This is a genomic window from Pontibacter chitinilyticus (assembly GCF_039748935.1).
GTDB classification, from domain to species: domain Bacteria; phylum Bacteroidota; class Bacteroidia; order Cytophagales; family Hymenobacteraceae; genus Pontibacter; species Pontibacter chitinilyticus.
Genome location: NZ_JBDIZJ010000005.1, coordinates 173,015 through 230,685 on the forward strand (window position 1 = coordinate 173,015; position 57,671 = coordinate 230,685).

Sequence of the window (57,671 nt, forward strand, 5' to 3'; positions counted from 1 at the left end):
ATATCTGAGGTAATTTCCTGTCGGCTGAGTTGTCTCTTGTCCGGTAGCATCTGATGTTACATAGGCGTACTGGTACCACTTCCCTAGTATCAACTCACTCACTAGTTTCTGTGGCTCAGGCCGAGGAAAATCCACGTCATCATCGGGATGTTGGCAGCCAACTAGCAGGAGGGGAAAAAAGAGGAGAAACAGTGAAAGTTTGTTTTTCATCTTGGGTAGAAGCTTTAGTGTTTTACTATTATATTCTTTACGCCTATGATGCTATGTGAGATAAAGAATTTGCATTTTATGATGTGAGATTAGTAATAATTCTAACCTAAGCTGAAGAAGTGCTGGTAAACAAATGCATTTACCAGCCCCTATGTCAAATAGCGCCTGTTTTACTTTATTTTCTGATAAACTCCAGAATTAAGTCATCGTCTTTACGTGGAAGTTTCAAGGTCATCTTTTCTGCGGAAATAGCCATTATCTCAAAAGTATAGGGGCCGCCTGCTGAGCCTTCCGGAGGGTATAGTTCGTAGTGGTCAATATAAGTTTTACCATCCCGCTGGGTAATGGAATAATGCAGCTCTGCGCCATCGCCGTAAGCTTCATTGTAAATGTAGAAGTCTTCACCGTTAGCGAATGAATAGGTATCGGGAAACATGAAAGGTATAGTAGGGTAATGATCAGGTATAGTATAAATAAGGTACCAGTCTCCGTTTAGAAGTTCGTCCACGGGCTTATTGGCTGCATCATTATATGTTTGTTTGCTTAGCACCAGCCTGTTGGGTCCGGTTCCATCTTGCTTTTCCCAAACCATAGTTGTATCTGAAGTTGTGCTGATGAGATAATTGGTGTGGGTGCCGGAGTACCCATTTGAATAGTCAATAAGTTCAATGTAAGTCTTGCCACCGCTTTCTGTTAGCGTGTAGTCTCCAAAGTCGGTTGCTTCCTCATAAGTCTCCTCCTGCTCCTCTCTCTCGGCCGTAGTAGGCACAAAAAACAGCCCTTTGTTATCGGACATGATTGCGCCATCATCAAAGTAATAGGTATCGTCATTAGATGCATTGTGCCATTTACCCTGAAGGATTTCCGAAACGGGCTTTTGCGGCTCCGGAAAGTCCACATCGTTATTTAATTGGCAGCCTGCAAAAAGGAGCGGCAGCAGTAGGAGTGGGAGTAAAAGCTTGTTTTTCATAGATTAAATCTGTTTTAGTGTTTAATCATGATTATGCTTACGACTATGAGGTAAAGGGAGTTGATTATTTTGCATAATATTTTGTTATTATATTAATATGTTTATAATGTAAGCTGAAGAAGGCGACATAAAGGCGAAAAGAGGCCTTAACTAAAAAGAACAGCAAGTTTACTTCCTGTTCTTTTTAGTTAAGGTAAACCATCCTTGGTGTATTGCTTTATAGTTGAACCTTCCAAATCAGCCACTTGCTGCGGCACAGTATTATCTTAATTAGCAGTTATTTATAATTTTGATTTTTGTTCAACGCATAGTTTTTAACTAAAATATGAACTGTCGCACCTCCTGAAAACCTGTATACCTGAGTGCATACTCCATTCGTTTTATTGACTTTCCTGGCGCAGGTTATACATCAGCACAAAGAATGATGAGTATATTGTTAGGAGCTGAAGTAAATCAACCCCTTAAACTTCCTTTGCTATACTTACTGATGTGGTCATTACTACCGCGTAAACTCCAATTGCCGGTAATCACCAGGGTTTGACGCGTATGATTCTGATAGGGCTGCAAGGCTGTCGTTCATCACCCACGTCATGTGGTTATCTGTAATAGCCGTTATCTCATATTTGGCATATCCATCAAACTTATCATTGGTTTCAATATAATTCTTGCCTTCGCTCTTTGTAAGTGTATATTCTCCGCCTCTGGCGTCATGGTAATCAGGAGGAGGGCCAGGAATTAGGATGTCATTCTCAGAAAAGACCCAAAGGTAGTTGTCAAAATGCGTTGAGTCCTCACGAATAATATTGCCGGCAGTGTCATGCTCAATCCAGTAAGAAGAAGAAAGAAGCCATTCTCCTTGTATTACTTCACTTATAGGTGCCTGCGGATCCGGCATGTCCACATCATCAACGGGTTCTTGACAGCTGGCCAGCAGCAGGCAAATCATCATCGGGAGTAGAAACTGCTTTTTCATTTTAGTATACTTAATAAAGAACTAGGTATAAAGATGTTTACGCCCCTTTTGTGCCATTGGCCTTAAGAATACAAGGCTGTTTTCTTTACCAGTAACATATATTTTGAGCAACAACCAATTGTACTTACCATTTGCCTAACTCAGCAAATTTTACCAGATTAGGGGTTTGTTATACTTTTAATAAACCCAATTATTTCTATAAAAATATGCTATACTCCTTAAAGCGTTTGGTCGCTTTTGTAGGGCTGTTACTGTGTGTACAGGCAGCTATGGCGCAGCAGATGCTGCAGTCGCCAGCGCAGTTTCTGGGCTATGAATTAGGGCAGCAGTTCACACCCCAGTCCCGCGTACTGGATTATGTATACTATGTGGCGCAGCAGGCGCCTAACCGTATAAAAGTGCAGGAGTATGGCCATACCTACGAAGGGCGGCCACTGGTGCTGGCTTATGTAGCTTCGGACGAGAACCTGCCGCGCCTGGAGCAGATACGGGAGAACAACCTGCGGCAGGCAGGGGTGGTAAGCGGCGCGGTGCAGGGCGAGCAGCCAGCCATTGTATGGCTCAGCTACAACGTGCATGGCAACGAGGCAGTGAGCTCGGAGGCAGTGATGCAGGTGCTCTATGACTTGGTGAACCCCGCCAATGCCCAAAGCAAGGAATGGCTGCAAAACACCGTGGTGCTGCTGGACCCCATGGTGAACCCCGACGGCCGCGAACGTTATGTGCAATGGTACAAGCAGGCTTCGAACCAGGGCGGCAATGCCTCGCCCCTTGCCTGGGAGCACTGGGAGCCTTGGCCTGGCGGCCGCCCCAACCACTACTACTTCGACCTGAACCGCGACTGGGGCTGGCAATCGCAAATAGAAACCAAGCAGCGCATTGCCGTATACAACAGCTGGCTGCCGCAGGTGCATGCCGATTTCCACGAGATGGGGCCGGAGTCACCTTACTACTTTTCGCCGGCTGCCAAACCGTTCCACGAGAGCATTACGCCCTGGCAGCGGCAGTTCCAGAACACCATCGGCGACTATAACCGCCAGTACTTCGATAAGAACAACTGGCTATACTTTACCCGTGAGGAGTACGACCTGTTTTATCCCAGCTATGGTGACACCTGGCCCACTTATAACGGCGCTATCGGTATGACCTATGAGCAAGGGGGCTCCGGCCGCGCAGGCCTGGCGTATCAGAAGGAAGACGGCGACACGCTCACCCTTACGCAACGCATTGCCCACCATGTGGCTGCCAGCAAAGCGACCATACAGGCTACTTCCGAGAAAGCCGACCAATTGAAGCAGCATTTCCGCCAGTACTACGAAAACAACCTGAAGAACCCAGGTGGCAACTACAAAACCTTCGTGATCAAAGCTGATGAGACGCATGCAGAGAAACTTCAGGAACTGGCAAGCTACCTCAATCGCCAGCAGATACAGTATGGCTATGGCAGTAAAAGCAACGCAGCAAATGGCTACAACTATGCCACCGGCAAAAACGAGCGCTTTCAAATTGGGCAGAACGATTTGGTGGTGAGTATGTATCAGCCTAAATCGACGCTGGTAAAGGTGCTGTTTGAACCGGAAGCAAAACTGGAGGACTCGCTCACCTATGACATTACGACCTGGGCAATTCCGTATGCTTACAATGTGCAGGCTTACGCCCTAAAGAATCGGCTGGAGCCTGCTTCGGCAAAGCCTGCGGCGACGGCGACACCTGCCTTAACGGTAGCGAAACCTTATGCTTACCTGGCCCACTGGAACAGCCTGGAGGACCTGCGCTTTCTGGCCGATCTGCTGCAGCATGACATCAAAGTGCGTATGTCGGAAAAAGCTTTTGAAGTAAACGGTCAGCAGTATGCGCCGGGTACACTGCTTATCACCCGCTCTGGAAACGAGCGCATGGGGGATAGATTTGATGCTACTGTGCGGGAACTCGCCACCAAGTATAACGTGCTGTTGGCCGCTACTGAAACCGGCTTTTCTACCACCGGCGGCGACTTTGGGTCGCATAATGTGCATTCGCTCAACATGCCCAAGGTAGCTGTGATGACAGGAGAAGGCGTGTCGCCCTATGGCTTTGGCGAAGTGTGGCACTTCTTTGAGCAGCAGATCGGCTACCCGATTACGGCTGTGAATACTTCTTACTTCAGCCGGGTGCCGTTAAACAAATTTGATGTGCTGATTCTACCAGATGGCGCCTACGGCAAAGTGCTGGATGAGAAGACGCTTGATAATGTGAAAGATTGGGTAAGGGCAGGTGGCAAACTCGTCGCCATGGAAGGGGCGGCAAATTTCTTCGCCGGTAAAAAAGATTTTAACCTGAAAATGAAGGAAGACAGCAATCAGGAAAGCGGCAAATCAGAAGAGAAGAAGAATCCTTATGCCGATCTGAAAACCTACGGCAGCCAGGAGCGCGAAGCGCTTGGAGACTTAGTGCAGGGTAGCATTTACCGGGTAGATCTGGACAAAACACATCCGCTTGCTTTCGGTTATAGCGGCAGCTACTATGCCCTGTTACGTTCTACCGATACATTTAATTTTCTGGAAGATGGCTGGAATGTAGGCGTGCTGAAGAAGGACAACTATGTGACTGGATTTGTAGGCAACAAAGCCAAACAGAAGTTGCAGGATGCGCTTATATTGGGTACGCAGGAGATGGGCCGCGGTAACATCGTGTACATGGCTGATAACCCGCTTTTCCGCGCGTTCTGGCAGGGTGGCAAGTTGCTGTTTGGCAATGCCGTGTTCCTGGTAGGGCAGTAGGAGAAATGTGCCTGACGAAAAACAAAGCCTCTCTGCCTTCAAGCAGAGAGGCTTTGTTTTTATAGTTGCAGCTCTAAAAGCAGAAATAGCATACCTTTGCAACCGGAAACAGCTGCCTTTTGCAGCAAATAAAAATGAATAAAACCATTACCTATCCTTCACCAGACGAGTATAGCGAATTTTTTAAAGCTTATATACTGGAGGCTCAGGCAGAAGACCTGCTGGAGGGACTAACAGCCAGTTATACGTATATTTCGGGGCTTATGCAAGGCTTAACAGAGGAGCAACTGCTGCACCGCTACGCACCTGGTAAATGGAGCCTGAAAGAACTGCTGGTGCACATGATGGATGCCGAGCGCATCTTTGCCTACAGAGCGCTACGGTTTGCCCGTCAGGATAAAACCGAGCTGCCAGGCTTTGATGAAAATGCCTATGTTCCGCCTGCCAAAGCCGACTCCAGGGATATGATCAGCTTACTGGGGGAATATACAGCCGTGCGAATGGCTACCATTGAGCTGTTTAAAAGCTTTGATGCGGAGGCACTAAACCAAAAAGGCGTTGCCAGTGGTAAAGTGTGCACTGTCAGGGCATTGGGCTATGCTATACTTGGCCATGAAGTGCACCACCTGAAAATTATCCGGGAGCGGTATGTTGGCTAAGGCTGTGTAATCCGGCGCCCGCGGCGGATTACATTTGTTTTTCAGGCTTTCATTCGTTATTTCGCTTATAGAACGAGCATTTATGTCAGACCAGAAACCAATCAGACCCGGTAAGTCTGCAACAGGCAGAGCACTGATGGCAGTGGCTTGTTTTATTTTCGCAGGAGTTCAGCTTACAGCATTGCTGGAAAGCGATGAACAGATTAATGGTCGCAGTCTTATTTTTCTAATTCTCTTCGCCGCTCTGGGGGGCTTATACCTGTTTCTGTTCTGGAAGGCGTACAAACGGCCGAAGGTATAAGCAGGGAATCTGATTATTTTACTCTTTAAATCAGCACACCAAATTATTGCTATGCTATAAGTGCTGAAATTCATGTTCTATACTTTTACTGCTTTCCAATGCAAAACCGCCGCTTATACCGCATTGTTCTCACGATAGTCTGCTTTGTGTTTGCCGGGCTCAACGGGTATAGAATACTTCAGGGCAATTACAGTGAAACGGATGTATTTTTATTTTTCATTTTCCTGTTGATCGGGATTGTTTACCTGGTGTTACTACTCAGAAAGCAATAAAAAAGAAACCTGAAAGCCAGCTTATCATGTGTGATAAAGTGACTTTCAGGTTCTCAACTTTTAGCCAAAGGTATTTGTATATACGCTTCTCCAAAGAAGTAGTTGTAGAAGAAGCTGAGAACACTTAAATACTGCGATGTTTTTTTCTAACAGGTAGTATAATGGGCAAAGTGTTGAAAATAAGCCCTTAAAAGCACTGCTTTTATTGAAGAGCTGTTAAATTTCTGCTTTCTTGTGTTTTCTCATTCAATACGTTCCACCAAAAACTTGAAAAGCCGTACTAAACAGTGTTATACTTATCCGAGCACTGACTTATGGTAATTACAGTATGCTATGGGCACTATTAGTCTGATTTTATATCGCACAGAGTTAGGGAATTATCAAGGAAGCCGTGTAGAATTACATCTTTATTCCAACCTTCAAATATATTTATAAGTAAAGGCATCGGTAAACTATGAAAAATGATGTGCTCATCAGGTAATTCAGGCGTAGTACGTACTACTATAACTTGTGTGATTATGCATCCTACAACAATTAAAATGATTCCGTTTGTAAGTATAAAGTATAGTAAATGATCACTTTGCCAGAGTAGTAAACTTGCATTTGCAACTAATTAGCCTGCTGCATAATGTAAGCCAAAACCACCTGAATTGTGAACGAGGCAAGCTTACCATCCATATAATGCGCTTGCCACTAGCAATTAAAGAACTGCGTTTCTCGACATCTAATCCACTGCTGATCTTAAGCAATATAAAGTTTTTGTTTTATATTTAATCTACGTTACAATTACCAATATCTAAAGGATTACAATCCAATGCTGAAAACAATGTTAAAGTCTGTTGCGGCTGTCTTCAACGGAAAGTCGGAAAGAAAAGGTGGTGAGTTTAGTAAACGCATCCGACATAGACACAAGACTTTTTGGAAGTCTCCGGATGCAGAAGCAGTCCGAAATACTCAGTTGAATGCAGATGATCCTTTATCTAGATGGCAGGACGTGAAGCACTGGCAACGGCGGTTGAGCAACAAACATAACTCCATCAAGTTTGCTAAAATGCAGGGGTGCCGTGTGCCAGAGCTATACTGGAGAGGGAGAGATGTCGCTACTTTAGACATGGCGCAACTCCCGCAGCATTATGTGATAAGACCCACGATTGGTTATTCTTCCAAGATGGTGTTTCTGATGGATGGAGACCTGAACATGATGGACAAGCAGACCTATTCGAGAAGCGCCATCAAGGAGGAGTTAACGAAGGCTTTGGCGGAGAACCCGCTCCTGGAGTTCCTGATAGAGGAGTTTGTGCGGACAGAGCAAGGAGAGTACAGAATTCCGGACGACTACAAGTTCTATATGTTTAATGGGGAAATCGCTTGTATCCAGGTCATCAACAGGCTTAGCCCAAAGAAAGGATATACTACCTGTTATGACGAGAACTGGAACCAGGTTCAAAACATCAATACCTACTATCCTGAAGGAGCTTCTCAGCCAAAGCCTGCCTGCTTTGAAGAAATGAAAGATCATGCCCGTAAGTTGAGCAAGACCTACGGTATTTTTGCCCGCATAGACTTTTATGCCACTGACAAAGGTGCTGTGTTTGGCGAATTTACGCCTACTCCGTTCATGGGGCACTGCTTTACGCCTGCAGGCGAGCAAATGCTTGTAGAATACTGGGATCGTTTCTGTAAAGGAATGATTTAGCCAATTAACCTGGATTGGGCTATGCTGAATGTATTCGCATACCCAATATCATCCCAGCCAACAACCGCTACCAAATAAAACCTATGCTGAAAACAATGCTTAAATCTATTGCCAGGACAATTGTGGGCAATAAAAGTCAAACTGGAGGCGATTTTTCCAGGAAAATCAAATATAGAAACAAAGAGTTTTGGGGATCTCCCGACGGGAAAAAGATTAAAGCCGTGTTGATGAATGCCAGTGACCGCTTGCCAAATGGCAGGATGTGAAATACTGGCAGCGCAAACTTAGCAACAAGCACAATGCACGGGAGTTTGCCAAAATGAACGAGTGCCGGGTGCCGGAACTATACTGGAAGGGCAGAGACGTAAGTGCATTGAACCTGAAGGAAATGCCGGAGCACTATGTGATCAGGCGTACGATCGGATTTTCTTCTAAGCTAGTGTTTGTTATGAGTGGCGGGCAGAACCTGATGGATCAGCAAACCTATGCAAAAGAGCAAATTCTAGAAAAGCTGGAGGAGGCTTTGGCACAGGATGATCGGCTGGAGTTTTTGGTAGAGGAGTTTTTAAAGACAGAAAAGGGAATGTCCTGCTTGCTTGGAAGAAATGAAGAAGGATGCACGCAAGCTAAGCAAAGCATACGGCATTTTGCCCGCATGGACTTTTACGCCACCGACAAAGGAGCTGTGTTTGGGGAGTTTACACCTACTCCTTTTATGGGTACCAACTTTACACCAGCAGGAGAGCAGATGCTGGTAGCGAATTGGGACAAGTATTACAAGGGAATGGTTTAGCACGACGGCAGAAAACTTTAACAATGCCAGGTTTATACATTGCGCTACACAAGAGCCGTACTTCCTTTAAGTTACGGCTCTTGTGTTATAGCCTGTGCAGTAGTTATGCCGGGTCCACGTCGGCTACGATACGGATGCCTTTGAAATCCGGGAGCAGCTTTAGGTTGAAGATGGCCTGTGCAATCTGGCCTTTGGCAGCTTTCAGGTTCGTATTCTCGCGGGGGAGTTTGATGTGGATCTCCTGCAGAAACAAGTTACGGATCTTGAAGATGTATGGCACCTCTGGCCCCAGTACCTGCTGCTTGCCAAGCCTGTCCGTCAGGTCTTTGGCCAGCACGATAGCGGCGTTTTCTGTGGTGTGTTCTTCGGCATGTTTTACCGTAATGCGGATCATACGCGTAAACGGCGGATAGCCAAACCGCAGGCGCTCTTCAATCTCGTGTTCGTATAAGCTCTGGTAATCGTTGCTGTATACTTTCCGGAAGATGGGCTGCAGCGGGTCGCGGGTCTGGATGATAACGGTGCCCGGCTTGCCTTTGCGCCCTGCCCGGCCACTTACCTGTACAAACAACTGGTACGCCCGTTCGTTTGCCCGAAAGTCCGGAAAGTTGATGATGGTATCGGCATTTAAAATACCTACCAGGCTCACATGTTCGAAGTCGAGCCCTTTGGTCACCATCTGCGTGCCCACCAGCACATTGGTGCGGCCACTCTCAAAATCAGCGATGATCTGCTGGTAACTGTTCTTCTTCTTGGTCGTGTCCAGGTCCATGCGCTGCACCTCGGCATTGGGCAGCAGTAACTTCAGCTCGTCTTCTACCTTTTCGGTGCCAAAGCCCATACTTTTGAGCGTCGTAGCGCCGCAGGCGGGGCAATCGTGGGGCATGCGCTCGTGGTAACCGCAGTAATGGCAGCGCAGTTCGTTGTTATACTTGTGATAGGAGAGGCTCACAGCACAGTATTTGCACTTGGGTATCCAGGAGCACTCATCGCAGGAGATGAAAGGCGCATAGCCGCGGCGGTTCTGGAACAGGATAACCTGCTCATGGCGTTGCAGCCGTTCTTCAATTGCTGTTAGTAACTTACCTGAAAAGTGGCTGTGCATGTTCTTGCGCAGCTGCTCCTCGCGGGTGTTCACCAGTTCCATTTGGGGCAGCTGTGCTTCACCAAAGCGCTTGGTCATCTGCACCAGTCCCCAGCGGCCGGTCTGGCAATTGTAGTAGCTCTCAATAGAGGGGGTGGCCGAACCGAGCAGTGTTTTAGCGCCTTGCAGGCTAGCCATCACCAGGGCGGTTTCGCGGGCGTTGTAGCGCGGGGCCGGGTCATACTGTTTGTAGCTGGCCTCGTGTTCCTCGTCCACAATAATGAGCGAAAGGTTGTGGAAAGGCAGGAAAACCGCCGAGCGCACACCCACCACCACCTGGAACTTGCCTGACAGCACACCCTGCCATACTTCGGCCCGTTCGTTATCCGAGAATTTGGAGTGATAGACGCCAAGCTTGTCACCAAATACCTTCATCAGGCGCGTTACAATTTGGGCGGTGAGGGCAATTTCAGGGAGCAGGTATAATACCTGGCCACCACCTTCCAGCGCATGCTTGATCAGGTCGATGTATACTTCGGTTTTGCCGCTGCCCGTAATGCCGTGCAGCAGCACCGTATCTTTCTCCTTAAACAAGCCCAATATCTCATCTTTGGCTTGCAACTGGTGCTCTGACAAAGCCATCGGCAGTTGCTGCGGCTCATGATCAATCGGAAATCGGGAGACAATCTGATCAAATTGCTCCAGCACGCCTTTTTTGATGAGCGTGTTGAGAGACGAAGCCGACAAGTGCGGGTTGCCGGCCAGTTCGCTTTTCTCGATACCTTTATAGTTCAGGTGGAGGTCCTGGTGCACTGGTACCTTCTGCAGGTAGTTCAACAGGATGTCGAGTTGCTTAGGCTGTGGCGTCAGCTGGTTGAAAAGCTCCTCCAGCATGCCCTCCTCCTGCACAAAGTGCTCCGTCAGGCGCACTTTCTTCACCACCTTTGGCGCATACTTGTCGCTGACCTGCTCAAATATAATAATCGCCTCTTTCTGGATCAGCGACTTGATGAACTTATGATAGCTTTTGAGCTGCAGCAGGTTACCCACCTCCGTAAAGGTCAGCGCTTGGTTATTTTGCAGCGCAAAGATGATCTTCTCCTCCTGTGAGCCAAGTATAAGCTCATCCTCCTCGGGGTTATACTGTGGGTGCAGTTGTATCCGCGATTCGCTGCTGAGCTTTAGCGCTGAGGGCAGTGCGGCGTTGATCACCTCGCCCAGCGTGCACATATAGTAGTCGGCAATCCACTTAAATAACTTGAGCTGTGGTGCAGTAATGATGGGCGTATCGTCGAGCACATCCAGAATATACTTGGCCTGGTATTCGGCAGGAGCATTCTCATGGATCTCAGCAACAATGCAGCTCAACACCTTTTTGGCCCCGAACTGCACAATTACCCGCGCGCCTACCAGCACCTCGTCGTTCATCTCGAAGGGAATGCGGTAAGTATACAGTTTGGGCAGGGGCAGGGGCAGAATCACGTCGGCAAAAAGCGTGACACGGTCGGTGGCCGGCTCCGGCGGGAAATTGAAATTCAGCAGTTCAGACAAGGGTGCAGTGACTTATACTTCTGCAAAGGTCGTAAAAAATAGTGGATTGTTTTTAATCTGCGGCGGCGGGGGCTGTGTGCTTTATACTTGGTTGGAATGAATAAAGCTATGCTATACTTTTCTGCTCATGCCCTATGTTTAGCCATGAAGCTTTCATAATCAATAGTCTCCCCCTGTGCTATTTCCAGCGAAGCCTCTTTGATTTGGGATTGCTGCTCCGGCATTAAGGCATCGTAAAAATCTACAGATTCTTCCTTTTCAAAGATGTGTTTGATAGACATTATAACTTCAGGATTGTCAGTATCCAGCAACAACCTAATTAACGCTATCTTTTCTGCTTAGATGTTCACATGCTGTAATAGTTAAATGAAATAATTCGTTCTTTTATAGTAAGTTATGCTTTGTTTGCTACGCAAACAAAACTTCCGGAAGTACTTTGACTGCCTTTCGCTTGCAGATGATAACACCAGCAAGGGCTAAAATAAGTCTAAGGATTAAGCTAACATTACAACGGCAATTAACTCTAGCTCACTTTGGTCACAGAAACTTTTAATTTTTCATTTAATTCTATTAATTTCTTTCTGCTGTCTGTGTACAATTGATTTAAAATACATTCAAGGATTTCAATCATAATAACTAATTGCTCTCTAGTCAAATTCTCTCCAGGATGGCTTCCAGTATTTCCAAATTTTCTTAAATTATTAAGTATATCTTTCAACTTTGCACTAGAATACTTTTCTTCAAACAGCTCAATCCTCTTAAACAAATCACAATCTCTTTCTTCCCCTTTATTTCTCCCCTTTTTGACTATATATGTTTTGTCAATATTATTGTCATCCATTAGTACTTCTAAAACTGATCGTATTTTCATACCACAGCAATCAGCATTTCTCCAGAATACACTGAACGCATCCTTTAGTTCGCTCTCCAAGGCGCTTGCTTCAGATTTAAATTGATAATTTTCAATATCAAACAAGTTTAATGTCGGTATTATATCATAAATATATATCCTATCATCATAGATAAACATTCCTGTTGGCTGTCCTTGATAAATTTCATCTTCAATTTTTAAAACGGAATTTTTATCACCAACCAGTATTGAAATATCTCTACATTCTGGATTTGAGCAAATGAACCCTGCTGAAAATCTTCTGTGAATTTTAGTTTTAAATCCATTTACTTCTTCTATAAATTTTTCCTGTGAGAATTCTGATTCAAAATATTTGCTCTTGTCAAATACTTTGACAGCTTTCTTGCAGCACTCACAGTTAAAAGTGATTAGCTCAATTTTTGAAAGATTATTTAGTAAAATGTCCTTGTTTATCATTGTACAAATCCCCCTTTTATAAAATTGTGGCTGACTACAGAAAAACCTAGATCTAGGGTTACTGCCACTATCTATGAAAGTATAACCCCTACTGCACCTGCGTCTTATCTACCCGTGTCGGGGTGTCTTCGCCGTTTACGATGCCTTGCGAGGCCAGGGCGATGGCTTTGATCATGTTGGTGAGGTGCGCCATGTCCAGCGACGCCAGCTCGTCGTCTACGGAGTGGTAGAGCTTGTCCTTGTCTATCTGCACCGAGGAGATGGTGTGCGCCGGCACGCCGAGGCGGGCCAACGTGGCGTTGTCGGAGCGGTAGAAGAGGTTCTGCTCCGGGTACGGGTCGGGGTGGATGCTGTAGGCGGTGCCTGCCAGCCGCTTCTGCAGCAGCTGCCCCATGTCCGACTTGTCGTAGCCGGTGATGTAGGCGTTGTTCGGGCCGAATTTGGAGGGCATGCCCACCATCTCGATGTTGAACATGGCCACAATCTTGTCCGGGGCCAGCTGCTCGGAGAAGTAGCGGGAGCCGTAGCCGCCGATTTCTTCGGCTGTGAAGGCTACGAAAATGAGCGTGCGCTCCGGCTTTGTGTGCTTTTTATAGTACTCGGCCAGCATCATCATGGCGGTGGTGCCGGAGGCGTCGTCGTCGGCGCCGTTGGCAATGCTGTCGCCTGCCTCAGGTTTTATGATGCCCAGGTGGTCGTAGTGGCCCGAGAAAACCACAATTTCGTCTTTGCGCTTGCCCTCAATCATGCCCGTTACGTTAGTTAACTGCTTTTCTTCAATCTTATTTTGGATGTCGAAGCTGTAACTGCCTGCCTGCGGCTGGTCAGTAAGCACAAAAACAAGATCCGGGCGCTTGTCGGACCCTATGCTTACGCTGCCGCTGCTAACATAGTCCTGGTATGCGTTAAAGATCTTCTGATGCTCGGGGTTTACCAGTACTAAGGCATCCTGGTCCGCTTTCTGCAAAGAGCCAAGTACTTTCCTGAAGTTATCCTGGCTTCCAACTACCACTACCTTCCGGTTGGTACCTGCCTGCCAGTGCAGCTCCTTTTTGTTTGTAGCGGAGAAGAACTGTTTAGGGGCAAGGGGCTTCCCGTTTAGCTGTCCTTCCTTTGCTTCCGGCGTCAGGCTATAAACTGTAAAGGTCTGCAGGAAGTCGTTGTCGCCGGGCAGCGGTTTCAGGCCAATACGGCTGAACTCGCCGGCGATAAAGGCGGCGGCCCGGTCAATATCGGGCGAAAAAGAGGCGCGGCCACGCATGGCGTCGGCGCTGAGGGTTTTGATGATGCGCGTGGTTTCCTGCTGCGTAATAGGACGCAGTTTCTGTGCGGCGGCGGTGGTATATATACTGAGCGCGGCGGCGGCCAGCACTAATCCTTTTTTATACATGGTGAGCAAAGTATGTACTTTTGAGTATGCGCATCCTCCTGGTGCCGCAACTGTAGCGGCCAGGAGTTTACAGTGTTCAATATACTTAAATTATAGGTATCTGCCGCCTCGTGTTATACTTAGCCCTATACTTGCAGATCTTACTAATGCTCCTGCCAGTCGCGCCGCAGCAGGCTGTATACTTCCAGGTCGTGAAAGGTTCCGTTCAGGAACTCGCCCTCGCGCTGCACGCCCTCCAACTGAAAGCCCAGCTTCCGGGGGATGTTGCTGCTGCGTACGTTGCCGATCCCAACTTTTACCTGGATGCGGTTCATTCGCATGGTTTCGAATGCGTGCTGCACCAGCGCCTGGCAGCTGCGGCGCATGATGTCGTTGCCCTGCAGGTCTTCGCTTAGGTAATAGCCGATCTCCAGTTTTCTGTTCAGGTAATCAATGTCTTTAAAGCTGATAAGGCCGGCAAGCTCGCTGTGGTACATGATCACAAATACTTTGTCGCTCCTGTTGCCTTTGGCGGTCACATGTTGCAGAAACAACTCCGTATCCTTCACGTTCTGACTAACATCTACAAACGGGAGCCATTGGCGCAGGTAATCACGTTGCGTTTCAATGAGGTGGAAGAGCGCCTTGGCATCCGTTGGAGAGGCCGGGCGAAGGTATAACCCTTCCGTAATGGGCAGAATGGCAGGGTCTGTGTTCGATTTCATAGTATAGGTTGATTTTTGCAGGTGTAACCAGCGCTGCTGCAGGGCTGTTGTACATCCTTACCGAAAGATGCAGAAATTTAACAGTACATACCAAAAAATAGCACATTTTAAGGTGTAAAGTATAATTATGGCACCAGACAACCACAAAGCAGGCAAAATACCTTAATTGATCTGCTTCCGGAAGCCGCCGCTGCCGCGCTTGCCATTCCGGTTGCTGTGTTTTGTAGCGGTGCTACTTTTAGCGGCCAGTCTTTTCAGCATTGCTGTTTCCTCCTGCGTCAGTTCGCGGTATGCGCCGGGGGCTAATCCTTCCAGTGTAAGCGGCCCTATCGCCGGGCGAATCAGGCGCAGCGTTGGGTGGCCTATAGCGGCCGTCATGCGGCGCACCTGCCGGTTCATGCCTTGCGAAATGCGAATCTCCAGCCACTGTGTGGGGATATTCTTGCGAAAGCGTATGGGGGTGGAGCGCTCCCACACCTGCGGTTCTTCCGGCAGCAGGCGCACTTTTGCGGGGGCTGTTTTGCTACCCTTGATGTTTACGCCCAGCCGCAGCCTGGTCAAAGCCTCCTCCTCCGGAATGCCCTCTACCTGCACCCAGTAGGTTTTCTCTACCTTAAACTGCGGGTCGGAGAGGCGATGCTGCAGCGCTTTATCGTCGGTGAGCAGCACCAGCCCTTCACTGTCGTAGTCGAGGCGGCCAACTGGGTAAATGCCGGAAACACGTACATAATCTTTGAGCGTCGCCCGGCCGGCCTCGTCCGTAAATTGTGTGAGCACTTCAAAGGGCTTGTTGAGAAGGTAGTACTTCAAATCTGGAATGGTTAGTAAGGGTGATACTTTATACGGTACGATGTTGCTGCTGCCAGGCCTCAAACTCAGGTTTCAGCAGCGAGAAGGCGACTGAGTCCTCCAGCACACTGTTTACCATGTAATGATTGCGGAGCAGCCCTTCGCGCTGAAAACCGAAGTGCTGAAGCAATTGCAGCGAGGGAATGTTTTTAGGGGAAGCCATTGCTTCCACCCGGTACAGGTCCATGTTGGTGAAGCCGAATTGCAGCACCGCCTCCAGCGCCTCTGTCATCAGGCCGCGGCTTTTGTGTATTTCGCTCGATATCACATAGCCTACCTCGGCGCGTTTGTGGCTGGGCACCCATGTATGATAGTCGCAGCGGCCGATGATTTTGCCATTACTCTTGTCGAGCAGGTAAAAGTGCTTGAATTTAGAATAAAAGGTCGTCATCCCCTTGTTATACTTCCACACGGCCTCTTTATACTCCTGCTCCGTACGCAGCCCCAGGTATTCCATAATTTCCTGCTTGGTCTTCGTCCGGAACAATTCGCGTTGCAGCTTGGGCGTCAGCTCCCGCAAGTATAGTCGCGGTGTTTCAAGTAGGGTAGGAGTGCTGGTGGTAAAGATCATAACTCTTCCATTTATACTTGGCTAACTAGGCTGATGCCGCTTTTCTGCTTTGTCAAAATAAAGCAGGTCCTTCTCTCAGCAACAGCCGGTCTGCTCCTAAACTATGCCATAAGAACCATCATCCAAGGCTTAATAGCTGCCGTTATACTTGCGCACCGACCATTCGATAGTGATCAGACCGAGTAGCAGGAAAAACAGCCATTTCATATCCACCAGGTCGGTTAATTCCTCCTCGCTATAAATCACAGCTTTGCGTTTGCTGCCAAGGATATCCTGCTGCAGTTGCGGCAGTTGCTGCGGGAAGTATAGCTTGGAGCCTGTGTTGCTGGCCAGTTGGTAAAGCAAATTATGATCGGCAACCGCGTTGAGCGCTTCCAGTTGCAGTTCCTCCACCACAAATTCGCCTTTATCCTGCTGAGGCGTTCCGTTAATTGTGGTAGTAGCAGTATAAGTATAGCGGCCACCTGGCAAGGCGCCTACATTTACACCTGCCTGGTTTTCGCTGTTAGCAAACGTAAAGCTTCTGGCGTTCCCACTTTCGCCGCTCACTTTTAAAGTAATGTTTTGGCCATAGATGGGCTCCAGGGCTTCGTTGTAAGCTTCAGCATTAAAGCGGATCTCGTCTGAGCTGGTATACTCGTTTTGCACCGGATATACGTTCAGGCGCTTTTTATTGCGCGGGGCACTCAGCAGCTGTACCAGGTTGGTGATGAGCTTGTCGTATACTTCGGCATTTTTATTATTGGCATTTTCCTCCAGGCGCCATTGCCAGGTGCCGGAGGCGAGCAGGGTTGCATTGCGCCGGTCGCCGGACGTTTGCAGCGTGAGCAGCGGCTTGTTAGTTTTCACGCGCCCTATCTGCTGGTAAAGTACTACCTCGGTATTGGGTGTGAGGCTGTAGTTGCCAAAAGGCACCTGTGCCGGCGGGTACCCGCTCATGCGCTCGGCGCTGCCATCCGGCATCGTGAAGGCCGTAAAGTTGCTGTTGACAGCGGGCACCACCTGGTCTGTTTGCCCGTTGCTGTTGATGTTTAAGCCCGCGTGCAGGTTGTTGTAGTCGTTCAAATCGCTTTGCGGACCCAGAATGTAAAGAGTCGGCAGATTTTTCTGGCGCACCAGGTTCAGGGCAGCCTCACCACCTGCGACGCGCCCGGGGAGTTGGTGCAGCACGGCTACATCATAATCATCCTGCTTGAGCGGGGTAAGGCCAGGGATAAACAGCTCCGTTTCATAGTTCTCGTTCGATTCAATAGCTGCCCGTATTGCTTTTATATCCGGGTGCGGGGCCGCAGCAGCTACCAGCACCTTAATTTTGCCTTTTACCACATCGATGTACGCGTGCTTGCTGTTGTTGAGCGTCGTAAACTCGCCTGCTAAGGGCTGCACCTGCACTTCGTAGTGGCGCTTGCCCAAGCCCGTCGCCATCACCTCGAAAGGTACCTGTTGCACCGGCTGGTCCTGCTTCAGCGCCACAGTTTTGCTGGTGATAGTTTTGCCGTTCTCTTTCAGGAGTACGGTGGCCTGGCGGTTACCAAATCCCTCATGCTGCAGCTCCACTTCTATTGGAAAGCGGTTGCCGCTGTAGTTTACCTTGTTGTAGCGCAGCGAGGCAACCAGCACATCCTGCTTGGGAATGGTGTCGCCCAAGGCTACCGGGTAGATCGGGTAATTGTAGCTGGCATAAGTCGGCGACATGCCCTGGTTTACAATGCCATCCGACAGCAGCACCACGCCGGCCAGGTTCTGCTCGGCGTTCTCGCGTTGTACATTCTGCAGCAGCTCGCTCAGGTTGGTGGTTTCTGAAGTGAAGGCAATGGAATTTATACTTGCCGGCGGCTGCCCGGCGCTGAGCGTGCGCACCTGCGTATTGTAGCCCTTGGCTTCGAGTTGCTCCCGCAACTGCTGCAGCCCTTTTTCTGTCTGCTGCAACTGCACACTATCCGAAAACAGCTTCACAGACTGCGAGTCATCGACCGCAAATACGATGGTGGGTTTTACTGTTTTGTTGTTGAAGTAACGCACCAGTGGCCCCAGCAGCAGAAAGCACAATACGCTCACTACCATAAACCGCAGGCCAGCCAACACATAGTTTATACTTGCCCGCCAGGGTGCCCGCTTGCTGTAGAGCAGCCAGGCATACAAGGCGCCGGCAGCGAAGCATACAAGTATAAGCCAGGGCGAGGCAGTGGTTATCAGTCGGAAGCTGTTCAAACTAATTTGAATTATGAATGCTGAATTATGAATTACAAGCCAGTGGGAATCGAAAGTTAAAACAAAAAGACCAATGCTACTAACGCAAAAGCGGCAGCATTGGTCTTTTTGTTTTAGCAAGACAAAGTATAAAGCAGGCCGAAGCGCAAGCAACACCCCACTTCACCGCCTAACTTGTTAACTCTTTAACTCCCCAACTCTCTAACTTTTTAACTCCCTTACGTTAGCATGCCGCCGTCTACCTGCAGCACCTGTCCGGTAATATATGCCGAGTTGTCGGAGGCCAGGAAAACGGCTGCTTTGGCAACGTCTTCCGGAGAACCGCCGCGCTTCAGCGGAATCGCCTTGCGCCATTCATCCACCACTTTCTGGTCTAGTTCGCCCGTCATTTCTGTTTCGATAAAACCCGGGGCGATGGCGTTGCTGCGGATATTGCGGGAGCCCAGTTCCAGCGCCACGGACTTGGTGAAGCCGATGATGCCTGCTTTGGAGGCCGCATAGTTGGCCTGGCCTGCGTTGCCTTTCAGGCCCACCACCGAGGTAATATTAATGAAGGAACCGCTTTTAGCGCGCATCATGTGCTTGCTGGCTGCCTTGGTCACGTTAAACACCGACTTCAGGTTTGTGTTGATCACTGCGTCCCACTGCTCCTCGTTCATGCGCATCAGCAGGCCGTCGCGCGTAATGCCAGCGTTGTTTACCACCACATCCAGCTTGCCAAATTCCTTTACCACATCCTCTACCAGTTGCTCGGCTTGGGCAAAGTCAGCAGCATCAGAGCGAAAGCCTTTCACCTTGCCGCCGTTGGCTGCCAGTTCCTGCTCCAGCTGCTGCCCCTTCTCCACACTGGAGAGATAGGTAAAGGCTACCTGCGCGCCCATTTCCACAAATTGCTGGGCAATAGCGCGCCCTATTCCTTTAGATGCCCCGGTTATGAGGGCTACTTTTCCTTCTAATGTTTTCATAAAGGTCAAAGTTATAAAAGTTTTTCTTATTCAGAAGCAGCAGCTAAAACTGCAAAAGGGGAAGTATGAAAAGGATTGATTTTTAACGGATTGGTAAAAGTATAGTAAAGCGATCATACAAGTATAAAACGGAGAACAGCCGCCGGCAATGCTAAACAGACTAGTTTGGAAGGAAGGGTAACATGTTTACAATCTGAATATTGTGCGCCCTTCCATTTTTATTTTAATAGGTTTAGCCATATTTTCGTGCCGATTTATAACCAAAGGTATTCCTCTCCATGTTGAAGCGCAGCTCAGGACTAGCCCTCCTCATTCTCCTTTCCCTCTTCATTTTTATTACCGCAGCCAAAACGCTGGACCTGCACCCCGACCACCTGCTGGTTACCCGCCAGGAGGAAGAGCCGGTGGATGAAAAGCCGGCAAAGATTGTGGTTGCCAAACCGCAGCCAGCCCCGGTTATCTACGGCATCCACACCGATTCGATGGAAGTGGTGGAAGGCACAGTAGAGCGGGGCGAAAGTCTGTCGGCCATACTTGCCAGCTACAACATTTCGCCTGCTACGGTATACAAGCTGGCGCAAAAAGCGAAAACCGTATACAGCGTGCGGCACATCAATGCGCACCGAAATTATACGCTGCTGCACCTGCGCGACGCTGCCCAAACGGCACAATACTTCATCTATGAGCCAAACGAGGTAGAGTATGTGATTTATGACCTGCGCGGCGACCTGGCCGTAACTAAAGAAAAGCGCGAGGTACAAGTGCTGGAGCGCACGATTGGAGGAGAGATCAAAAATTCGTTATTCGAGTCGATCATAGATGCTGGAGGATCGCCCCAACTGGTTAATAAGTTTGCCGATATTTATGCCTGGCGCCTCGACCTGAACCGCATTCAACCGGGCGATAAGTTTAAACTGATCTATGATGAAAAGGTAGTGAACGGCACCACGATTGGTTTTGGCGAGTTGAAAGCAGCTTATTTTGCGCATGAAGGAGATTCGATCTATGCCATTGCTTTTAACAAGAACAACGCCAGCGGCTATTACGACCAGAACGGCAAAAGCCTGAAAAAAGCATTCTTGCGGGAGCCGCTGGAGTATAGCCGCATCAGTTCCCGCTATTCATTAAATCGTTTTCACCCGGTGCAGAAGCGCTACAAAGCCCACCTGGGTACTGATTTTGCCGCTCCGCGTGGTACCCCGATCCGCTCTGTGGGTGATGGCCTGGTGCTGGATGCCCGCTATACCCGTGGCAACGGCTATTTTGTAAAAATCAAGCACAACAAAACCTACACGACCCAGTACCTGCACATGTCTAAATTTGCCAAAGGCATACGCAGAGGCGCGCATGTAAAGCAGGGGCAAACGATTGGTTACATAGGCAGCACCGGCCTGGCGACCGGCCCGCACCTGTGCTACCGTTTCTGGAAGAATGGCCGGCAAGTGGATGCCCTGCGTGTGAAGCTACCGTCTGGCACACCAATCAGCAAACGGAATTTAACAGCTTTCAGAGAAGTGAAAAGTGAGGTGATCCGGAAAATGGACACCGTCAACCTGGAGGATGATCCGCAGCAGTCTCTGCTGGCCACGCAAAAAGAGCAACATCCCACGGATGCCTAAACAGCGGCTGCTACTATTTTAATATTTAGTTTAATCAGGAAAGGCGCTGCTACAGCGCCTTTTTAGTTTAGAAGAAAGCCAGATTTACCAGGTAAAAGGAAATGAATTGCCGCCGTTTAGAGATAGTATAAAACGAAAAGCAGCGTAAAAACGAAACTGTTAAGGCCTTAGTGGCTTACTTGCAGTACTTTTTCAGGTAGGTGTCTGCGTCTTTCAGGCCCAGTTGTTTGGCTTTGGTCCAGTCGGCACAGGCGCCGGTTTTGTCGCCGAGGTTATACTTGGGCGCGCCCCGGTTGTAGTAAGCTTCCTCGTATTTAGCATCCAGCGCAAGGGCTTTGGTATAGTCGGCGATGGCGCCGCTGTAATCTTTCAGGCCATAGCGCACCAGGCCGCGGTTGTTATAGGCCTTGGCATTTTTGGGATTCAGCTGCAACCCTTTGTCGTAGTCGAGGAGGGCGGCGCGGTAATCTTTGAGGTTATACCTGGAGAGGCCACGGCTTAGGTAAGCTTCGGTATACTTTGGGTTGGCAGCAATAGCGCTGGTAAAATCATCGATGGCCCCACGGTAGTCTTTCAGGCGGTCTTTGGCTACGCCGCGGTTGGCGAGCGTTACCACATGATTGGGCTCCAGCTGCAGCACCTGGTTATAATCCTGGATAGCTGCTTCAAACTTACCGGCTTTAAATTTAGCGTTTCCGCTGATAAAATAATCCTTCGCCGTTTTCTGGGCCGATACTGTAAGAGACACCAGGACAAACAGCAACAGGGGTAAAATTCTTTTCATGCAACAAGGGTAATAATCACTTTGGCGCGTAAAAGTACATGCATTCAGCGCAATCTTAAAGAATTTTTTCTTTTGGGCGGCGCTGGTGCAGCCATGCGGCTGGCTTTCCGGGCTTTAAGCGATAGCTCCGGCAGCCTTACTGGTTTGGCGAAGTTAGTATAATAGATTATTTTTGCTCAGCAACTCAACTATAAACAAGTAACTATGGCATCAAAATATGATTTAGTAGTGGTTGGTAGTGGCCCCGGGGGCTACGTAGCTGCCATTCGGGCGGCACAGCTTGGGATGAAAGTAGGTGTGATCGAGCGCGAGTCGCTGGGAGGCATCTGCCTGAACTGGGGCTGTATCCCGACCAAAGCACTGCTAAAGAGCGCAAACGTATTCGAATATATCCATCATGCAGCAGATTACGGCATTAATGTGTCGGACGCTTCGGCAGATTTTGGCGCTGTGATCAAGCGTAGCCGTGGTGTGGCTGATGGCATGAGCAAAGGCATTCAGTTCCTGTTCCGCAAAAACAAGATAGATGCCATTTTCGGAACCGGAAAACTGACCGGCAAAGGCAAAATTGAGGTGACAGATGCCGATGGCAAACAGAGCACGGTAGAAGCAACGAACATTATTCTGGCGACAGGTGCACGTGCGCGCGAGTTGCCGAACCTGCCTATTGATGGCAAAAAGATCATCGGTTACCGGCAGGCAATGTCGCTTGATAAAAAGCCGGAAAGCATGGTGGTGGTAGGCTCCGGCGCTATTGGAGTGGAGTTTGCTTACTTCTACAACGCCATGGGCACGCAGGTAACCATCGTGGAGTATTTGCCGAACGTGGTGCCGGTAGAGGATGAGGAAGTATCGCGTCAGCTGGCTAAATCGTTCAAGAAAGCCGGCATCAACATCATGACAGATGCCTCGGTGGAGTCGGTAGACACGAAGGGCGACCTGTGCAAAGTGCAGGTGAAGACAGCCAAAGGCACCGAGACCCTGGATGCAGAAGTTGTGCTTTCGGCAGTTGGCATCCAGACAAACCTGGAGAACATCGGCCTGGAGGAACTAGGCATAAAGGTAGATCGCGGCCGTGTGCTGGTAGATGAGTTCTACCAGACCAACGTACCCGGTATTTACGCCATTGGCGACATCATTCCCGGCCCTGCGCTGGCGCACGTTGCTTCAGCCGAAGGAATTATTTGTGTGGAGAAAATTGCGGGTGAAAACCCAGAACCGCTGAACTATGGCAACCTGCCGGGCTGTACGTACTGCTCTCCGGAGATCGCCTCCGTGGGCTTAACCGAGAAAGCTGCCCGTGAGCAGGGGCTGGACATCCGCGTAGGTAAGTTTCCGTTCTCTGCCTCTGGTAAAGCAAGTGCCGCCGGTACTAAAGACGGTTTCGTGAAGGTGATCTTTGATGCCAAGTATGGCGAGTTTCTGGGCGCGCACATGATTGGCAACAACGTAACCGAGATGATTGCGGAAGTGGTCGTTGCCCGTAAGCTGGAGACGACCGGCCATGAGATCATCAAATCCGTGCACCCGCACCCAACCATGAGCGAGGCGATCATGGAAGCGACTGCTGCTGCGTACGACGAGGTAATCCACTTATAAGCATCATATAAGTATACTGGCAGAGGCTGTTCGGGTAACCGGGCAGCCTTTGCTGTTTATGCCGCTGCAAGTATAAACGCCGGATGTAACCGCAGCTAGCATCTTCGGGCCTTTTGCCTACCTTTGTGCAAACGCCCTATGCTTTTACATGAACGCAACCAGGATCACTCCCTGCACGACCGGGGACATTTATACGTTACAGGATATCGCCATCAATGCCTATGGCGACCATTATTTATACTTGTGGTTTGACGGTGGTGCGTGGTACCTGGAGCGCAGCTTCAGCGAGAGCGCCCTCCGGAAAGAGTTAGCCGATCCTAATGCTGCTTTTTTCCTCATACACCACCAGCAGGAGCTGGTTGGCTTTCTGAAGCTGAACATCAACCAGCCATTTGAGGCTTATACCGCGGAAGAGGCGCTGGAACTGGAGCGCATCTACCTCACCAAAGCAGCTTCGGGCAAAGGCATTGGGCGCGAAGCCGTGAACTTTACCAAAGCATTTGCCAAAGAACGGAACAAGCGGGTGATCTGGTTGAAGGCGATGGACAGCAGCCGCAGCGTAGATTTTTACGAGCAGAACGGCTTTGAAAAGTGTGGCACCTACACCCTCGACTTCGAGCAGATGAAGCCCGAGTACCGCGGCATGCACATCCTGCAGCTGGAGCTTTAGGGCGGGAGCAGCGGAAATAGGACCTGTGTAGCGACACTAAACTTTGCGCCGCACCTTGTTGTTGTAAAAGATACGTATACCTTCGCTAGACCAGAAAGGAAACCTATTGGATACCACATACGACATTCTTATTATTGGCGCCGGCCCTATTGGCTTGGCCTGTGGCCTGGAGGCGCAGCAGGCAGGGCTTAGTTACCTGATCGTAGAACGGGGCACGCTGGTGAACTCGCTCTACCATTATCCCCTTAACATGACCTTTTTCTCCACCTCCGACCGGCTGGAGATCGGCGGCATTCCGTTTGCCTCCATTCATGCCAAGCCGAACCGCATGGAGGCCATGGAATATTACCGCCGCGTAGCTGATTCGCGCCAGCTGCAAATCAGGCTGTTTGAAGAGGTGGAGCACATGGAGCAGCAGCAAGAGGACCTCTACAGTATTACCACTAACAAAGGCACTTACCGGGCGCGCAGTGTGGTGGTGGCTGTTGGCTTTTACGGCAAGCCGAACCTGCTGCATGTTCCTGGCGAGAACCTGCCCAAAGTGCGACACTACTACCTGGACCCGCATTATTATTATCGCCAGAAAGTGGTGGTAGTGGGGGCTAACAACTCTGCCGCTGATGCTGCCCTTGAAACCTGGCGCAAAGGAGCCGAGGTAACGATGGTGGTGCGCCAGACTGAACTCGGAAGTATAAAGTACTGGACCAAGCCGGACCTGGAGAACCGCATCAAAGCCGGGGAGATTAAATGCTATTTCTCCTCCAGCCTGACCGAAATTCGGGAGCGGGAAGTGGATATCCAAACGCCGGAGGGAAAGCTAACCTTGGAAAACGATTTCGTACTGGCCATGACGGGCTACCAGCCGGACTTTAGTTTTCTGGAGCGGCTGGGCATTGCCATGTCGCCGGACGAGAAGCGCTACCCACAGTATGATCCGGAAACCATGGAAACCAATTTGCCTCACGTATACCTGGCGGGTGTTATCTGCGGCGGCATGGATACACACGTGTGGTTTATTGAGAACTCCCGTGAGCATGCCGTTAAAATCGTGCAACACATTGTGCATGCGCGCAAAGCCGAACGTGTATAAGCCTCACTCACATAGATAAACCGCACTTATTACTGGGAAAGCCTCACAAAATGCCGGTGCTTTTTGCCGGTTATAGTAGCTCAGTGAGCGCCAATGCGGAGGAATAGGGGAGCACAGTATGTGCGGCGGCTGTTCTGGTGCAGCTACCTGGTCTCTTTCTGATTTTTTCAGACGCTTCTATTTCGGACCTGCTTCCGTGCCGCCGGTTTGTAGTATTAAGGTAAGCTGCTGCTAACCTGCGCCCACCTTAACACGTTAATGCGGTGCCATACCGTTAAAAAATAGCATTAGGATGTGAAAGGCCATACGTGTACCTTTGGTACTTTATTCATTTTTGCCCTTTTAGAACTAACCCTGGTTTATAAAGGTTATTACACTTTCAACAGGTCGGGAATGGCCTTTATGCAAGTATAACTCACGTTTGATTGCATTCTTCAGATTCCGGCCACCTTACCGCAAAGGCAGCGCACAAGGTGCTGCGCGGTTTTTATAAAAACCATTTGATGACATTCGAGAATCTTAACTTGATTGAGCCCATCCTAAAAGCTCTTAAAACAGAAGGATACACTACCCCAACACCCATCCAGGAAAAATCTATTCCGCTTATACTTCAGAAAAGAGATTTATTGGGTTGTGCCCAGACGGGCACCGGCAAAACAGCGGCTTTCTCTATTCCGATCCTGCAACTACTCTCTGAGGCCAAAAACCAGCAGGAGCGGGGACCCCGCCGAATAAAAGCTCTTATCCTGACGCCAACACGCGAACTGGCCCTGCAGATTGCCGACAGCCTGACAGCTTATGGTAAGCATACTGGCCTGAAACACACGGTTATTTTTGGTGGCGTGCCGCAGCGCCCGCAAACAGATGCCCTGCGTGCCGGTATTGATATACTGGTGGCGACACCCGGCCGTTTGCTGGACCTGATGGCGCAGAAATATGTGCACCTCGACAAGATCGAGATGTTTGTGCTCGATGAGGCTGACCGCATGCTGGATATGGGCTTTGTGAACGATGTACGCAAGGTGCTGAAGGTATTGCCGGAAAAAAAGCAATCGCTGTTTTTTTCTGCAACCATGGCACCTGAGATCCTGAAACTGGCCAACACCATTCTGGTAAATCCGGCGCAGGTAGAAGTAACACCCGTGTCCTCTACTGCCAACACTATCAAGCAGTCGGTATACTATGTAAAGAAATCAGACAAAAAAAACCTGCTGTTGCACTTGCTGAAAGACGGCTCTATTGACCGCGCACTGGTGTTTACCCGCACCAAGCATGGGGCCGACCGCGTAGCCAAAGACATGAGCAAAGCAGGGGTACAGGCAGAAGCGATTCACGGCAACAAGTCGCAGAATGCCCGCGTACGTGCTCTCGACAACTTCAAAAGCAGCCATACCCGCGTGCTGGTAGCTACCGATATTGCCGCCCGTGGCATTGACGTGGATGACCTGAGCCATGTGATCAACTATGAACTGCCAAATGAGCCGGAAACCTACGTACACCGCATTGGCCGTACAGGTCGTGCCGGAGCTAGTGGTATCGCCTTGTCGTTTTGCGATGCGGAAGAGACACCTTACCTGGCCAGCATTCAGAAACTGATCTCCAAAGCAGTGCCGGTGGTAGACAACCATCCTTATCCGCTCACTGCTAAAGACTTTGCCGAGGCAGCCAGCACGGTAAAAGAGCAGAAGCAGCAGCGCAGAGGCGGTGGCGGTGGTCGCAGCCGTTGGAGCAATAACGCTGGCGGAAGCAGCGCCCCACGTTCAAGCAGTGCTCCTCGGGCTAATAACAGCCAGGGAGGCGGCCAGCGCAGCGGTGGCAACCGTAGTAATGGTAGCAGCAACCGCTCGCATCAGCCCAGCTAATACTTCACCAAGTATAAAGTATAAAGTATAAAGTCCTGCCGGTGTTTATCGGCAGGACTTTTTTCATTCAGATAGGCAGGCTTTGTAAAGAGAAGATTCGAATTGAATTAAAGAAAATAGGAGTGGTAATGCTGTACTTAAGTAAAAGCCGTTTTAGAAGCTACAAAATGACTCTAAAAGCTTTCGTTGAAGTTAGCGTTCCGATCCTGTAAGAATTGGCTGGAGCTTACAACAGTTAAGCGCGTTTTCAGCTAGGGCAGCGAGCAGGCGCACTGTATTAATCTGCTGCCGGTACGTACTGCCTGGCGCGGCTTACCAGGTATACGCCCGCGAAGATCACCAGTGCATAAAGGCCTTTCTGCCAGGTAAATACGTCCTTGCCAAAGCTAACGGCAATAAGTATGGCTAGCACCGGCTGCAGGTAAATGTAGGCGCCTACCAGCGAGGCATTGGCATAGCGTAGGGCCCAGGTGTTGAACAAGTAAGCAATAATGGTAACTCCGAAAACCATGAACAGGATGGCCGCCCAGATCGCATCAGGAAAATAGCTGTAGTCTGGCTCCAGTAACTGGTTCCAGCCAAAAGGAACAACTACCACAGCTCCTACTGCAAACGCCCGGCTCACAATCGTAATAGCATTATACTTCTGCATCAGGGGTTTAACCAGCACCAGGTAGAGGCCGTAAGCCGTTGCATTCAGCACGATCAACAGATCACCCCGGATATTGCCGGCAGCACTTTCGCTATGCGAAGTATAAATCAGTAGAAAAGCGCCGGTGCAGGCCACCACAATACCCAAAACCTTTCGCCAGCCTACATGTTCTTTCAACAGTATAGCCGAGAAAAGCAGCACAATAACCGGCACAATAACCATGAGCAGGGCTGCATTGATGGGCGCAGTGAGGTTAAGTCCACTAAAAAAGCTGAGTTGGTTGATAGCGATACCCGTAATGCCGCAAAGGATTACCCGCAGATTGTCGGGCCAACCCACGATTTTTTCTTTTACAACCAGTCGCGAAAAAATACCAAAAAAGAGGGCAGCCGATACTACGCGTATCACAATCAGACCAAAAGGGCCCACATAAGCGGGCATTACTTCTTTGGCTATGCTATAATTGCTCCCATAGATCAGCGCCACTATAAAAAGCGCTGCATGCACCTGTATCTGCCTGCTCATAATGTAAAAGTAGCATGTTATTTTTTTTGCATCACCGTATAAGATGGAAAACAACTCCAATGTAACTAAAAAATATTATATGAATCAGATGCCGCTGACGGTAAAACGCGCAATAGAAGTAATGGGCCTATTTTTTTTAGGATGGATTATTGTCCTGGCTAACGGGTTGCTGGCGCCCATACTTATGGCGTTTTTTATCAGCATAATGTTGTTGCCGGTTTACCGGTTTTTTCATAAAAGACGATTTCCGGAAGCGTTGGCCATTGGCATCAGCATCCTGGCGCTGGTGGTCGTGCTGGGGCTTATCGTCTGGTTCTTTTCCTCGCAAATTGCCAACCTGGTAGCTGATTTCCCGGTTATCCAGCAAAATGTAACCACCCACCTCAACGACCTGAGTGGCTGGATAGGAAGCAAAACGGCTTACTCTACTGAAGAGCAGACCCGCTTTATCCGGGAGCAGAGCAGCAAGTTGCTTAACTATGCCGGTGGTTTACTTGGCGGTGCGGCCTCTTCGGTTACCTCTATCCTTATTTTTCTGGGGCTGCTGCCCATTTATATCTTCCTGCTGCTGTTTTACAAAAACCTGCTGCTGCGCTTTGTCTTTTTGTGGTTTCCACCGGATAGCCACCGCCGGGTAGAGGGTGCTATGCGCGAGATCGAGGTGATCATTAAAAGTTACCTTTTTGGCCTGCTGATTCAGATTTCCTACATTACGGTGCTGTTAGGCGGTGCGCTGCTAATTCTGGGCATCAAACATGCACTGCTGATCGGGATCATTTTCGCCTTCCTGAACCTGATTCCTTACGTAGGGGCGCTGTTGGGCAATATCATTGGCGTGCTGCTGACGCTTGCTTCCTCGGCTGACCTGCTGCCGATTGTGGAGGTGCTGGGTACTATTGCGGCCGTACAGTTCCTCGACAATAACATTCTAATGCCGCGCATTGTAGGCTCTAAAGTAAAGATCAACGCGCTGGCAACCATTGTGGGCGTCCTGGTAGCGGGCGAGATGGCTGGCATTGCCGGCATGTTCCTTTCGCTGCCCATCATCGCCATTCTTAAAATTATTTTTGACAGAAGCCAGCGCTTTAAACAGTGGGGGGTGCTGTTTGGAGACGAAAACCCAGAACATAGCCCGATGAATGAGCCGGTGCTGCGGAGTAAGTCCGATGCGGTGCGCGAGCACCTGGAGCGGGAAAACAATGTAGAACCACCAGAATCAGACGATAAGCTGGTATAAAATCAGCTGTCAGCAATTCCGAAGAGTTGCATTGCTGGCACTTGCTAACGTGACCCGGAATATTGCTTGGTTCGAACCACCGCTCTTTCGAACTTCCAAGTCCGAAAGTCCGCTGCGGGGGATTTGCTAATTTCTGTGTTGCTATTAACGCGGATTAAGAAATCCAGAACAGCTTTTTAGCTCTTTACCAGTTCAAGTAATTCTTCGTTTATACTTATGCCAGGTAAGAAATATAAAAGGAGGGCGCTGCATTAGAAACCTGGTGCAGCGCCCTCCTTTTTAGCTATTATACTTATTTCAATGCAAAGGCCTCGGCTAACAGCTCGAAGGAGCGTTTGCGGTCTTCAAAATCAGAGGCCATGGTGGTGACTACAATTTCATCCACTTCAAAGTCTGTAGCCAACTGTATCAGTGCGGCTTTTACGCTGGCAGGCGTACCGGAGATAACTCTTCCTGCATTTGCCTTGATGCGCTCCTGCTCCAGCGGTGTGAACTGGTAATCCTTGATGTCTTCGTAAGTGCTCAGGGCATCAAAGTTGCCTTTCTCCATCTGCACCAGCCGATAATCCAGCACTTTGCGCAGCTGGCTTGCTTTTTCTTCCGTGTCAGCGCACAGCACCATAATGGCCACTAGCGCAGCCGGTTCCGGAAATTGCTCCGAAGGCTCGAACGTTTTTTTGTAGGTGGCAACCATGTTAGGCTGCGCATTTCCGTTGATGAACTTGGCCACTGCCAGGCCCATGCCATAAGTAGCGGCCAGCCGGCTGCTGCCTCCGCTGGAGGAACTGAGCATCCACTGCATGGGAGCGGTGGCGGCCTGTGGTACGGCCAGCAGTCGTCCATGCTCCGTAGAGGCCGTATCGGTAAAGAAGAGCTGCAAATAGTCGAGCTGCTGCTGGTAGCTGTCGTCGCTGAAGTCGTTGGACGGGTTTAGCAGGTAAGCCGTCATGCGGTCGCCGCCCGGTGCCCGGCCAATGCCCAGGTCAATGCGGCCGGGGAAGAGCGCTTCCAGCAGCCGGAAATTCTCGGCTACTTTCAGGGCACTGTGGTTCGGCAACATAATGCCCCCGGAGCCGATGCGGATCTGTTCGGTGGCATCGGCCAGCTTTACCATCAGCACCTCTGGCGCCGACCCGGCAATAGCGGCAATGTTGTGGTGCTCCGATACCCAAAAGCGGGTATAGCCCAACATATCCCCGAGCTTCGCAATTTCTACCGTTTGTTGCAGGGCTTCGCTGGCGCTCACCCCTTTGGCTATAATAGACTGATCGAGTATGCTTAGCTTTAGTTTTTGGTTTTCCATGTAAGTATAAGTATAAAAGCACGAGCACGTCAGGCATCCGACCGTTGAATCTTCTCCTGAAGCAAGCTTTAGGCAATTATAGGAAGAGAGTTCGCTTTATACTTTAAACGTATCCTGTTTGCCCTTTTAGTAATGCAGGAGAAGTATAGATAACCTTTATGCTCTTAATCTGCTGTTCTGGTGCCGGTTATTTTGTGCGGTCTACCATTTTCATCTGCAATTCGTTGTAGCGCTTGCCGGTGTTCGGATACTTCTGAAGCAGGTCTTCTATCGCCTGCAAATCCTGCGCTTGCAGGTTCACGTTCACAGCATCCGCGTTCTCTTGCAGGTATTTGCGGCGTTTGGTGCCAGGAATGGGGATGATGTTCTCGCCTTGTGCCAGCACCCAGGCTAGCGCCAACTGCGCCGGAGTACAATCCTTTTGAGCGGCAAAATCAGCGAATGCTTCGGCTAGTTTCTGGTTGTTCTGCAGGTGTTCTTCTTCCTGAAAACGCGGAATAGACTTGCGCATGTCATTATCCGGCAAATTGTTCATATCAACGGTGTTGGTCACCAGGCCGCGCACCAATGGGCTGAACGGCACAAACGCAATCCCCAGTTCCTTGGTCAGCGGCAGCACTTCATTTTCTACGTCGCGGGTAAGCAGCGAGTATTCTGACTGTACCGCAGCAATGGGGTGCACTGCATGCGCTTTGCGGATAGAAGCAGGGGAGGCTTCAGACAAGCCGAGGTAACGGACTTTGCCTTCCTTCACCAACTCAGCCATGGCGCCTACCATTTCCTCCACCGGCACGTTCGGGTCAATGCGGTGCGCATAGTATAAATCGATAACGTCCACGTTCAGGCGCTTGAGGCTGCCCTCAATCGCCTGCCGCAGGTAAGCCGGTGAACCGTTGAAAGCCATGCTGCCATCGGCCTGGTGCTGAAAGCCAAACTTGGTTGCGATGAAGACTTTGCTGCGGTTCGGGACGAGCACCTTCGAAATGAGTTCTTCATTGTGATACGGACCATACACATCGGCAGTGTCCCAGAAGTTGATGCCCAAGTCCAACGCCAGGTGCAGCGTGGCGATCGATTCTTCATCATTGCGGGAGCCATAGGCCTGGCTCATGCCCATGCAGCCCAGGCCTATGGCTGATAGCTGCTCGTTTGTGTTTGCGAATTTTCTGTATTTCATAAGATTTATTTTCGTGCGGCGGTTTGCCGGGTTATTGTAGCGTTAAGTAGTATGTACTTTAGTTTTAGGGTTGTAGTTGCTCTGCCGGCACCTGTACAGAAACAGTTCTGGCAGGTGTATGTTCAAACATAGAGCCTGATTGGTTGGCGGATGATTGCTGATCCAGTGAATCGAAAGCAGGACCGCCTTGCCAACATCTGCTGTATTGACCGAGCGCTTGGCGCTTACAACGGTGAAGCACCAGGGTTTACATGCGGTGTGCCAGAGTATGCTTCTACTTTTCTACGATTCCGGCTGCCTTTCGCCGGAAAGAAGTAAGCGCGGATTGTTGACCGCTTCTCCGGCAAAGTCGTAACTTTGTCTTGAACCGATTCCGGAGAAAACATACCGCAGATGAACCACCCCAACATACCGCTTGCCGAACGCATGCGCCCACACAACCTGGATCAATACTACGGCCAAAAGCACCTGGTAGGCCCTAATGGCATTCTGCGCCGCTACATAGAAGGTGGGGTGATTCCAAGTATGATTTTGTGGGGACCGCCCGGTGTAGGCAAAACCACGCTGGCCAACATCATTGCCAACCAGATGAAAGTGCCATTCGTAGCACTCAGCGCCATCAACTCCGGCGTAAAGGACATCCGCGAGGTGATCGAGCAGGCAAAAAAGCGGCAGGGCACCGTGCTGTTCATCGACGAGATTCACCGCTTCAACAAATCGCAGCAGGACGCGCTGCTGGGAGCCGTGGAGAAAGGCACCGTAACGCTGGTAGGCGCTACCACCGAAAATCCGTCGTTTGAGGTGATCTCGGCCTTGCTGTCGCGCTGCCAGGTATACATTCTCAAGCACCTGACCAAAGCCGAGCTGATCGAGTTGGTAGATAAAGCCGTGGCACAGGACGAGTGGCTGCGGCACCGCAACGTGCGCATAGAGGAGTATGAGGCGTTGCTGACCATTTCGGGTGGCGATGCCCGCAAGCTGCTGAACCTGCTGGAGATTGTGGCCGAAGGCGTAACAGCCGAGGAAGTGGTGGTGACCAACGAGCTGGTAAAGCAGGTGGCGCAGCAGAACATTGTGATGTACGACAAGTCCGGCGAGATGCACTACGACCTGGTATCTGCCTTTATCAAATCTATCCGCGGCTCTGACCCCAACGCGGCCGTGTACTGGCTGGCCCGCATGATCGAGGGCGGCGAAGACCCCAAGTTCATCGCGCGCCGCCTGCTCATTGCCGCCTCCGAAGACATTGGCCTGGCCAACTCCAACGCGCTGCTCATGGCCACCTCCTGCTTCCAAGCAGTGCAGATGATCGGCTACCCCGAGGCGGAAATCATCCTGTCGCAGTGCACCGTGTACCTGGCCACCTCGCCCAAGAGCAACGCCTCGTATAAGGCCATCAAGCAGGCGCGGGCCATGGTGCAGCAAACAGGCAACCTGCCGGTGCCGCTCCACATCCGCAACGCGCCCACCAAGCTGATGAAGGAGATCGGCTATGGCAACAACTACAAGTATGCGCACGACTACGAAGGCAACTTTGTGCCCCAGGAGTTTATGCCGCAGGAGCTCAGCAGCACTGCTTTTTACCAGCCCGGCCAGAACGGCCGCGAGAGTGAGATGCGCAAGCAGTTGCAGGCACAGTGGGGTAAGAAGTATGGGTACTAGAAAGTTGAGGAGTTAGGGAGTTAAAAAGTTAGAGCGTTTATAAGTTAGAATGTTAGGGAATTTGATGTGGTAGCGCTTACTGCATTTGCGCTACCAGTTCTTTTAGGTGCTGGATGTGCCGGCCATACTTGTGGCGGAGGACATACTTGGTCAGCAAAAAGAAAGCAGACCACACCGCGGCATAGCACAGCAAGCGTATACCTAACGGCTGCGCATGCCACCGCGCCAGGCTGGGCTCCTGGTTCAGGAACAAGAGCAGCTCGAGCAAAGCCAGAAACAGGATGGGCAGAATCCGGAGGACCAGCATCCGAACACGGTAGCCCCGCTCCAGGGTAGTTACTTGCTTTTTCAGGTTTGTTTTCACCATACCTTCCATACTGGCTATGTGGCTTACCAGGCGGTAGCTGAACAAAAAGTAGCCGCACATTACCAGCCCGATCACCACAAAGAACCAGAACAAAGCGTCAGAAAACAGGTCATGATGCCTGGAAAGGTTGAGGGTTACCAGCGCGATCACGAGCGGCAGCACAATCAGTTGCTTCCTGAACCGGTGTTTGAGTTGGGCAATTGGCCCGTTGCTTTTGTTTTGAATAATCTCCATGATATTTATGTTTTGTGTAAGAGATATGTTTTCTGTGGATGCTTTCCACGACTGTTTCAGATCGTCCAGTTCCATGTTATTTATACTTTGTCAGTTGGCGTAGCTTTTCTTTGATGCGGGTCATCTTTACCCGTAAATTTCCCTGACTCATTCCTAAAACCTCTTCCATTTCTTCATAAGATTTATCCTCCAGGTAAAACATCACAATCGCTTTTTCAATATCATTCAATTGCTCTATAGCTTCATACAGCTGCTGCGACTGCTCTTCTTCTGCATCGGGTGCAGGGTCGCTTAATTGGATGTGCCGCGTAAACTGCACTTTTCCGGGTTGCCGGCGCTTTTCTTTCCGCAGTCCTGTAATGGCGGTATTCAGGGCCACACGGTAAAGCCAGGTACTGAGCTTAGACTCGCCGCGGAACGAAGGAAAAGCTTTCCAAAGCTGTATGATGATCTCCTGGAAGAGGTCCTGCTTACTTGCTTCGTCGTAGGCATACATGCTGCATACTTTATGGAGTAACAGCTCATTTTCTTTAATCAGCTTTTCAAATTGCTTCTCCAAGTTTTTCCTTTTTCAGTGTTTTCTCTGCAAGTAGTCGCCGCAAACCTTGTTTTGTTACAGGCGATGGTAAAAAATATGCGTTTAAAGGCAGGCAAACACCTGCTTGCAGAGGGAATTGTTATCATATATAAAATAAATTTTGTATCATGTATGTTGTTACACGGATTATAGATAATTCGCGAATTTCCTTTCAAGTTTGTCTATAAAATGCTGGCATTGGTCGAGAAGACAGCAGGCGAGTGAACAATAGGTTGTAAATTTGCTTATGAAGTTGCAGGTAGTACTTTCCTGTGCCCCAAACTGAAATCTAACTCTTAAAATTCTATATGTTAAAATTCCTGAAATATGTGCTGGCAACCATTGTGGGCCTGCTCGTATTCTTCTTCATTGGCATTCTGCTACTGGTCGGCATTGCTGCCAGTTCAGCCTCGAAAGATGAAGTGCAGATTACCAAGGGCTCTGTGCTGGAGCTGAAACTGGACCGGCCGATTGCTGAACGTGATCCGGAAAATCCCCTAGCCGAACTGGGCATATCGTTCGGCTCGCTTTCCAACACGGACGGGCTGGACCAGATCAAAGCTGCCATCCGGCGGGCGAAAAAAGACGAGAACATCGACGGCATCTTCCTGAACCTGGGTGTATTGGATGCCGGCATGGGCAAGCTGGAAGAGATCCGCAATGCGCTGATCGACTTCAAAAAGTCGGGCAAGTATATTGTGTCATACGGCGCCGTTACCACCGAAAAAGGCTACTACTTGGCTTCTGTGGCCGACAAAATTTACCTAAACCCGCTTGGGGCGCTCGAGTTCAACGGTATGAGCTCCGAAGTATTCTTCTACAAAAATCTGCTGGACAAGCTTGATATCAATGTGCAGATCTTTAAAGTGGGTACCTATAAAAGTGCTGTTGAACCGTTCTTCCTCGACAAGATCAGCGCTCCGGCGCACGAGCAGCTCAACTCCTTCCTAAACTCCATCAATAACTTTCAGCTGCAGAACATTGCCAAAGCACGCGGCAAATCGTTTGAAGAAGTGAAGAATATTTCGGAAAACATGCTGGTGCGCAATGCCGAAGATGCGAAGAAGTATGGCCTGATCACGGATATTGGCTATTACGACGAAGCCATAACTTACATGAAATTGAAGGCCGGGCTGAAGGACGATGAGAAGCTGGAGATGGTTGATTTCTCCAAGTATAAAAAGGTGAAAGACAGCGATGTGAGCACCTCCAAAAACCGGATTGCTGTTATTTATGCAGAGGGCGATATAGTAGATGGCGAAGGTGACGAGGGCAATATTGGCAGCGAGCGCTTTATGGAAGCCTTCCGGCAGGCCCGCAGGGATGAAAATGTAAAGGCGGTTGTGCTGCGCATCAGTTCGCCGGGTGGCAGCGCCCTGGCCTCCGACGAGATCTGGCGCGAGATACAACTGACGAAAAAAGTGAAGCCGGTAATTGCCTCTATGTCGGATGTGGCCGCTTCCGGTGGCTATTATATTGCGATGGGCTGCGATACAATTGTGGCGCACCCGAACACGATCACCGGCAGTATCGGTGTTTTTGGCATCATACCTAACATCCAGGGCTTCCTGAATAACAAGCTTGGGGTAACGGTAGACCACGTAAGCACCGGCAAATTTTCGGACATGCCTACCATTACGCGCCCAATGACGGAGGAAGAAAAAGAGATCATGCAGAACCAGATCAACCAGATCTACGAAACGTTCACGGGCAAAGCTGCCAAGGGTCGTAACATGACACAGGAGCACCTGAAGGAGCTGGCGTCGGGCCGTGTATGGTCTGGTGCTGAAGCAAAAGAGCGCAACCTGGTAGATACTTTTGGCGGCCTGGAGCAAGCTGTTGCCATTGCTGCAACCAAAGCAGGTGTTAAAGATGATTACCGCCTGATGGCTTTGCCGCGCCACAAGTCTTTCCTGGATGAGCTGTTTGGCAATGTTGGGTCGCAGGTAAAGGAGCAGTCGATAAAAGCCGAGATGGGAGAGTTGTACCCGTACTACAAACTCACCAAGAAGGTAGAAGCGCTGCAGGGAATACAGGCGCGCATGCCGTATGAACTAGGCGTACATTAAAACGTAAGTTCAAAACACTGGAAAGGGCTGCCGGTTTAATCGGCAGCCCTTTTTGTTTTACCGGCCACCATTTTTTCGCAAATTGCGACGCAGGATATGCGGCGCACATTAGCAACAGCTAACCGTATTCAGATCAGATTGTTCAGCTGCGCTTCGTGCCTAAACCACAAACCCATACTTATACTTTGAACCTATGCTAGAACGGATACAAGAAGCCACCACGTTTATACAAAATGCCACCCAAAGTTTTGCCCCGGAGTTCGGGATTATACTTGGTACGGGCCTGGGAGCGCTGGTAAATGATGTACAGGTAGAATTTAGTCTCTCCTATGCGGATCTTCCGCATTTCCCGGTTTCTACCGTGGAGAGCCATTCCGGTAAATTGATCTTCGGCTTACTGGCAGGTCGCCGGGTGGTGGTGATGCAGGGGCGCTTTCATTATTACGAAGGCTATAGCATGGAGCAGGTGGTCTTTCCGGTGCGCGTGATGAAGCTGTTGGGCATCCGCAGGCTCTTTGTCTCCAATGCAGCCGGCGGCCTAAACCCGTCCTTTAACATGAGCGATCTGATGGTGATCACCGACCACATCAACCTATTGCCTGATAACCCGCTGATCGGTCCAAACATAGATGCCTTAGGGCCCCGCTTCCCGGATATGAGCGAGGTATACGACGAAGAGATGGTGCGGCAAGCGATGGTAATAGCCGAAGACGCCGGCTTTGATCTGCGCGAAGGCGTGTATGTGAGCGCCCCGGGCCCTATGCTGGAAACCAAAGCCGAGTACCGCTTCCTTAGCATCATCGGGGCGGATGCTGTGGGTATGTCGACGGTGCCGGAGGTGATTGCCGCCCGCCACATGAACCTGCCGGTATTTGCCGTGTCGGTGATTACGGATATGTGTACGCCCGAGCACCTGAAGAAAGTAGTGCTGGCCGATATACTGGCAGCCGCAGCCAAAGCCGAGCCCCGCATGACGATGCTGATCCGGGAACTGGTGAAGCAAAGCTAATCCTAAGTATAAGTATAGCCAGTCAGGCTTTACGGGTAGCGCTTGTGCAGCCTGACTGCTTCGTTAGCAAGTCTTTTTTGGATGGCTTACCTGCCGATGAAAGTGGGGTTACGCCTGTAACGTTACTGAACGATGACCACCTTCCTGTCAAAAGCCAGGTTGGTGAAAATGCCGATGCCGCCCTGCACCGATGACTTTATTTGTGCGGGTTGTGCAAACGGGTTGCCGTTGGCATTGCGCGCATTGGAGGTAGAGAGCAGGTAGTCGTAGTACTGCTTCTCCACGTGGAAAAGCGTCACGATCAGTACATCGCCCCAACCATAATTATAGGCGGAGTTAAAGACGGTGCGGTTGCCATTGGTAAGTTTATCGCTCACCAGCGAGATCTGCTTCGGATCTGTGTGCAGGCTGTCCTGGTGTACGAAATACCGGTAATAATCTTCTGTGACGGCGTTGTCCTGAAAGCTGGTATAGAGATAGGCTTCGTCCTTGTCGTTGAAATTCCATTCGATCGTATCGATCGGCACCTGCGGCAGAATGGTGGTGGTGCCCGTTACCTTGCGGCCCAGGTCATCGGTTACTTCCAGGTAGTATACATCGCCCGGCTTGCCCTCCATTATATCAGACGAAACATGCGTGTACAGGCGTCCGGTCTGTTCATCGTAAGTTGGTTTATAAAGCAGTTCTGATGTGTGCCCCTGGTGCATGATGTGTACTTTTGCATCCGCTACAATGCCGGGTTGTGGCGCTTCAAAGTAGCTGCTGCTTTCCAACACCGTCATCCGCATGGGTTTGCCCGGCTCCAGGTAGCATTCTACCACTAATTGGGGTGTGTAGGATGGCAGGTCTACCTCTACATCCTGCTGCATGTCGCAGCTATACAGCAAAGCCAGCAGGGGCAACAAGGCCAGCAGCAGGTATCGTTTTGCTTTCATCAGAATTTAAAGTTATAAGTAACGGAAGGTATGGTTGGGAACAGCGATACCTGCTTGGCCTGGAAGCTCGTGATCCGACCGTCTGTTTTATCTTTCTGCTGCTCAAAATATACAAAGTATGGATTCCGGCGGTTGTAGGCATTGTAAACACTGAACGTGAGGTTTGCCTCGCCATGCCGGGGGCGTAACTGCAGCACAGCGCCCAGGTCCAGGCGGTGGTAGGAGGCCAGCCGGAAGCCGTTGCGCTCGGTATAAATAGGCACCACGGTGGCATCCTTGCCTTCCACATCCTGCATGGCATAGCGAGCGATGGGCAGCGAGAAAGCCTCTCCGGTGCTGTATACAAAGGTGCCGGTAAAGCTCAGGCGCTTGTTCAGGCGGTGCAGCACCACTACACTCAGGTCGTGGCGGCGGTCGTAGCGGGTCGGGAACCAGTTGCCGTCATTTATCGCGTCAAATTTGCGCTCTGTCCACGACAAGGTATATCCCACCCAGCCTGTGGTGCGGCCTTTTATTTTTTCGAGGTACACCTCATTCCCATAGCTGCGCCCTTTGCCAAACAGGAACTCGTTTTCGAGGCTGTCGTTCACAAACAGGTTGGCCCCTTCCCGGAAGTCGATCTGGTGGTGCATCCACTTATAGTATACTTCGTTCGTGAACAGGTACTGCCCTTTGCCTAACAATTTGCTGATGCCCAAAGCTACTTGCTGTGAGCGCTGAGGCGTAACAACAGGGGTGGAGGGATACCAGATGTCGGTTGGCAGCGAGGCCCCCGAGCTGGATACCAGGTGCAGGTACTGCCGCATACTTGCAAAGCTGGCTTTCAGTGAGGCGCTTTCCGTTAGGTTATACTTGGCGGCTACACGCGGTTCCAGGCCGCTATAGGTATGGCCGCCGCTGCTAAAGCCCGACAAGCGCAAGCCATAGTTAACCGAAAGCCGCGCATTCACCACGTAATCGTCGGAGGCATAGGCGCCAAACTCTGCAGCTTTGTAATTATTGCCGGCTGCAAAAGAGAGCCGGCTGTCTTCAGCATCGAAATTGAGCCGGCCAACAGTGAAGCGGTGGTAGGTGGCAGCAGCGCCAAACCGGATGCTGTGGCCGCCCTCCAGAAACAAATCATAATCTGTTTTCAGACTATAGTCTTTGATATTGGAGGTGAGGTGGAAAGAGAAAAGATCAAGGTCATTTTTGATCGTATAGTGGTAGCTGGTGGCGCTCAGGGTGGTATTGGCATACAGGCGGGTATTGTACTTGTGCCGCCAGCGCAACGAAGCGATACTGTTCCCCCAGTCAAAGCCTATCTTAAAATCAGTGTCGTTGAACGTGAAAAAGTCGCGCCCAAAATAGCCGCTCAGGTATATGGCATCATTTTCGCCCAGCGTGTAGGTCAGCTTCCCATTCAGGTCGTAGAAGTAGTAATCGGGAATAGGGTTGTAATCCTCTTTGCCTTCACTTGCCTTGTTAATGATACGGGTAAACACATCCGCATACGTGCGCCGGCCCGATAGTATAAAACTGGCTTTATCTTTTGCGATAGGGCCATCTACGCTCAGGCGTGAGGAGATGAGACCCAAGCCCCCCGATGTGTGAATACGTTCGTTGTTACCTTCGGTCATGTCCACATCCAGCACCGACGACAGACGACCGCCGAACTGGGCCGGGAAGCCTCCTTTAAACAGCTCCACGCTTTTTACCGCATCCGGATTAAACACACTGAAAAAGCCAAACAGGTGGGAGGGATTGTACACCACGGCACCGTCGAGCAGCACCAGGTTTTGGTCTGGTCCGCCGCCCCGCACATACATGCCCGAAGAGCCTTCGCCGCCCGATTTAACGCCGGGCTTAAGCTGGAGGGTCTTGATTAGGTCTACCTCCCCGAACAGCGAAGGCAATAGCTTTGCCTCGCGGGATGTTAGCCGCTCAATACTCATGCGCGGGTCGTTGAGCTGCTGCAACAGGGTATTGGTCTCCACCTGCACCTCCTGCAACACCTTGCTGCTGCGATGCACTTTCAGATCGAGGTAGAGGTTGGCTTTGCTGATGTAAATGCGCTGGCTGTCTGGCTGGTAGCCGAGGTAAGCGATCTGTAAAGTATGCCTGCCCTCCGGAAGGTTAAGGGTATACCTGCCGTCATCATCTGTTATACTACCGGCATGCAGCGCGGGCACTGCCACCGAAGCGCCCACCAGTGCTTCACCCGAATCAGCTGCACGTACTACCCCACTAACAACATACCGCTGAGAAATGCCGGGCACTGTACAAAGCAATACAAGTAAAAGAGGTAACAGGAACAGCGGGAAACGCATAAAGCAGGTGTTACTTTCAGCAGGTTAAATTAAGTAATGTATGGCGTAAAATAAAGGCAGCGGTCAAGTAAAGACAGTAACGCCTTCTGCTTGTAATAGTTTAATTAAGTCTGAAAAAAATGAAGACCGCGCTGCTACCAGCGCGGTCTTCAGGCAGATAAGGCTGTCAGCACTTGCCCTTAACCTTGGTATAACTGCAGGATGCGTTGCTTAAAGTAAAACTCGCACTGGCTTTGAATGAGCTCCGCTTCAGCTTTGTTCTTGTTGTTAAGCGACTCCAGGTAAGTATAGAAATCTACAACCCCGGATTCATAGCGCCGCTTGGCCGTTTCATATGCTTTGTTGGTATACTCCAGGTTGGCTATTACAGTATTATACTTCTCCTGGGCAGCCAGCACATCCTGGTACGCCTGCTGCACGGCCTGGCGCAGGGTGTTTTCGGTGGCTACATAGTCCAGCTCAGCATTGTGCAGGTCAATGCGGGCCACCTGCGATTGGAAGTGGCTGCTAAAGCCGCGGAACACCGGAATGCTCAGGCTCAGCTGCACGATCTTCTGCTGGTTTTGGTCCAGCTGGTCGAAGTATGGGATCTGCTGCATTTGCTGCGTTTCGGGATTCTGCTGCATAATGTTGGTAGAGAAATTGGAGCCGACAATGCCGTTGAGCGAAAGGGTAGGCGATAAGTTGCTACGGGCAATGCTCAGGCCAGATCTGGTGGCTGCCACAGTTGCCTGCGAGGCTTTCAGCTTTGGCGAGTATACCAGTGCCCGCGCCATTACCGAATCAAGCGCGGGGAGCGGCGCTGTAATGTCCATAGGCGCTGTTGGCGCCTGCAGCTCATAGTTCAGGTTGGGGCCGGCGTTCATCTCCTGCGCCAGTTCAAGCATCGATTTACGGTAGTTATTCTGGTGCGTGATCAGATTAAGCTTCTCGGTGGCAACCTGCGATTTAAGCTGGTATACATCGCTCTCGGTATGGGTGCCGGCCCGCTCCAGTATCTCCATACGTTTGGTTTGCTGCTCCAGTAGGGCAATTCGCTCCCGGGCGATGCGGATGTTCTCGCGGTCAAGTATGGCTTGCATAAACCTGCCGGTTACCCGCGCCTCCATGTCGATCTCGGCTTGTGACTCGGTATACTTGCTGGCATCTGCCTGCTGGCGTGCGCGCTTCATCTCAAACAATTTGGAGAACCCGTCGAACAGCACCAGCTCGCCCACAATATAAGGGTTGGAGGTGGTAGTGTTGCCGCGTTTCACCTCGCCCTGCACCTGGTCAAATGTGAGACCGTTTACCCGGTTCAGGTCGTTATAAGCCGTAATGGAGGGCAAGTAAGCAAACTTATTCTGGCGCAGATTAATGTCGGCTTTGGTGCTGTTATACCTGGCCTGGCGTAAGGCAACGTTGTTCTGCCGGGCCATATCCAGGCTTTGCTCCAGCGTCAGGCTTTCCTGCGCCTGGGCTGCTGTTGCTATACTAAGGCATAAGGCCAGCCCTCCCAGCTTTTTCAGCAGGGCTTTGGATGTATACTTTTTCATAGTGCTATGTTGTGCTAGTGACTTTGCTTGATGTTATTCCTTCTGATTCAACCAGGCTGCCCGCAGCTGTTTTTGCTGGGGAGTGGCGTCGGGGTCCGGCTTGAGCACAAACAGGGCTTTGTGCTCCACGGGTGTTACTTTCCCTTTCAGCTTCTTCTCTTTTATTTTGCCTTTTTTGTTTTTGCGGCCAACGGTAAACGTTATCTTCTCGCCTGGTTGCATCTGTTGCAGTTTTTCCCCGATCAGCTCACGTACATTCATGGGGGTAAGCGCTGTGCCGTTCAGTTCCAGCAGCTGGTCTCCCGTGCGAAAGCCCATTTTATGACCGAAGGCATCCATATCAGCTGTTTCAGCAACAATTATTTTCCCGGCTTCCTCGTCGTAACCAGGTACAAAGCCGCCGTAAGAATTTACCGTTTCAGTGGAGCTCGGCGTGTACAAAATCCCTACTTTCCGGAACGTTTCCTCCAGCGGCAGCGGCGCTGCGCCTTCCACATAACGGGTGAAGAACTCCCGGATTTCCGGATAAGTAAGTGCCGCGATCTTGTCAAACAGTTCTGCGTCGTTAAAAGACTTCTCTTTGCCGTAGGTCTTGGCCAGGTCGGCCATCAGGTTGCGCAGGCCATACTTGCCACCGGAGAGCTCCCGCAGCCTAATGTCCAGCGCCATTCCGATCAGGGCGCCTTTCTGGTACACGTTGCCATACTCATCGGCATACTTGTCCAGCACGTTGGCGCTCATCTCAGTAAACGGCAGCGTGTCGTTGTACTGGGTTTTGGAGGTAATGATGTACTCGCGCAGCTTATCCAGGTACTTGTCTAAGTCGTAAAGGCCCTCATACGCCTGCACATGCGAGGCAAAATATTCCGTCACGCCCTCATACAGCCACAGGTGCTTCGACATTTTCGGATGAATGTAATTGAAATTGCCGATCTCTTCGGAGTGAATGCCTAGCGGCGTTACGATGTGGAAGAACTCGTGGGCGGCCATGTCGCGGAGCGTGCTGCTGAACATCTCCTCCGGCATTTCCGGCAGAAAGTATACCGAAGAGTTCGGGTGTTCCAGGGCTCCGTAAGACCCCGATTTGCCAACACGCTCCGGCACATAAATGATAAAGGCATACTTGTCAACCGGTAAGGTGCCGCCCAGGTACTGCCGCTGCGCCTCCAGTGTACTTTTGATATTCTCAGCTACCGGCCGGGAGGTGACTTTGCCCGACGGAGAGTAAATCGAGATCAGCACTTTGGTAGCACCCACATTCAGCACAGTCGTATCGGGCTTGTTATACATCAGGGGCGAGTCGGCCAGTTCCATGTACGTGGGCACCAGGTAGGTATCCGTAGTGGCAGTGGTTGTAACAGCTTTCAGCGGCGTAGAGCCGTAAAAGCCGGCAGGTTTGGTCACCGTTAGCGCATAAGGCACGTGCTTCATCCCGTCAAAATAGCCCATAAAGCCAAAGGTGTTGAGCAGAAAATTCTTATTGGCCTCGATGTTGGTGCCGCCAGGCTCAAACAGCACATCCTCCTTTTTAGGTGTGTCAAAGGTGTCGTTGGTCCAGTAAGTGATCTTATCGAGCTGGGTGGCATTCTTGATGCGCCAGCGATTGGTGTCCAGCTGCTCTACCTCCAGGGGCTTGCCACTTTTATCCAGCGCCGTAAAGTCGGTTACAAACTTGCCGAAGTCGGAGATAGAGTAGGTGCCCGGCACGATCTTGGGCATGTTATACACAATTTCCTGCTGCGTTATTGCCGGGGCTTGCAGTGTTACCTGCACCTTGTCGTCCTGCACATGCGTCAGGTCGATAGTAAAATTATACCTGCTGGTATCGCGCGTACCCTGCAGGGCCCACGCCGGAAGAGCTAGCAGCAAGCCCAGCGATCCTATCGTTAATAGTTTTCTAAACATAATTGTAGCTTCGTTCCTTCAAAGATAGCTTTATAGCTGCTTATAAGGTTCTTTATTCGACAAGAAGGCTGTTTTTATAGATCAGGTTACTCCAGTATGGCCGATATCACCTGAGAACGGCAGGCTGTTCGGGCCAGGTGTACTACTTCCCGGCCGGCAGCATCCCGCATACTTCTTCTCGCCGGTAGCGGCAGCACGATGGAATAGAGCTTTTCTGCCAGTTCAGTGTTGTACCAGGGCAGCGCATACTTCTGTATCAACCGGCGCATATTGCTACTCTTGTCAGTAGGCGCAGTTACTTCCTGTTGGCGGCTCTTACCGGATACCTTTGCTGCGGCCTTGCACTGCGCTACGGGCAACAACTGGATTTGGTAGCGTTGGTCTGGCGTATGCTCTGGCAACCCGAAAGCCAGCAGGTGGCTAATGGTAAGTGGAGTAGCAGCCGAGGTAAGCGTTTCGGTGTAAAGGCCTAAACTGGCTGACAAAGCAGCTGCTACAAACGTCGAGGTAGAGAAGGTATTTTTCATCGTCTGATACTAAAAGGTGAATGTGAGCGAAGGGGCTCCAGCAGGGCAGCTGCAACTGCCCTTACTGAAGACTCACCTTAAACAAACAACTTACACAAAACACAAAACTCTTTTTTACTCTGACCGCAGGGCCAGCACCGGGTCTGTCATGGCGGCGCGGGTTGCTTTGTAGCTCACCGTAAGTATAGCCAGCGCCAGGGCCGCCAGCCCCGATAGTATAAATATCCAGGCGCTGATCTGGGTGCGGTAGGTAAAGTCCTGCAGCCACTTGTCCATGCCATACCAGGCAATGGGGCAGGCCAGCACAATGGCAACCAGCACCAGCACGGCAAAATCTTTTGTGAGCAGCAGCACAATGCCCGATACCGAACTGCCCAGCACTTTGCGAATGCCGATCTCTTTGGTGCGCTGCTCAGCCATGAAGGAAACCAGGCCAAATAGGCCCATACAAGCGATGAGGATAGTGAGGCCGGCGAAGTAGCCGAAAATGGTCAGCATCTTCTCCTCGGCGCGGTACTGCAGGTTAAAGCTCTCGTCCAGAAAGGTGTATTCCATGGGTTGTGTGGGAGCCAGCCGCTGCCAGGTATTTTCCACATAGCCCAAGGTCTCACTGAAATTGCCGGGCGTGATCCGGGCCAGAAGCGAGCCGCTGTTCTGAGGTGCCAGCATGATCACCAACGGCTCTATCTTGCTGTGCAGCGACTTATAGTTGAAATCCTGCACCACCCCGATCACCCGGCCGGAGGTGGTGTCGGAGCCACCGATGCGTTTGCCGATCGGGTCTTGGGTCCAGCCCAGGGCTTTTACTGCTGCTTCGTTTAGGATAAAGCCATTTTCCTCGTCAGTGGGCATCTCTTTAGAGAAGTTGCGGCCTTTTTTTACTTTAATATCCATCAGGTCGAGGTAATCATAATCAGCCCAGATGGTATTCATCGTTTTCTCGGCCATTTTGTCGTCGCGCTCCACTTTAAAGATGATCACGCCGGTTTCTTCGCCCGGAATCATACCGGTAGTGGCTGCTTTCGTGATGTGCGGGTTGCGGAGCAACTCTGTTTTCAGCACGGGCATTTTACTCACGATCGTTGAGTCGCCGCTGGGAATGTCGATCACCAGCACCTGATCCTTTGTAAAGCCCAGGTCCTGGTTTTTGAGGTAATGCATCTGGCTGTATACTACCACCGTGCCGATGATGAGCACCAGGGAAATGGTAAACTGCAGCACCACCAGGCCTTTGCGCAGCAGCGCACCGCCACCGCGCGGGGTCTTGTCAGATTTCAAAATATCTACCGGCCGGAAATGGGAGAGCACCAGCGCGGGGTAGCTGCCTGCCACCAGACCAATAAACACGCCGATGGCGATGATCACCAGCAGCAAGGTAGGGTTGGTAAAATAAGTGGAGGGAATCTGCTTTTCTGTCAGGCTGTTGAAGCTCGGCAGGAGCAGCTCCACAAACACCAGGGCAATGACCAGGGCCAGCAGTGTGAGCAGCACTGACTCGCTCAGGAACTGGGCAATGAGCTGCGGCCGACTGGCACCTACCACTTTGCGCAGGCCTACCTCTCGGGCACGTTTCACGGAGCGGGCCGTAGCCAGGTTCATGTAGTTGATAGAAGCGATCAGCAGGATAAAAATGCCGACAAAGGAGAAGATGTAGATGTATGACTTATTGCCTACCGGGAAAGGCTCCCAGAGGTAATCGGAGTTGAGGTGGATGTAGGTGAGCGGCTGCAAGTATAATTCTACCCGCTCTTTGGTGTCGCCGCGGGCCGGAGCGACGCGGCGCTTTACAAAGTCCGGTAGTTTGGCCTGCAGGGCATCGCCCATACCGGGCTGGCGCAGCAAAATGTAAGTATAGCTGTTGGTGCTAAACCAATTGGACTTAAACTGCTGCCGCAAATCTGCAGGAAGCGAGTTGATGGAAACCAGTACATTCGGTTTCATGTGGGCCGCATCCACTGCCTTGAAAATACCTGTTACTTTATAAGAGTCGTTGCCAATCTTCAAGGTGTTGAACATAGCATCCAGCGGATTGGCAAAGAATTTACCGGCTACTTCTTCTGTCAGCACAATACTGTTTGGCTCCTGGAGCGCGGTCTTAGGGTTTCCCTCCAGCAGTTTGTAGTCGAAAATATCGAAGTAGTTGCTATCCGCAAAAAAGGTATTGTCTATGGTGATGGCTTTCTCGCCCTGGCGGAACACGCGCTTGTGCCAGTTGATCATCCTGGTAGCCGCTTCAATTTCCGGATAGTCTGCGGCTAGGTTAGGCGCCAGGGCTGCATGCGTAATAGAGGCTTTCTCCACCTCGTCCTCCACGATCAGGTTATTCACCACGCGGTAGATCCGGTCGTGCCTGGTAAAGGCTTTGTCATAGCTAAGCTCGTGCTGCACATACAGGAAAATGAGCAGGCAGGAGGCCACGCCAATTGCCAGGCCCACCACATTAATGGCGGTGTATACTTTGTTGCGCGTCAGGTTGCGCCAGGTGGTTTTTAAATAGTGCTGTAGCATGGTTTCCGGATCACGTACTTTAAGGCTATTCAGTTATTGTGGAGCAGGATAGGCTACTCCTCCGTCACGCGTACACTTCCCAGTCCGCCAGACACGTTGATGGTCAGGGTGTTCTTGCTCTTGCCAAAAGCGCTGTTGGTATAATAGCTGCCGTTCTTCCGAAGGCCGGCCATGTCTCGGTCGCCAAGGCCGGAGGCCTTAAGCTTTACACCGGTTCCTTTCGGCAGCTTCAGGGTTACTTCCCCGATGCCACCAGCTATATCGATGGTGACATCATGATCCCAGTTGCCGGTCAGGTCCAGCTTTACTTCACCTACGCCGGCGTTAATGTCAATGTCCTGCGCCTGGCTGCCTTTCAGGTTCACGTCCAGCGACACAGCACCGGCTTCGATATCCAGTTTTCCGAGTCGGCTGTTGCTCAGGTCCAGTTTGGTATCGCCGGCCCCCATCTTCAGGTATAAATCCACGGGCGTGGTTTTGCTGATGCTCACATTCCATTTGTTCTCGGAGTTGTTATCATCGCTGTTTTTGAAATCCGGCTGTTTAAAAGTTAGGTCGGCGATGCTGTTGCTGGTGTGCTGGCTGAAGCTGGGCTTCCAGCCTGGCTCCGTATAGTGTACTTCGGCCTCTACCAGGTTGCTGTTCCCGGTGCGCAGGCGCAGTTCGCCGGCTGGTACTTCCAGATGGATATTGCCCTTTTTAATGCCGGTATTCGACACGGTTTGCAGGTACTTTAAATTTGATTGTGCCAGTAGCAGGTGACCTGGAATCAGCAAACAAGCAATAAGCAGGAGGTACTTCATAGTTCGTTGTTTTAAGCGTTATAACTTATACTTGGCGCCTGAGATGCGCTCCATACTTACCCGAGCAAGTATGGAGCGCATCTTTCAGAAAGCTATTATTGTGTTCTGATAGCGTTTACCGGGTCCAGCATAGCGGCTTTCACAGCCTGGAAACTAACGGTGAGCAGGGCAATCAGCATGGCAGAGAAACCTGCCAGGGCAAAGATCCACCAGCTCAGCGGCACACGGTAGGCAAAATCCTGCAGCCACTTGTCCATACCATACCAGGCCACCGGACTTGCCAGCACAATGGCAACCAGCACCAGTAGAGCGAAGTCTTTGGAGAGCAGTAACACAATGCTGCTGATAGAGGAACCCAGCACTTTGCGAATACCGATCTCTTTAGTGCGCTGTTCGGCTGTAAAAGAGGCCAGGCCAAACAAGCCCAGGCAGGCGATGAAAATGGTGAGGCCGGCGAAGTAACCGAACACCGTCAGCATTTTCTCTTCGGCGCGGTACTGCTCATCAAAATGCTCATCCATAAAAAAGTAATCCATGGGGTGCTTCGGGTCGTAGGCCTGCCACTTGCTCTGGATAAAGCCGATGGTAGCCGCAATGTTCTCAGGCTTAATGCGGGCCATCAGGTAGCCGTCCGACTCTGGCCTGAGCACCAGCACCAGGGGTTCTACCTCGGTGTGCAACGATTTAACATGAAAATCTTTGGCAAGTCCGATCACTTTCGCATCCAGGTCCATTACTTGTATGCGCTTGCCAATCGGGTCGTCCCAGCCCATGAGTTTGGCTGCTGCCTCATTCACGATCAGTGCTCCTTTTTCATCGGTTTTAAAGTCGCGGGAATAGTTGCGGCCATTTTTCAGTTTGATGCCCATTACATCAATGAAATCATAGTCCACAAACATCACATTCATAGTTTTCTCTACCTGCTGGCCATCTTTCTCTACCAGCATCAGCAGCTTCGACATGCTCTCGGCCGGGATATCTTTCGTGTTGGACACCTCTTCCACGTTTGGATTGCTCAGAAGCTCCTGCTTTATACCTGGTAATCCTTTTACTAAGGTTGAGTCGCCACTTGGAATATCGATTACCATGATCTGGTTCTTGTTGAAGCCCAGGTCGCGGCTTTTAAGAAAGTGCATCTGGCTGAACACCACAATGGTGCCGATGATCAGAATCAGGGAGATGGTAAACTGCAGCACCACCAGCACCTGCCGCAGCGCAGCACTTCCGCCCCGCGGAGCTTTATCTGATTTCAGGACATCGGCAGGTTTAAAGTTAGAGAGGAAGAATGCCGGATAGCTGCCCGCTATAATGCCCACAAACACCACGATTGCGAGGATAATGCCCATGAACTCCCATTGCAGGAAAAAAGCGGAGCCAAAGCTCTTGTCGGTGAGCGCGTTGAAGGTCGGGAGCATGATCTGCACCAGCGCCAGGGCCAGTACCACCGCAATAAGTGTGATAAACAACGACTCGCCCAAAAACTGGCGGATGATCTGGCTGCGGTAAGCGCCCACTACTTTGCGTAAACCTACTTCTTTGGCACGCTTGGCCGATCGGGCAGTGGCCAGGTTCATATAGTTGATGCAGGCGATGAGCAATAGGAATACCGCCACAGCCGCGAAAATGTAGACGTAGGAAATGTTGCCGGCAGGGCTCAGATCAGCGGCATAGTCTGTGGCAAAGTGAATGGATTTGAGCGGCTGCACCACATAACGCATGGTGCCTGTCAGGTCATTTTCTTTGATCCAAGGATTTACGTGGCGCTCGGCAAAGGCATCCATCTTTTGCTGGAACGGAGCAAATTCCTCCGGCCCGTGCAACAGCACGTAAGTATAGCGGCTCATGGCAAACCACTGGTTGGTGCGGATTTCTTCGTCGAGCTTGGCATCCAGGGTGCTTCTGGAGATAAAAGCGTTAGCGTTGATATGCGAGTGACCGGGATCGCGGAAAATGCCGGTTACCTGGTAAGTTTCGTTGCCAAACTTGAGCATCTCGCCCATTGCCTCTGTGGGCGCATCGAAGTACTTCTTGGCCATTTGCTCGCTCAGCACCACCGTATGGGGCTCTCTTAGAGCTGATTTGGGGTTACCAGCCAGCAGCGGATAGCTGAATACCTGAAAGAAGGCGCTGTCGGCAAAGAGCAGGTCATCTTCGTTAAAGCTCTTATCTTTATACCAAACCGTTTGCTTGCCGGCTCTGGATAACTGCGTGACGTGCTCCACGTCGGGGAAGTCTTTGACTAGCGCAGGTGCCAGAGCGGGAGCGGAGAGGGCAAACTGCTCGTGCCCGGCGTCCGAGTCGATCACGCCCACCAAACGCACAATGCGGTCGGCTTTATCAAAGTGAGTTTCATAACTCAGCTCATCTTTTACATACAAAAAGATAAGAATGCAGGAGGCTACGCCGATAGCCAAACCGGCAATGTTAATGGCCGAGTATACCTTGTTGCGCAGAAGGTTGCGTAACGCGATCTTAGTATAATTTCTGAACATATCGGTAGCTTGTAGAGCCGGCACCGAAGTGCCGGCCTGTTGATGTAAATTGAATCGTTTGCGCTTACTCTGTCCGTAAGGCCTTCACCGGGTTAGCCGAGGCAGCCTTAATGGCATGAAAGCTGATGGTGACGATGGCAATGACAAAGGCCAGGAAAGCGGCAAGTATAAAAATGCCTCTCCCGATCTCCACGCGGTAGGCATAGTCTTCGAGCCACCTGCTCATGGCGTACCAGGCCACGGGCCAGGCCAGCAGGTTGGCAATCAGCACCAGCTTCAGAAAGTCGCTGGACAGCAGGGTAACGATCTTGAGAATAGAGGCACCGAACACTTTGCGGATACCGATCTCTTTGGTGCGCTGCACAGTAGTATAAGAGGCCAGGCCAAACAAGCCCAGGCAGGCAATGAAGATGGCAATACAGGAGAACACGGTAAAGATCTCGCCCTTGCGCTGCTCTGTCTGGTACATGGCGCCATACAATTCATCCATAAAGTCATAGCGGAAGATCTGTTCTGGCGCAAACTTGTTCCACACCGCTTCAATATGCGCCAGTGCCTGCTTCGGATCACCGCTATACCGGATGCTGATGTTGGAGTAGCGGTCAGCGCGTGACATCAGGAACACCATGGGCGCGATCTCTTCGTGTAGCGACTCAAAATGAAAATCTTTTATCACGCCAATTATGCGCCCACGGGTATCGCCATACTGAAATACCTGGTCGATGGCTTGCTGCGGATCTTGCCAGCCGATCATCTTCACGGCGGTCTCATTCAGAATGAAAGCAGCGGAATCGTCGGTCGGGTGCTGGCGGCTAAAGTTTCTGCCGGCAGCTAATCCTACTTTGTAAGTGTCGAACAGGTCCTGGTCCACATTCACGAACTTGATCGTTACGTCCGTTTTCGCCAGGCTATCGCCCTTCATCACGCCGGCTCCCATCGAGTTAAGTAACCTGTCGGAGGGCACCAGCAGCGATTTACCCACGCCCTGAATAGAGGCAGAATTCAGCAACTCTGCTTTAAAAGCCTCATACTGGGGCGAAAGGGCACTGTAGTATGGCAGCACGATCAGTTTTTCCTTGTCGAAGCCCAGCGCTTTGTTTTGCATGTAAAGCAACTGCCGGAACATCACACCAGTGGCAATGATCAGGGCAATGGAGACGGAGAACTGCACGATCACCAAAGCCTTGCGCATTGTCGGGTTTTTGGAACTGTTGCTCAGAGAGCCTTTCAGCACCCGGGCCGGCTCAAAATGTGTCAGGTACAGGGCCGGGTATAAACCAGCCAGTAGCCCGATCAGCAAAGGCAGCAACAGCACAAAACCAAGTATAACGGGGTCGCTGAACACGTGCAGGTGCAGGTCCTTTTGCGCAAACTCGTTCAGCCACGGCAGCGAAAGTTCAGTAAGCCCCAGGCCCAGCAGCGTAGCCAGAAAAGCTACCAGCACCGACTCAAGCAAGAACTGCTTGATCAAATCGCTTTTAAGCGCGCCAACCACTTTCCGAACGCCTACCTCTTTGGCGCGGCTTGTGGAGCGGGCGGTGCTCAGGTTGATGTAGTTGATGCAGGCGATCAGCAGGATTACCAGCGCCACGGCAGCGAGAATGAGCACGGTTGTTAGTTCTCCGTTTGTTTCTTCCTCCGAGTCCAGGTGCGACTTCAGGTGGATATCGGTGAGCTTTTGCAGGTACAGGTGCGTAAATTCTGATGGCTTTCGGCCGCGGGCATGGTCGGTGCCAGCCAGTACTTTGTCCAGAAAAGCGGGCATCTGGGCCTGCAGCTTATCCACGGGGTAATGCTCCGGCAGCAGCATGTAGGTGCCAAAGGAGTTATTGCCCCAGTTCGTCTTCAGCGCCTCGGCTCCGTAAATGGTGGTATCGTTCAAAGTGCTGAACGACATCAGGAAGTCCGGGTGAAAGTGCGCATTAGTCGGGAAGTCCTCATACACGCCCGATACTTTTACGCTGAAAGTATTATTCACCGTCAGCACCTTGTTTACGGGGTCCTGACCTGGGAAATACTTCTGCACCATTTTATCGCTCAGCATCACCGTAAACGGCTCGTCCAGCGACTTTTCAGGGTTACCTTCTTTTACCGGGATGGTGAAGATCTTAAAAATGTCCGGCTCTGCAAAGTATACGCGCTCCTCGTTAAACCGCTTTTGCGTGGCTTTATCTTCCAACAGCAGCGTTGTATTCAGCGTGCGCGTCAGCGCCTGAATATCCGGGAACTCCTGCTGCAGCAGCGGGCCAAAAGGCGGAGCTACATGCCCCAGGCTTAGGCTTACCGTGCCATCATTCGACAGAAAGTCGCGGGTGACGCGGTATATGCGGTCTGCCTTGGTATTGTAGCGGTCGTAGCTTACCTCATCTTTTACATACAGAAAGATGAGGATGCAGGCAGCGATGCCGGCGGCAAGGCCTACAATGTTGATGGCAGCGTATACTTTGTTCCGCAGCAGGTTGCGGCGGGCAGTTTTAAAGTAGTTCTGCAGCATGACGTTTCACGTTGAGGTTTTCCGTCACGATCTGTCCGTCGAATAAGTTTACAATACGGTGCGCATACTCGGCATCAGAAGGGGAGTGCGTTACCATCACCACCGTTGTGCCCGCCTCGTTCAGTTCCGACAGCAGCGCCATTACCTCACGGCCATGCACCGAGTCCAGGTTACCAGTCGGTTCGTCGGCAAGTATAAGGCTTGGGTTTGATACAGTAGCACGAGCAATAGCCACACGCTGCTGCTGCCCACCGGAGAGCTGCTGCGGGAAATGGTTACGGCGGTGCGCGATGCCCATGCGTTCCATCGCCTCCTTTGTGCGCTGCTCTGTTTCGGCCTTCGACACACCAAGGTATGCCAGCGGCAGGGCAATGTTTTCTTCTACTGTCAGCTCATCAATCAGGTTAAAGCTCTGGAACACGAAGCCCAGGTTCTCTTTGCGCAGTTTGGCGCGCTGGCGCTCGGTGGCTTTGCTGATCTCCTGGCTCAGGAAACGGAAACTACCAGCAGAAGGGCTGTCGAGCATGCCCAGGATGTTGAGCAGTGTAGACTTGCCGCAGCCTGATGGGCCCATAATAGCCACAAACTCGCCTTTTTTAATCTTCAGGTCTACCCCGGCAAGGGCAGTGGTTTCCACCGTGTCGGTGATGTACTTCTTCTGGAGATTCTCTGTTTCGATGATCAGTTCTTCCTTGTTCATAGTAGTGTTTTTTGTGCTGTTGAGCTAGTTTTATTTTGTACTTATGGAGCAGTTTATAGGGTCGTTATTTTAGTTCTAATCGGTCGATATCGCCGTAGTTGTCGTAAGACGACAGCACCACTTTTTCGCCGGGTTGCAGGCCATCCAGCACTTCATAGTAGTTCGGGTTCTGGCGGCCCAGCTTGATGTTGCGTTTGGTGGCGTACTCGCCGGAGTTGTCCACTACAAAAATCCAGTTACCGCCGGTACTCTGGTAAAAGCCGCCGCGAGGTACCAAAATAGCCTGCCCGCCACTGTTCAGGTTCAACTTGATCTGCAGCGTCTGGCCGCGTCGGATGCCCTCTGGCTTGCTGCCGTCGGCAAACTCCAGGTCTACCTGAAAAGTATTGTTCTGCACTTCCGGAATTACTTTCGACACGACCAGCTTATAATTTTTACCATTAAAGTCGAAGGTGCCGGTTTGGCCAGGGTACACGCGGGAGATATAGTGTTCGTCGATGTTTGCCTTTACTTTGTAGCCGTTCATGTCGTCTATCTGGCCGATGTTTTCGCCCGGTGATTTCGATTCGCCTACCTCCGCTTTCAGCGTAGAGAGCTGGCCAGTAAAAGGAGCAACCACATACAGGTTATCCAGGGTGCCGCGCGCCATGTTGATGTTAGCTTTCATGCGGCTGATCGATTCATCCAGCTGGTGCAGGCGCTCTTCCATCAGGCGGGTATCCTGTTTTACCGAACGATCAGCCAGTTCTTTGCGCTTGGTCTCGTACTCATACTCGTCTTTCGAAGCATCAAATTCCTCTTGCGGAATGACCTTTTCTTTGATCAGCATCTGGTTGCGCTTATACTTGCGGGCAACCAGGGCCAGGTTATACTCGATCTCGGCCAGTTCATTCTGCTTTTTGATCAGGTCCTGCTTCATCTGGATCTCGGAGTTCTGACGCTCGTTCATCAGGTCATAAAGCTGCGTTTCGCGCGTCATAAAGTCGATCTGCAGGGTGGTGTTGGAAAGCTTCATGATCGTGTCGCCTTTCTGCACCATACGGCCATCGTCGGTATAGATCTTGTCCACGCGGCCACCTTCTATAATGTCGAGGTAAAAGCTCTTGAGCGGTTCTACAGAGCCATCAATCGCAATAAACTCCTGAAAAACGCCGTCCTGCACTTTGCCTATCGTAATGCGCTCGCTGTCTACATTCAGTTTAGAGGTATGTTCGGCAAACAGCAGGTTATAAACGATTACCACCAGCACAGCAGCACTGGCAGCGATCAAGGCTATCTTTTTAGGAGTATTTTTCTTTTTTTCAATGACGCGATCCATAATCTTGTTGTCGTGTAGAACAGTTCGTTATTTCTTCATAGTCTTCTGTAAAAGGCACTTGCCAATAAGTATGCCATAAATTATAAATAATTGTTATTCAATAGATTATGATGCTATATAGCTTGTGCGCTATGGGTGTACTGTCCGTTTCCGTACAGTGAAGTGTCTGCTAACGAACACCGGACACAACGCGGCCCTGCATGGCAGCGGAACTTAGGCGTATAAGCGGGTTTGGTTTATTAGGAGCGTTTGCCTGAATGGCAAAAAAAGATGTATTTTTATAGTATACTTGTGCCGGATACCAGCACTAGACCGATGGGTAAAATAGCTTGCAAGATATTAGTAGTAGACGATGAAGAGGACATCCTCACGGCCAGCAGGCTGCTCCTGAAGCAGCATTTTGCCACCGTTATGACCACCTCCGACCCTTACAAACTGCCGGCGCTTTTGCAGGAGCACCGGTTTGATGTGGTATTGCTGGACATGAACTATAGCACCGGCGCTACCTCCAGCAAAGAGGGCTTTCATTGGCTCAAGCAGTTGCTGCGGCAAGACCCGTCGGTTATCGTTATCCTCATGACCGCCTATGGCGACATTGAGCTGGCGGTGAGGGCCTTGAAGGAGGGCGCCGCCGACTTCGTGCTTAAGCCCTGGCAGAACGACAAGCTGGTGGCTATACTTAAAACGGCCTGCCAGAGCAAAAATCATGGCAACAAGCGCTCTGCCGAAGCAGCCGAGCAAAACAACACCGCCTACCACTACGACGGCTTTATTGGTGTTTCGCCGGCCATGCAGCGCGTGTACCAGACCATTGATAAGGTGGCAGGTACCGATGCCAACGTGCTTATACTTGGGGAGAACGGCACGGGTAAAGAAGTGGCGGCCCGGGCCCTGCACCGCAAATCGATGCGAGCGGAAAAGGCGTTTGAGAAAGTGGACCTGGGTGCCGTAAGCGAGACGTTGTTTGAAAGTGAGCTCTTCGGCCATGCCAAGGGCGCTTTTACCGATGCCAAGGAAGAGCGCATGGGCCGTATGGAAGCTGCCAATGGCGGTACGCTGTTCCTGGACGAGCTGGGCAACCTGTCGCTGGGGCTGCAGGCCAAGCTGCTAACGGTATTGCAGAGCCGCCAGGTAATCCGGTTAGGCACCAATAAGCCGCGCCCGATCGACATCCGCCTGATCTGCGCCACCAACATGCCCCTGTACGACATGGTGCGCGAAAGCAGTTTCCGGCAGGACTTGCTCTACCGCATCAACACCGTGGAGATACATTTGCCGCCCCTGCGCGAACGCCGCGAAGACATCAAGCTGCTGGTAGAACATTTCCTGCAAGTATACAGCGACAAGTATAACCGGCCTGGGCTGAACATCAACCAAAATACACTACGCCGGCTGAGCGAGTACCACTGGCCCGGCAACATCCGCGAGCTGGATCACGCCATGGAGCGGGCTGTGATCCTGTGTGACGGCGACGAACTGCACGCCGAAGATTTTTACTTTGCACCCGGCGAATCTGCGCGGCGCCAGCAGCCTGTGGGAGCCATGGCGGAGAGCGATTATACGTTAGAGGCACTGGAGAAAATGATGGTGCAGAAAGCGCTCGTAAAGCATGCCGGCAACATCACCCACGCCGCCAAAGAACTTGGCATTACCCGTACCGCCCTCTACCGCAGAATTGAGAAACATGGTCTATAACGGCTTCCGTGCAAAGCTGCTGCTGCGGCTGTGTATGCTACTGGCTATTATTGTGCTGATGCTGCTGGTGTTCTACCGCACTGACTGGTATATGACGGTGTTTTGCCTGTTTTTGCTGGTCGTGTTTGAGGTGTATGAGCTGATACATTTTATAGAGCGCACCAACCGCGATATCAGCAGCTTTCTGGAGGCCATCCGCCATTCTGATTTCACGCAGCGCTTTGCCACGGCCAAATCAAACAGCTCGTATCGGGAGCTTTATACTTCTTTTAACGCCATCACTGAGGCCTTTCAGCGGGTAAAAACTGAGCGGCAGGCGAACCACTTATACTTGCAGGCCATTGTAGAACACGTAGGTATTGGCCTGCTTTCTTTTGATGCCACCGGGGAAGTAACGCTAGTGAACCAGGTGGCCAAGGAGTTGCTGCACGTACCGCACCTGCGCCATATACAGGCCCTGGAGCGGCTGAGCCCCGAGCTGGTAAAAGTTCTCCAGCAGATTGGGAACAATGAGAAAGCACTAATTACACTTCAGCCGAAGCAGGAACAGCTGCTGCTCACCCTGCACGCCACAGAGCTGGTGTCGCAGGGGCAAAGGCTCAAAATCGTGTCGCTGCAGAACATCCAGTCGGAACTGGAGGCGCAGGAACTACAGACCTGGCAGAAGGTAATCCGGGTGCTCACGCATGAGATCATGAACTCCATCACGCCTGTTATTTCGCTGACCTC

The 57,671-nt window shown here is 50.8% G+C and carries 46 protein-coding genes (2 of these 46 running past the window's edge); 17 read left to right on the forward strand and 29 right to left on the reverse strand.

Translation table 11 applies throughout. The features are described 5' to 3' along the window. The 3 genes from ABDW72_RS10475 to ABDW72_RS10485 form a co-directional block, all read right to left on the reverse strand. A protein-coding gene (locus ABDW72_RS10475) for a hypothetical protein (RefSeq protein ID WP_347158505.1) crosses the window boundary here: on the reverse strand, nt 1-210 show its 5' portion. 612 nt of this gene lie to the left of the window's left edge; the window shows 210 of its 822 coding nt (coding positions 1-210); its start codon is at nt 208-210; its stop codon lies off the left edge, out of view. Between the two features lie 175 nt (nt 211-385). Beyond that, on the reverse strand, nt 386-1,180 hold the full coding sequence (locus ABDW72_RS10480) for a hypothetical protein (protein WP_347158506.1): 795 nt from the start codon (nt 1,178-1,180) through the stop codon (nt 386-388). A 499-nt stretch (nt 1,181-1,679) separates the two neighbouring features. Then, complete coding sequence (locus ABDW72_RS10485; RefSeq protein WP_347158507.1) at nt 1,680-2,153, reverse strand: hypothetical protein; 474 nt, start codon at nt 2,151-2,153, stop codon at nt 1,680-1,682. Nucleotides 2,154-2,359: 206 nt separating this feature from the next. On the opposite strand from ABDW72_RS10485, the gene ABDW72_RS10490 reads away from it, so the two are divergent. The 6 genes from ABDW72_RS10490 to ABDW72_RS10515 all read left to right on the forward strand — a co-directional run bounded on the left by ABDW72_RS10490 (nt 2,360) and on the right by ABDW72_RS10515 (nt 8,633). Then, complete coding sequence (locus ABDW72_RS10490) at nt 2,360-4,912, forward strand: M14 family metallopeptidase (RefSeq protein WP_347158508.1); 2,553 nt, start codon at nt 2,360-2,362, stop codon at nt 4,910-4,912. A 134-nt stretch (nt 4,913-5,046) separates the two neighbouring features. After that, nucleotides 5,047-5,571 carry a DinB family protein gene (locus ABDW72_RS10495; protein ID WP_347158509.1) on the forward strand — a complete coding sequence of 175 codons (525 nt, stop codon included), beginning with the start codon at nt 5,047-5,049 and terminating at the stop codon, nt 5,569-5,571. Between the two features lie 82 nt (nt 5,572-5,653). Continuing rightward, nucleotides 5,654-5,872, forward strand: coding sequence for a hypothetical protein (locus ABDW72_RS10500; RefSeq protein WP_347158510.1), 219 nt, complete (start codon nt 5,654-5,656; stop codon nt 5,870-5,872). 1,287 nt (nt 5,873-7,159) lie between these two features. Continuing rightward, nucleotides 7,160-7,840, forward strand: a complete 681-nt coding sequence (locus ABDW72_RS10505) for an ATP-grasp fold amidoligase family protein (protein ID WP_347158511.1) — start codon at nt 7,160-7,162, stop codon at nt 7,838-7,840. Between the two features lie 83 nt (nt 7,841-7,923). Beyond that, complete coding sequence (locus ABDW72_RS10510; protein ID WP_347158512.1) at nt 7,924-8,106, forward strand: hypothetical protein; 183 nt, start codon at nt 7,924-7,926, stop codon at nt 8,104-8,106. After that, entirely contained in the window at nt 8,103-8,633 is a 531-nt protein-coding gene (locus tag ABDW72_RS10515; protein ID WP_347158513.1) for a hypothetical protein, read from the forward strand. Before ABDW72_RS10510 ends, ABDW72_RS10515 begins: the two co-directional genes overlap by 4 nt. Nucleotides 8,634-8,736: 103 nt before the next feature. Here the strand turns inward: ABDW72_RS10515 and priA are convergent, their stop codons facing one another. From priA to fabG, 9 genes are all read right to left on the reverse strand, one after another. Further along, on the reverse strand, nt 8,737-11,268 hold the full coding sequence (gene priA, locus ABDW72_RS10520) for a replication restart helicase PriA (protein ID WP_347158514.1): 2,532 nt from the start codon (nt 11,266-11,268) through the stop codon (nt 8,737-8,739). 125 nt (nt 11,269-11,393) lie between these two features. Then, nucleotides 11,394-11,549: a hypothetical protein gene (locus ABDW72_RS10525; protein ID WP_347158515.1), complete on the reverse strand. Its 156-nt coding sequence runs from the start codon at nt 11,547-11,549 to the stop codon at nt 11,394-11,396. 242 nt (nt 11,550-11,791) lie between these two features. After that, entirely contained in the window at nt 11,792-12,595 is an 804-nt protein-coding gene (locus ABDW72_RS10530; protein ID WP_347158516.1) for a DUF4145 domain-containing protein, read from the reverse strand. 88 nt (nt 12,596-12,683) lie between these two features. Further along, nucleotides 12,684-13,985 (reverse strand): M20/M25/M40 family metallo-hydrolase, encoded by a 1,302-nt coding sequence (locus ABDW72_RS10535; RefSeq protein ID WP_347158586.1) that lies wholly within the window; start codon nt 13,983-13,985, stop codon nt 12,684-12,686. 143 nt (nt 13,986-14,128) lie between these two features. Further along, nucleotides 14,129-14,689 carry a GNAT family N-acetyltransferase gene (locus ABDW72_RS10540; RefSeq protein ID WP_347158517.1) on the reverse strand — a complete coding sequence of 187 codons (561 nt, stop codon included), beginning with the start codon at nt 14,687-14,689 and terminating at the stop codon, nt 14,129-14,131. Nucleotides 14,690-14,851: 162 nt separating this feature from the next. Continuing rightward, complete coding sequence (locus tag ABDW72_RS10545; protein ID WP_347158518.1) at nt 14,852-15,499, reverse strand: pseudouridine synthase; 648 nt, start codon at nt 15,497-15,499, stop codon at nt 14,852-14,854. A gap of 28 nt (nt 15,500-15,527) precedes the next feature. After that, nucleotides 15,528-16,109 (reverse strand): GNAT family N-acetyltransferase, encoded by a 582-nt coding sequence (locus tag ABDW72_RS10550; RefSeq protein WP_347158519.1) that lies wholly within the window; start codon nt 16,107-16,109, stop codon nt 15,528-15,530. A 129-nt stretch (nt 16,110-16,238) separates the two neighbouring features. After that, nucleotides 16,239-18,320 (reverse strand): VWA domain-containing protein, encoded by a 2,082-nt coding sequence (locus tag ABDW72_RS10555; RefSeq protein WP_347158520.1) that lies wholly within the window; start codon nt 18,318-18,320, stop codon nt 16,239-16,241. 218 nt (nt 18,321-18,538) lie between these two features. After that, entirely contained in the window at nt 18,539-19,285 is a 747-nt protein-coding gene (fabG, locus tag ABDW72_RS10560) for a 3-oxoacyl-[acyl-carrier-protein] reductase (RefSeq protein WP_347158521.1), read from the reverse strand. 278 nt (nt 19,286-19,563) lie between these two features. Here fabG and ABDW72_RS10565 point away from each other — a divergent pair, with 278 nt between their 5' ends. Further along, nucleotides 19,564-20,904 (forward strand): peptidoglycan DD-metalloendopeptidase family protein, encoded by a 1,341-nt coding sequence (locus ABDW72_RS10565; RefSeq protein ID WP_347158522.1) that lies wholly within the window; start codon nt 19,564-19,566, stop codon nt 20,902-20,904. Nucleotides 20,905-21,079: 175 nt separating this feature from the next. On the opposite strand, the gene ABDW72_RS10570 is transcribed toward ABDW72_RS10565, so the two are convergent. Continuing rightward, nucleotides 21,080-21,688, reverse strand: a complete 609-nt coding sequence (locus ABDW72_RS10570) for a tetratricopeptide repeat protein (protein ID WP_347158523.1) — start codon at nt 21,686-21,688, stop codon at nt 21,080-21,082. Nucleotides 21,689-21,892: 204 nt separating this feature from the next. On the opposite strand from ABDW72_RS10570, the gene lpdA reads away from it, so the two are divergent. The 4 genes from lpdA to ABDW72_RS10590 all read left to right on the forward strand — a co-directional run bounded on the left by lpdA (nt 21,893) and on the right by ABDW72_RS10590 (nt 26,909). After that, nucleotides 21,893-23,287 carry a dihydrolipoyl dehydrogenase gene (gene lpdA / locus ABDW72_RS10575; RefSeq protein WP_347158524.1) on the forward strand — a complete coding sequence of 465 codons (1,395 nt, stop codon included), beginning with the start codon at nt 21,893-21,895 and terminating at the stop codon, nt 23,285-23,287. Between the two features lie 148 nt (nt 23,288-23,435). Next, nucleotides 23,436-23,957, forward strand: a complete 522-nt coding sequence (locus ABDW72_RS10580) for a GNAT family N-acetyltransferase (protein WP_347158525.1) — start codon at nt 23,436-23,438, stop codon at nt 23,955-23,957. 106 nt (nt 23,958-24,063) lie between these two features. Next, a complete protein-coding gene (locus tag ABDW72_RS10585) occupies nt 24,064-25,047 on the forward strand; it encodes a YpdA family putative bacillithiol disulfide reductase (protein ID WP_347158526.1) in 984 nt (327 codons plus the stop codon). A 503-nt stretch (nt 25,048-25,550) separates the two neighbouring features. After that, nucleotides 25,551-26,909 (forward strand): DEAD/DEAH box helicase, encoded by a 1,359-nt coding sequence (locus ABDW72_RS10590; protein WP_347158527.1) that lies wholly within the window; start codon nt 25,551-25,553, stop codon nt 26,907-26,909. A 277-nt stretch (nt 26,910-27,186) separates the two neighbouring features. On the opposite strand, the gene ABDW72_RS10595 is transcribed toward ABDW72_RS10590, so the two are convergent. Next, nucleotides 27,187-28,086, reverse strand: a complete 900-nt coding sequence (locus ABDW72_RS10595) for a DMT family transporter (protein WP_347158528.1) — start codon at nt 28,084-28,086, stop codon at nt 27,187-27,189. A gap of 79 nt (nt 28,087-28,165) precedes the next feature. Here ABDW72_RS10595 and ABDW72_RS10600 point away from each other — a divergent pair, with 79 nt between their 5' ends. After that, entirely contained in the window at nt 28,166-29,323 is a 1,158-nt protein-coding gene (locus ABDW72_RS10600; protein ID WP_347158529.1) for an AI-2E family transporter, read from the forward strand. Nucleotides 29,324-29,615: 292 nt separating this feature from the next. On the opposite strand, the gene ABDW72_RS10605 is transcribed toward ABDW72_RS10600, so the two are convergent. Together ABDW72_RS10605 and ABDW72_RS10610 are read right to left on the reverse strand one after the other, a co-directional pair. After that, the gene (locus ABDW72_RS10605; RefSeq protein ID WP_347158530.1) at nt 29,616-30,626 is read right to left on the reverse strand and encodes an LLM class flavin-dependent oxidoreductase; all 1,011 of its coding nucleotides are present in this window, start codon (nt 30,624-30,626) and stop codon (nt 29,616-29,618) included. A 187-nt stretch (nt 30,627-30,813) separates the two neighbouring features. Next, nucleotides 30,814-31,803 carry an aldo/keto reductase gene (locus ABDW72_RS10610; protein WP_347158531.1) on the reverse strand — a complete coding sequence of 330 codons (990 nt, stop codon included), beginning with the start codon at nt 31,801-31,803 and terminating at the stop codon, nt 30,814-30,816. Nucleotides 31,804-32,196: 393 nt separating this feature from the next. On the opposite strand from ABDW72_RS10610, the gene ABDW72_RS10615 reads away from it, so the two are divergent. Beyond that, nucleotides 32,197-33,465, forward strand: coding sequence for a replication-associated recombination protein A (locus tag ABDW72_RS10615; RefSeq protein WP_347158532.1), 1,269 nt, complete (start codon nt 32,197-32,199; stop codon nt 33,463-33,465). A gap of 76 nt (nt 33,466-33,541) precedes the next feature. On the opposite strand, the gene ABDW72_RS10620 is transcribed toward ABDW72_RS10615, so the two are convergent. Both ABDW72_RS10620 and ABDW72_RS10625 read right to left on the reverse strand, forming a co-directional pair. After that, the gene (locus tag ABDW72_RS10620; protein ID WP_347158533.1) at nt 33,542-34,066 is read right to left on the reverse strand and encodes a hypothetical protein; all 525 of its coding nucleotides are present in this window, start codon (nt 34,064-34,066) and stop codon (nt 33,542-33,544) included. A gap of 76 nt (nt 34,067-34,142) precedes the next feature. Next, nucleotides 34,143-34,625 carry an RNA polymerase sigma factor gene (locus ABDW72_RS10625; RefSeq protein WP_347158534.1) on the reverse strand — a complete coding sequence of 161 codons (483 nt, stop codon included), beginning with the start codon at nt 34,623-34,625 and terminating at the stop codon, nt 34,143-34,145. A 326-nt stretch (nt 34,626-34,951) separates the two neighbouring features. On the opposite strand from ABDW72_RS10625, the gene sppA reads away from it, so the two are divergent. Then, nucleotides 34,952-36,712, forward strand: coding sequence for a signal peptide peptidase SppA (sppA, locus tag ABDW72_RS10630; protein WP_347158535.1), 1,761 nt, complete (start codon nt 34,952-34,954; stop codon nt 36,710-36,712). A 193-nt stretch (nt 36,713-36,905) separates the two neighbouring features. Continuing rightward, entirely contained in the window at nt 36,906-37,721 is an 816-nt protein-coding gene (locus ABDW72_RS10635; RefSeq protein ID WP_347158536.1) for a purine-nucleoside phosphorylase, read from the forward strand. A 122-nt stretch (nt 37,722-37,843) separates the two neighbouring features. Here ABDW72_RS10635 and ABDW72_RS10640 read toward each other — a convergent pair whose 3' ends face one another. From ABDW72_RS10640 to ABDW72_RS10690, 11 genes are all read right to left on the reverse strand, one after another. Continuing rightward, the gene (locus tag ABDW72_RS10640; protein WP_347158537.1) at nt 37,844-38,656 is read right to left on the reverse strand and encodes a DUF4249 domain-containing protein; all 813 of its coding nucleotides are present in this window, start codon (nt 38,654-38,656) and stop codon (nt 37,844-37,846) included. After that, nucleotides 38,656-40,914 (reverse strand): TonB-dependent receptor, encoded by a 2,259-nt coding sequence (locus ABDW72_RS10645; RefSeq protein WP_347158538.1) that lies wholly within the window; start codon nt 40,912-40,914, stop codon nt 38,656-38,658. Before ABDW72_RS10645 ends, ABDW72_RS10640 begins: the two co-directional genes overlap by 1 nt. A 230-nt stretch (nt 40,915-41,144) precedes the next feature. Beyond that, nucleotides 41,145-42,500, reverse strand: a complete 1,356-nt coding sequence (locus ABDW72_RS10650) for a TolC family protein (RefSeq protein WP_347158539.1) — start codon at nt 42,498-42,500, stop codon at nt 41,145-41,147. A gap of 33 nt (nt 42,501-42,533) precedes the next feature. Beyond that, nucleotides 42,534-44,405: a M61 family metallopeptidase gene (locus tag ABDW72_RS10655; RefSeq protein ID WP_347158540.1), complete on the reverse strand. Its 1,872-nt coding sequence runs from the start codon at nt 44,403-44,405 to the stop codon at nt 42,534-42,536. An 86-nt stretch (nt 44,406-44,491) separates the two neighbouring features. Next, nucleotides 44,492-44,932 carry a hypothetical protein gene (locus tag ABDW72_RS10660; protein WP_347158541.1) on the reverse strand — a complete coding sequence of 147 codons (441 nt, stop codon included), beginning with the start codon at nt 44,930-44,932 and terminating at the stop codon, nt 44,492-44,494. A gap of 114 nt (nt 44,933-45,046) precedes the next feature. Next, nucleotides 45,047-47,440 (reverse strand): ABC transporter permease, encoded by a 2,394-nt coding sequence (locus tag ABDW72_RS10665; protein WP_347158542.1) that lies wholly within the window; start codon nt 47,438-47,440, stop codon nt 45,047-45,049. A gap of 53 nt (nt 47,441-47,493) precedes the next feature. Further along, on the reverse strand, nt 47,494-48,243 hold the full coding sequence (locus ABDW72_RS10670) for a toast rack family protein (protein WP_347158543.1): 750 nt from the start codon (nt 48,241-48,243) through the stop codon (nt 47,494-47,496). A gap of 95 nt (nt 48,244-48,338) precedes the next feature. Beyond that, nucleotides 48,339-50,735, reverse strand: coding sequence for an ABC transporter permease (locus ABDW72_RS10675; protein WP_347158544.1), 2,397 nt, complete (start codon nt 50,733-50,735; stop codon nt 48,339-48,341). A 64-nt stretch (nt 50,736-50,799) separates the two neighbouring features. After that, nucleotides 50,800-53,229 (reverse strand): ABC transporter permease, encoded by a 2,430-nt coding sequence (locus ABDW72_RS10680; RefSeq protein ID WP_347158545.1) that lies wholly within the window; start codon nt 53,227-53,229, stop codon nt 50,800-50,802. Beyond that, nucleotides 53,210-53,929, reverse strand: a complete 720-nt coding sequence (locus ABDW72_RS10685) for an ABC transporter ATP-binding protein (protein WP_347158546.1) — start codon at nt 53,927-53,929, stop codon at nt 53,210-53,212. The genes ABDW72_RS10680 and ABDW72_RS10685 overlap by 20 nt, the downstream gene beginning before the upstream one ends. A gap of 64 nt (nt 53,930-53,993) precedes the next feature. Next, complete coding sequence (locus ABDW72_RS10690; RefSeq protein WP_347158547.1) at nt 53,994-55,247, reverse strand: efflux RND transporter periplasmic adaptor subunit; 1,254 nt, start codon at nt 55,245-55,247, stop codon at nt 53,994-53,996. A 315-nt stretch (nt 55,248-55,562) separates the two neighbouring features. On the opposite strand from ABDW72_RS10690, the gene ABDW72_RS10695 reads away from it, so the two are divergent. Continuing rightward, nucleotides 55,563-56,942, forward strand: a complete 1,380-nt coding sequence (locus ABDW72_RS10695; RefSeq protein WP_347158548.1) for a sigma-54-dependent transcriptional regulator — start codon at nt 55,563-55,565, stop codon at nt 56,940-56,942. A 34-nt stretch (nt 56,943-56,976) separates the two neighbouring features. After that, nucleotides 56,977-57,671, forward strand: partial view of a sensor histidine kinase gene (locus tag ABDW72_RS10700; RefSeq protein WP_347158549.1) — the 5' portion only. 643 nt of this gene lie beyond the right edge of the window; only the first 695 of its 1,338 coding nucleotides appear in the window; it begins with the start codon at nt 56,977-56,979; its stop codon lies beyond the right edge, outside the window.

Coding starts and splice junctions, on each gene's coding strand:
- ABDW72_RS10605 (WP_347158530.1), bottom strand. CDS start 30,626: ATGGAAAACCAAAAACTAAAGCTAAGCATACTCGATCAGTCTATTATA.
- ABDW72_RS10550 (WP_347158519.1), bottom strand. CDS start 16,109: ATGATCTTTACCACCAGCACTCCTACCCTACTTGAAACACCGCGACTA.
- ABDW72_RS10670 (WP_347158543.1), bottom strand. CDS start 48,243: ATGAAGTACCTCCTGCTTATTGCTTGTTTGCTGATTCCAGGTCACCTG.
- ABDW72_RS10640 (WP_347158537.1), bottom strand. CDS start 38,656: ATGAAAGCAAAACGATACCTGCTGCTGGCCTTGTTGCCCCTGCTGGCT.
- ABDW72_RS10665 (WP_347158542.1), bottom strand. CDS start 47,440: ATGCTACAGCACTATTTAAAAACCACCTGGCGCAACCTGACGCGCAAC.
- ABDW72_RS10485 (WP_347158507.1), bottom strand. CDS start 2,153: ATGAAAAAGCAGTTTCTACTCCCGATGATGATTTGCCTGCTGCTGGCC.
- ABDW72_RS10655 (WP_347158540.1), bottom strand. CDS start 44,405: ATGTTTAGAAAACTATTAACGATAGGATCGCTGGGCTTGCTGCTAGCT.
- lpdA (WP_347158524.1), top strand. CDS start 21,893: ATGGCATCAAAATATGATTTAGTAGTGGTTGGTAGTGGCCCCGGGGGC.
- ABDW72_RS10635 (WP_347158536.1), top strand. CDS start 36,906: ATGCTAGAACGGATACAAGAAGCCACCACGTTTATACAAAATGCCACC.
- ABDW72_RS10540 (WP_347158517.1), bottom strand. CDS start 14,689: ATGAAATCGAACACAGACCCTGCCATTCTGCCCATTACGGAAGGGTTA.
- ABDW72_RS10620 (WP_347158533.1), bottom strand. CDS start 34,066: ATGGAGATTATTCAAAACAAAAGCAACGGGCCAATTGCCCAACTCAAA.
- ABDW72_RS10685 (WP_347158546.1), bottom strand. CDS start 53,929: ATGAACAAGGAAGAACTGATCATCGAAACAGAGAATCTCCAGAAGAAG.
- ABDW72_RS10600 (WP_347158529.1), top strand. CDS start 28,166: ATGAATCAGATGCCGCTGACGGTAAAACGCGCAATAGAAGTAATGGGC.
- ABDW72_RS10615 (WP_347158532.1), top strand. CDS start 32,197: ATGAACCACCCCAACATACCGCTTGCCGAACGCATGCGCCCACACAAC.
- ABDW72_RS10535 (WP_347158586.1), bottom strand. CDS start 13,985: ATGTATAAAAAAGGATTAGTGCTGGCCGCCGCCGCGCTCAGTATATAT.
- ABDW72_RS10580 (WP_347158525.1), top strand. CDS start 23,436: ATGAACGCAACCAGGATCACTCCCTGCACGACCGGGGACATTTATACG.
- ABDW72_RS10495 (WP_347158509.1), top strand. CDS start 5,047: ATGAATAAAACCATTACCTATCCTTCACCAGACGAGTATAGCGAATTT.
- ABDW72_RS10565 (WP_347158522.1), top strand. CDS start 19,564: ATGTTGAAGCGCAGCTCAGGACTAGCCCTCCTCATTCTCCTTTCCCTC.
- ABDW72_RS10500 (WP_347158510.1), top strand. CDS start 5,654: ATGTCAGACCAGAAACCAATCAGACCCGGTAAGTCTGCAACAGGCAGA.
- ABDW72_RS10525 (WP_347158515.1), bottom strand. CDS start 11,549: ATGTCTATCAAACACATCTTTGAAAAGGAAGAATCTGTAGATTTTTAC.
- ABDW72_RS10610 (WP_347158531.1), bottom strand. CDS start 31,803: ATGAAATACAGAAAATTCGCAAACACAAACGAGCAGCTATCAGCCATA.
- ABDW72_RS10595 (WP_347158528.1), bottom strand. CDS start 28,086: ATGAGCAGGCAGATACAGGTGCATGCAGCGCTTTTTATAGTGGCGCTG.
- ABDW72_RS10690 (WP_347158547.1), bottom strand. CDS start 55,247: ATGGATCGCGTCATTGAAAAAAAGAAAAATACTCCTAAAAAGATAGCC.
- ABDW72_RS10570 (WP_347158523.1), bottom strand. CDS start 21,688: ATGAAAAGAATTTTACCCCTGTTGCTGTTTGTCCTGGTGTCTCTTACA.
- ABDW72_RS10675 (WP_347158544.1), bottom strand. CDS start 50,735: ATGTTCAGAAATTATACTAAGATCGCGTTACGCAACCTTCTGCGCAAC.
- ABDW72_RS10660 (WP_347158541.1), bottom strand. CDS start 44,932: ATGAAAAATACCTTCTCTACCTCGACGTTTGTAGCAGCTGCTTTGTCA.
- ABDW72_RS10510 (WP_347158512.1), top strand. CDS start 7,924: ATGCTGAAAACAATGCTTAAATCTATTGCCAGGACAATTGTGGGCAAT.
- ABDW72_RS10530 (WP_347158516.1), bottom strand. CDS start 12,595: ATGATAAACAAGGACATTTTACTAAATAATCTTTCAAAAATTGAGCTA.
- ABDW72_RS10680 (WP_347158545.1), bottom strand. CDS start 53,229: ATGCTGCAGAACTACTTTAAAACTGCCCGCCGCAACCTGCTGCGGAAC.
- ABDW72_RS10695 (WP_347158548.1), top strand. CDS start 55,563: ATGGGTAAAATAGCTTGCAAGATATTAGTAGTAGACGATGAAGAGGAC.
- sppA (WP_347158535.1), top strand. CDS start 34,952: ATGTTAAAATTCCTGAAATATGTGCTGGCAACCATTGTGGGCCTGCTC.
- ABDW72_RS10590 (WP_347158527.1), top strand. CDS start 25,551: ATGACATTCGAGAATCTTAACTTGATTGAGCCCATCCTAAAAGCTCTT.
- ABDW72_RS10490 (WP_347158508.1), top strand. CDS start 2,360: ATGCTATACTCCTTAAAGCGTTTGGTCGCTTTTGTAGGGCTGTTACTG.
- ABDW72_RS10480 (WP_347158506.1), bottom strand. CDS start 1,180: ATGAAAAACAAGCTTTTACTCCCACTCCTACTGCTGCCGCTCCTTTTT.
- fabG (WP_347158521.1), bottom strand. CDS start 19,285: ATGAAAACATTAGAAGGAAAAGTAGCCCTCATAACCGGGGCATCTAAA.
- ABDW72_RS10650 (WP_347158539.1), bottom strand. CDS start 42,500: ATGAAAAAGTATACATCCAAAGCCCTGCTGAAAAAGCTGGGAGGGCTG.